Genomic DNA, 55,074 nt, shown 5'->3' on the forward strand with positions numbered 1-55,074 from the left:
GCCGCCAGCAGATCGCATTTGATGACAACACCGGGAGCGCTGGCTGCCTCATGGATAACCAGACCGTCGATCGCATCGCCATCATCGCCCAGTGTAGAAGGCAGAAAGCTCCAGTCGTAGGGGTAGGCTAGGCCCGCTGGAAGCGGCCGCGTATACTCGAACAGCTTCTTCTTGGGTTTGTACGTCAACTTTGCTTCGGTACCACGCGGCGTTTCCACGACCACCCTTGATCCGATCCTTCGATGTAGTCGTAGGCAGTGTCAGATAATTCGCCACGTTTGGTCCTCGCGAGCCCATGCCGATGGCTCCAGAGTTCTCCAAGCGGCGGATCGCGGATTTGTTCCGAACGTGCCTACCCTGGTCTTCAGGGAAACCGATGCAGATTGGGCGCGCAAATACACTGCTCATTCGAAGCCGCCAGTGAGCTTGAGATCGAGAATGCGATTATCGATCAGGACAACGCCGGTCTACCGCCCAAAGAGTTGAAGAAACGGCCGGCGAAGCAGTGGGCCAGAGGCGGTGAAGCTGCATATAAAGCACCTCCGCGGCGAACATGGCCATATCCGACATAGTTCTGTGCCGGTATCAGCGACGAATAGGAACCGAGGTAGTTGGGAGCATTTGGCGGGCCAAAAGGTGCGGCAGCTCTACATACGTTTCTTGGCCTCATAGACTTCACGTATTCGGCGGCTGCTGCCGTTGGCGCTCAGCTTCGGCTGCATGCCATTCTCGGTCGATGGAGCCTTCCTCAGCCTTGTGGAAGTACTGCGAGCAAACTAGCCAGCCTTTGAGGGGTCTTAGCAATGCAACACACGCGCCAACGGTGAGGGGTAAGGTTGTGAGCGCATGCATCCAATAGGACGGCTCATACGTGAGCTGAAACCATAGTGCGAAAGCCAGCGCCGGGAATGCCACAATTGACATGGAAAAGAAGGCCGGCCCGTCAGCCGGATCGGCGAACGAGAAATTCAATCCGCATACCTCGCAACGCCGCGCCAGCTTGAGATACGTGCTGAACAGATGCCCCTGTTGGCAGCGCGGGCAACGCCCCCTGATACCGGTTAGGACGGGGTTGGTCGTTTCGTTGTAGGTCATCCTACAAAACCACATCGCCGCGGCGTTGTTCCGAAGCAGGCCGCGTCCTCGTTGGATTTCGGCGACGAGGAGTAACTGGTTTTGCTGGCGCCAATGTCGCGTAGATAGCGCAAGCTTTAGGGGGCTACCAGAACCCTTAGGTCCGCTCGCCGAACTCTGTCCCATTTCCCGTCGCACGACGATCGTCGGGTGGAATCTGGATGACCTCCGACTCGGTGCGGCCGAACTCACGGCCAATTTGAAATGCCGCGTACAGCGCGCCAAGACTGATTAAGAATCGAAGCATTGAGATCTCCTTCGGCGGTAGAACTACACGGCCGGCAGTTAGTTCCACAGGGACGGAACCACAACGTTCAACATTCGTTGCCAACGACCTTGGGCCAAGGAGGACGCAACAGATGGCGGACAAGAGCACGAGCGACGCGAGCCGAGTTAAGAAGGGTGCAGAACTAGAAGTTGAGCACCTCGCGGAGGTGACAGGCGTGACGCCCAAACAAGCGCGGGCATTGCTTCGCAAGCACGGCGCTGACTGGCAGCGGCTGAAGGACGAAGCTGAAGATTTGAAGAAGGAGGACTAGTCGGGTCGATCTTCGGCGCGATTCGGACGTAGCCTCGCCCGACCTACTTGCGCACAAGCCAGTCCAGCGCATCCAAATCGACATGCTCGGTCAGCTCACTTACGAGTAGTCTGGCGTGTGACCGCAATCGGCACTGGGGATATTCAGGACATCGCACTTGGAGCCGATACTCCAAATTCTGATTGGTTTGTGCCATTTCAGTCTCCCGCTTAGATGGGGCGGCAGCACCTGAGTTGGCTATCAAGCGCCAGCTTGCCGTGTAAGTGCGCGCGACCTGTGAAGTGTACGCGTTTGGCAACAGTAGCGTGTCAAGCCTGCCGGCCGCCGCGCGTCAGGCGCGAACGATTGCAAGCTCGTCTTCAAGCCTGGCATTTTCCTTTTGGGTCTTATTGTCGGCACCGATCAGCCGGGGTAGCGAGCGCATGATCTCGCCGCGCGTCCAGCCGGCCCCACCCATGCAGTCGACAATCCGCGCCGATGTTGATTTCAGTGATCTCCCAAGGCTTGGAGTCTGGTGCCGGCGATGCAGCCTGTCGCGAGGAAGGCGCGCGCAAACGCTGGAGTCGTTTAGGCGGTGAGCCCGCGCTAACAATTGTTACGCCGTGGTTGCGACCTGGAGCCACGCATACCAAAGGCGGGGTAGGGTAGGGAACACATGGTCTGGCCCAAAGTTGGGGGTGCCAAAGGAGCGAGGGATGGCGACAACGGCTTCGCAGCATCGCCGATTTCCGACGTCCGCAGGTATTCTGCTCGGGCTTGGCCTGGGCGGATTCTTCGATGGAATCGTGCTGCACCAGTTGCTGCAGTGGCATCATATGGCAACCAGCGCCGGCTATCCCGCCAACAGTGTTGAGGACCTTCGGTTCAACACGCTTCTCGATGGCCTGTTCCACGCCTGCACTTACATCTTCGTCGTGCTTGGTTTGGTCGTGCTCTGGCGCACCGCTCACAAATCTCATCTCTGGTGGTCGGGAAAGATGTTGCTTGGGACGATGCTCATGGGCTTCGGGATGTTCAATTTGGTCGAAGGGGTGATCAATCACCAGCTTCTCGGCATTCACCATGTCAACGAAACCGTCCCGCAGGACCAGTGGATCTATTGGGACATCGGGTTCCTGATTTGGGGTGCGCTGATGCTGATTGGCGGCTTGGCGCTGGCAAGGCGGGGCAAACGGGAGTCGCCAGGTGAGCCTCGCTAGTTCCGGCACCGTACGCATACGAACTGGTCGATCGCGATTGCGCTCGCGGCGGGAACAAATCACGCGCAGCGCGGTTCGGGGCACTTCAGCCATGGAGGGAAAAATGCGCAGAGTGTTGAATGCAGGCATTCCGTGCGCTCTTATCGTTGCGGCCGCCAGCCTCAGCGCCCTATCGGATCCACTGCCGCCCGATACAACCTACCGACCACTGCCCGCCCGTCCATTCTCCGCCGTCAAGGCTGATGACGAAGCGCAGAAGCCGCGCGTGATGGCGCGCCAGATGGCTTTGCTGGAGGAGCGATACGATTTGTCGGATCGCCCCATACCAGGCGCAATGATGTCGGGCGGGACAAAACCTGTCCAGCACGGCGTCCGGGTCAAGCTGGCGAAGGGCCAGACCTGGCAGGGCCTGGCAGAGATGAGCCCTGGCGAGATCCGTGACCGCAACCTGCTGCCCAACGGTCTTCTGCCGCTGCCGCATGTCAAACAGGCGACCGGGGGACAGGTTTTTCCGGAAGAAGAAATTCGCGAGATCGGCCGGCAGGAGGGGCGTGATCTCCGACGCTTCGACGTCGATTTCGATCTTCCCGATCACCTTACGCCAGAGTTCCCGTCACCGATTTTCCTGACTACCCATCCGGAACTGGGCGACGTTTCCCGCGGCGAGTTGCTGACGATCCGCAACTACTATGAAATCATGAACGGCATCATCACGCCGGTTCAGATGGAAGGGCTGCGGCTTCTCCTGACGCCATTCCCGCAGGAGGAATTCAATCAGACCGAGGACCGCAAGGTGGCGGCGCAGAGCCTGGGCGTAACCTGCCTCGATTGCCATGCCAACTTCAACACCAACGCTGCCTTTCATCTGACGCCCGATGTCAGACCGCAGGCCGCGCGCTTCCGTCTTGACACGACCAGCCTGCGCGGTCTGTTCAACCAGCAGATCCATGGGTCGAAACGGTCGCTGCGCTCGGTCGAGGATTTTACCGAGTTCGAGCAGCGCACCGCATACTTCAACGGCGACCATGTCAGCGCCACCAGGAAGGGCGTCCACCTGCCCGATCGTACAAACCAGGTGGCGATGATGGCGCAGATGCAGAACATCATCGATTTTCCGCCGGCGCCGAAGCTCGATCCGTTCGGCCGGCTCGATCCCGCCTTGGCCAGCGAACAGGAGCTGGCAGGTGAGCGCGTGTTCATGGGCAAGGGCCGCTGCGCGCAATGCCATGTCCCGCAAACGTCGTTCATGGACAACAACATGCACGATCTGAAGCTGGAGCGTTTCTATAGACCGGGGCAGACCTTCAACGACATGGTGGAATTGCCGGACGGACCGATCAAGACGTTTACGCTGCGCGGCATAAAGGACACGCCGCCGTATCTGCATGACGGCCGTCTGATGACGCTCGCCGATACGGTGGAGTTTTTCAACCTGGTGCTCGGCACCAAGCTCACCGAGGACGAAAAGAACGACCTCGTTGCCTATATGCTCGCGCTTTGACTGTGGCAGGCCGACCGAGCTTCGAAGGAGGTTCTCATGCGTGTCTTTGCAACTGCTTTGGGATTGGCGGTGTTTTGCGCATCGCCTCTCTCGGTATCGCCCCTTTTGGCCCAGATCGGAAACCCGGCCGGCATGGCCCCGGATACCAGGATGGAGGCGCCGGGACAGCCGGCGCCTCATCAGACCAACTACCAGGACCGGCTGTTCGCGCAGCTCGCCGCCGCCGGCGGCGCAGCCGAGGTCGAATTCGGCAAGCTCGCGAAAAAGTCCGACAACTCCGCCGTCACGGCATTTGCCGGCCGCATGGTCGACGACCACTCGGCGGCGAACGCGAAACTGAAATCTCTCGCTGAGACCAACAAGATCCCGCTGCCGGAAGGGCTCGACGAGGAGCACGAGAGGCAACGGGCCGAGCTTGAAAAGCTCGACGGGGCGAGGTTTGATATTGCCTATATCAGCGGGCAGATCACCGATCATCAGAAGACGGTGCAGCTGCTTGAATGGGAGATAGGGTCGGGACAGGATGCCGACCTTCAGCATTTCGCCTCCGAGACTTTGCCGACGGTGCTCGAGCATCTGCAACTGGCGCGCGACATCAAGGCGGAACTGGCAAGCCAAGCGATCGCCGACTCCGCCGCGGCGCCGACTAAGCAGTAGCCCGCCGGCGGCAACATCACTTTTTCCTGCATTGTCCCTAGGCCAGTCTCGTCGCGTTTCCTTGCGGCGAGTGGCCGCCCACGATCTCGCGCGCAGCGGCAGTCCGGAACAATCGCGCCAGACTGCCGTTTGGCAGTATCATCGTGGGAGGAGGTGTTGCAGCGGATCGTATCAGGAGCTCTGGCGGGATTTGCGGCCACGCTGGCGATGACCATCGCCATGCGGCGCCTTCATCCGTTGCTCGACAACCGGGACCGTTATCCTTTGCCACCGCGCGAGATCGTCGAGCGCGTTGCCACCGCCGGTGACGAGCAGGGCGCGCGAACCAGCACGCTGCTTGCCCATTTCGGCTTTGGAGCCCTGACCGGCTCGATTTTCGCGCTTCTGCCCACGCACCGTGGCAACGGCATCCTTTATGGCCTGGGCGTGTGGGCGCTCAGCTATCTCGGATGGATTCCCGCTGCCCATATCCTCGCGCCAGCCTGGCGGCACCCCTTCTACCGAAATCTTCTGATGCTGGCCGTCCATGTCGTCTGGGGCGCGACCCTCTCCAGGTCTCTGAGCGAGCTCGAAGCCGCAAGCGCCGAAGTGTTTGGTCGGCCCGCCGGCCCAAGGGCGGCGATATCGGAAATTCGTAAGAAGCGAGGCTGATGGCTACAATGCCGATCCCATTCTGGCTTGACCGCGAGCAGGAAGTTTCAGTCAAGACCTTGCAGATCATCTCGGGTCTACTCGAGACCGTCGGGCAGGGATCGTCTGACTGCGCGCAGCCTAGCTTTGCGGGATTCGGTCCTGAAGGTAGCAGTTCTCACGAGTGAACGCATTCCAACGTCCCCGCGGGTCTACGCGTAGCGGTCGTGGCGGCGCACCCAGTCCATTCCCTCAGCTTCGTTGCGCCCCTTGGGCATGAGGTCGAGCATGGCGTAGGTGCCCATCATCACCTCTACACCGCGGCCGAAGGTGGAGTAGGTGTGAAAGACGGTGCCAGCCTCATCCTTGTAGAAGGCGCTCAGGCCAGGCCATTCCTCGCCGGTTTCCCGCCATTCGCCGTAGTTGTAGTCGATGTGCCCGGTGGCGACCTCTTCGGGCGTGAAACTGACCCGGAAATCGTAGTTGAACGGACTGCCGTTCGACGACACCCATCTGAACTGCCAGCCCATGCGCCTGCGATAGCGCTCGATCTCGGCAAGCGGCGCGCGCGAGACGGCGATCATGGTTACATCGTGATGCGCCAGATGCTTGTTCATGCCGTCGGTGTGATCAGCCATGAACGAGCAACTCGGGCAGCCTTCCTTCCATCCCGGCGCGAACATGAAATGTTGCACGAGAAGTTGCGAGCGGCCGTCGAAGAGATCGGCGAGCGCACGCGGACCATCTGGTGTGTCGAACAGATATTCCTTCTCGATACGCACCCAGGGCAGGGCGAGCCGCTCGCGTGCGACCTTGTCGCGAAGATGCGTAAGTTCCTTCTCCGCTCGCAGCAGGTCCCGGCGGGCGGTCAGCCAGTTATCGCGTGAAACAACAGCGTGTTGCATTGTCAGTCTCCTTGGGTTTGGGCGACGGAAGTGTTGCAGTGCTGCGAACGGGCGGAAAAGAGCTTCAGCCACGGCGATACGTGAAAGAGGCTCATCAGCAGGTACATCAGGGCCATGTCGTTGATCGGCATGAAAAGCGAGGCGGCAGAGCACATGGTCATGCTCGAGCCGACAGTAGAAATCCAGGCCATCAGGGCAAAGGTCGGTGCGGCGGCGAGCCCGAGCCAGCGGGCAAAACCGACCGCCTGCCCGAGCAACGAAGTGGCTTTCTCTTTTGCTGCAAACATCGTAATTTCCGGTCCTGCGGTCGAATTCGCCGTTTCCATGGTTTCGATAAAAAGACGCTATCTCGGGCAGCCGGAGAGGTGAGAGTTACAAGTGTGACGGGATTTCAATGTGGGGCTGCAAACAAACGGACCTGCAGCTATCGCCTACCGCAATAATCGGGAGCGCGCATTTAGCCCTCAATCCAACGCATTCTCACCGCGTCCTGGCCGACACGGAAACGAATGAGACCACGCCCAGTTGCGAGCATCGCTTGCTGGAGCTGCGTTGGTCGGTCGGAGGCCAATGGTGTTTCTAATGGAACGCTAATATACAATGGACGCTCGAACGAGCAGCGCCTGCCAAATACCTGGGGAACGCCATGCGAAGCCTCGTCTTCACGATGTGTATCGCCACCGCAACTGCCGCCAGCGCCCATGATTGGTACGAGGACAGGATTGACCCACTGACGAAATTCAAGTGTTGCGGTGGCTCGGATTGCCGCGCCATACCTCGGTCGTCGGTACGGTCCAGGATAGACGGTGGTTACACTTACTTGCCGCATAATTTCAACATCCCACGGGACCGTGTGCAGGAATCGCCGGACGGCCAATACCACATCTGCGAGAGTACCTATGTCGTCACTAATCAGCTGTATTGGCGTTGCTTTTTCGCACCTCGCGCAAATGTCTCTCTAATTCTCCCACATTAAGATACTGCCTGAATTCCTTGCCGCCCGGACAAGTGGAGCTGGACCAGTCCCAGCGCTTCGGCCGGAGAAGCAGCTGTTGTGATCGATCATCCGGGGAACATTTTCGTCAGCCTTCAATTAAGCAGAGAAGCTGGTTTGGAGCAGATCAATGGGCATTTTTTCCGAGCTTGATAAGAAATTGACGGAAAATCTCTACGCGCACGGCAACGACCTCGTCGATCCTGCTGCGGATCTCCCAGAGAGCGTCGAGGAACGGGTCGAACTGTTGATGCCGTTCGTTCAGCCCGAGGCTCGCGAGTTGGTCCGCTCGCAAATCCTTGGTCTCATTCATGAGTACAGGAATGAGGATTCCGCCCCATCGCGTTAGAGACCTTGGTCATGCGGCGCCGGGAGGAAAATCGTGTGGGAGCAACGCTGCAAGCGCGCACCATGGACAGCAGTAAACGTCGCCACCTTCGACTTGAACGCCTATGGTCATCATCAACCTTGAGCAGCTGGCCGAAAGACGTGTGCTTTCGCAGCGCCGGAAAAACATCGACTGCGTGGAGGAGATACGCGCCGAATAGAACGGCGACGATCTCGTGGCTGCCGGAGATCGGGGTCCGATGAGAATTCTCGTTGTTGGAGCCACCGGCTTGATCGGCGCTTCGACCTGCGCCCGCCTCGTCTCCGAAGGACATGAGGTGGTCGGCATCGCGCGTAGCCCGCGGGCAAATGCCGCCCGTGATTACCAGACATTGGTGCTGGATATGGCAGCCGCGCTACGCCCTGAAGATTGGCTGCCGCATCTGACTGGCGTCGATGCCGTGGTGAACTGTGCCGGCGTTCTGCAGGACAGCCCGCGCGAAAAGACCGGGCAAGTCCATCGCGATGCGGCGGCGGCTCTTTTTCTCGCCTGCGCGCGGGCAGGCGTTGCCAAGGTGATCCACTTCTCGGCAATGGGTGTGGATCGGGCACAGCCTTCGTCGTTCTCGGCGACGAAATATGCCGGCGATCAGGCGCTGATGGCGCTTGACCTGGACTGGATAATCCTTCGCCCTTCGGTCGTGCTCGGCCGGCCTGTGTTTGGGGCCAGTGCATTGTTTCGCGGTCTGGCCTCGCTGCCGGTCCTGCCGTCAATGCCAGATACCGGCCGGCTGCAGGTCGTGCAACTCGAGGATGTGGTCTCGACGGTGCTCTTCTTTCTCAATCCCGGCAGTCCGTCTCGTCTGGCGCTGGAACTCGCCGGTCCCGAACAGCTGACCATGGATGAGATTGTCGGTACTTTCCGCCGCTGGCTCGGCTGGGCTCCTGCAGCCAGGCTGGTCTTGCCGGGCTGGGGTGCGCGGCTTCTCTATCGCCTCGGCGATTTTGCCGCGATGCTCGGCTGGCGGCCCCCAATGCGCACCAACGCCGCCAGGGAGATCGCACGGGGGGCGCTCGGAGATCCCACTGACTGGATTTCCCTGACCGGCATGCGGCCACAAAGCCTGGCGCAGTTCCTCGCGCTCAATCCTGCGACGGTGCAGGAAAAATGGTTTGCCGGGCTTTATGTTACCAAGCCGGCAATCTACGTCGTGCTGCCGTTGTTCTGGATCATGACAGGGATTGTGTCGCTGACCACTGGCTACGGCAACGGCATCGGCCTCATGCAAAGCACGGGGGCTGGCATCTTGTCGGCGCCTGCCGTGATCGCCGGCGCTGTTGCCGACATCGTCGTCGGCGCACTCATAGCCTGGCGGCCCACGGCGCGAAAAGGCCTCTACGCTGGCATCGCGCTCTCGCTGTTCTATCTGGCCGTGGGCACTTTCCTGCGCCCGGACCTGTGGAACGAGCCACTTGGGCCATTCCTGAAGGTCTTGCCGATCATCGTCCTTCACTTCGTTGCCTTGGCGATCCTGGAGGAGCGCTGATGCTCTATTTCGTGCTGAAGTTCCTGCATGTCATCGGTGCCAGCGTGCTGCTTGGCACCGGCGCCGGCATCGCGTTCTTCATGCTTCTCGCCCACAGGACCGGCAATGCGGCAACAATTGCGGCAGTGGCGCGCATCGTAGTGGTCGCCGACTTTCTCTTCACGGCAACTGCCGTCGTGGCGCAGCCGATAACCGGCGTCGCGCTCGCCTGGCTGGCGGGCTACTCGCTCTCCGAAGGCTGGATCGTGCTGTCCATCGCGCTCTATATCGTCACCGGTGTGTTCTGGCTGCCGGTGGTATGGATGCAGAGGGAAATGCGCAATCTGGCGTCCGAAGCCGCCAAAACGGGGGCCCCGCTGCCGGCCCGGTATACCAGGCTTTTCCGGCTGTGGTTCGCCTTCGGCTTTCCCGCCTTTGCTGCCGTCCTCGGGATTTTCTGGCTGATGATCGCGCGGCCGACGATCGAGTGGTAACGCCTTGCCGCGACAGATGTCGTGGCTTCGATTTCGGCGCTGGAACATCTTTCCCATGAATGCGTTCGGCGCGGATGGATCAACCCGCGCGCAAACGCCGACATTCAGCCTCGTCCGCGACCGAAGCGGATGTTCTCATTGTTGGCGGTGGACCTGCGGGGCTGGCGGCGGCTATCTATCTCGGCAGGTTCCGTCATCGGGTCGTCGTGGTCGACGCGGGTGAACCGCGCGCGAGGCTGATTGCGGAAAGCCGCAACTGTCCGGGATTTCCGGAAGGGATCAGCGGCCCCGATCTTCTGCAGCGGCTTCGTTCCCAGGCCGCCAAGTTCGGAGCGACACTGATCCAGGATCAGGCATCATCGGTCGAGCCGACCGTAGGCGGGTTCGGCGCCGAAACCAACGGCGGGCGGATCGTCGCCCGAAAGGTATTCCTGGCGACAGGTATCGTCGATGTCGTGCCTGCAATTCCGCGTCTGCGCGAGGCCATCGCCAAAGGCAGCGTACGCCTTTGCCCGGTTTGTGACGGCTACGAAGTCATAGATCGTCAGGTCGCGGTCATCGGTCACGAGGCGCAGGTGCTGCGAGAGGCCTTGTTCCTCAAGCAGTATACGCAGCACGTCACAATGATCGCACGCTATCTTCCAGATTTTTCCGCCAGCACACGACGCGTGGCCACGGAAGAGAACATTGCTATTTGCGACGCATTCAAAAAGTTTGTTCCCACCGACAGCGGCTACCAGGCCATCCTCAAGGACGGCGAGGTGCGCCATTTCGACGTCATCTATCCGGCGATGGGATGCCAGGTGCGTTCCGACCTTGCGCTGGCAATGGGCGTCAAATGCTGCGACGAGGGCTATGTCATCGTCGACAAGCATCAGCGGACTTCGGTCGAGGGGGTGTATGCCATCGGCGACCTGGTCAAGGCTCTGAACCAGATCGCAGTCGCCTTCGGCCAGGCTGCGATCGCTGCGACAGATGTTCACAATGACCTGGCCCTCGGCTACGAATAAGGCCCTGAACATTAAAGGGCACAGATATACGGTAGGCGGGGCGAGCGGGATGGCACCAGCTATTGTTGTGGTGCTGGGTTTCCCAGCCCCTCCAACAGTGTGCTCAAGGCCGCATCCAAGGGGGCCGATCCCACCTTCTCGGGCACCAGGAGTCCATCGATCGCAAGCATGGTCATGCCGTGGATGAGCCCCCAGCCGGCTGCCGCCTGACCTTCGATAGGCCGCTTGCGAATGCTCCCCGCGGCCTGGCCCCGCCGGAGGATTTCGACGAGAACGTCGAATACCGCCAGCGCCCGCTCATTGAGATGCATTCCCACCGCTTTTCCCTCCTCCGCGCTAAACATCAGGCGGTAGAGAGCCGGATTGTCCGTTCCGAACGCGACGTAGGCTCGAGCTAGCGGAGTAATTTCGTCGCGCAGAGTTTTCGGCGCTTCAGACTTCGCTGCCGATAGGGACTCGCGCAGCCGATCGAACCCAATCATAGCGATCTCCGCAAGCAGCGCGGCCTTATCGGGGAAGTGCTTGTAGGGTGCCGCGTGGCTTACGCCAGCCCGGCGGGCGACTTCCCGCAGGGTGAACTGCCAGCCCTTCTCCTCCCGAAGCATATCCAACGCCGTCTCGATAACCGCACGGCGGAGATCACCGTGGTGATAGGGGCGGCTGGGTGCGTCCTGCATGGTACCTCAAAGTTTCTTGTGAATACATTGTTGACAGTGGCTACTTAAAGGCCTACATCAAGGGCGTAAGTTTCTCCTGTCTACATCGGAGTGGACCATGAGCGCAATCGCAAAAATCAAAGGGATCTATGAGCGGGGCCGTTGGAACCTCCAACCTTCTGCGCGCGCCCTTCAGACAGCCAATCGATACCATCTTCAACATGATGCTCCGGTGACCAGCATGCCGTCATCAAATCGAGCTCAGGAGCATCAGCACATGACGACCGACCCATTGTTGCCACTGCACGGCTCCTGCGAATGCGGCGCTTGCTCGTTCGAGGTGCGTACTGCCCCGAAGGGTAGATTCCGGTGCCACTGCCTGATTTGCCAGGCGTTCAACGGCAAACCGTTTGCGGACGTAGCTGCCGTTCGCGCCAAGGGTGTCGTGCTGAAAAACGCCGGCAATATTTCATTCAAGAAATACCGTCCGCCGCCGAACTTCAATCGCGGGGCCTGCCGGACCTGCGGCAAGCCGGTTGTGGAGGTTGCGGGCTTTGGGCCGTTCAAGACGATGTTCATCCCGGCCAGCAATTTCGAGCCCGGGGCCCGGCTGCCGCCGGTTCGGATGGATATATTCTATCACCGTCGTGTGCTGGACATGCCCGGCAGCCTGCCCAAGTACAGCGGCTATTACCCGAGCCTTTTGGCAGTCGGGAAAATGATCATGAGTGGCTTGTGAATTGGTGAGTCGAGTTACTTGGGTGCCATCGACGTGATGGTCTCGGCGCTGTCCGGCATCTACCTGTCGTCATGCGGCATCATCGGCTCGATCTTCGGCAGATCGGCCAGGTTCATCACGGCCTCACCGAACTGAACTATGCTTTTGGGCGTGACATGGCGGCGCGGCCAGATCCTTACGGAAGTTACGGGGGATGGCTCACGTATATCTGTGCCCGTTTCATGTCCGGGGGCCGATAAGCTCTCGAAACCTATCTCGCTAGCGCAGCATGGCTGCCAGCACGAAGGCCGCGGCCGCTACGAGAACGACTGCGGCAATCACCAGCACCGGCCAGTTCTTGCCAGGCTGAAGACCAGGCTCGCTTGCTGCCGGCCGCATCGCATCGCCGAAGCTTGCTTCATTCGTGAACTCAGGCTGTCGCCGTGGACGAGCCTCGGCGACAGGATTTGGCATACCGGCCGCTTCGGCGTCGGTCTTTTCAGGTGCCGCGGCAGGGTCGAACCCCGGGGTCTTGTCCTGTGTCGCCCCGGCCTGAATATCGCCTCTCGCTTTGGTCTGATCTCGTCGGACGGCCATCATGGTCTCTCCCCTGACACCAAACTTCGATCTGGCTCAGCGGTTCCAGTCTGCGCCGCATTTGCTGAACACACCCGATTTTCCGAACAGACCCGGTTTCTGAACAGACTTGGCGCTGATCCGGCTTCTGCGGAACAGAGGGCGGCTTTCGCAGTTGTGTTTGGATCATTGCCTGGTGAGTTGGCCATGCCGTCTGCACTTGAGCAACTGGCTCAATCCGTGAAAGAGCGACGAGCGATCTTGTTCGTTGGGGCGGGTGTGTCGATGAGCGTCGGCCTGCCATCCTGGGAGACGCTCATCGAGCATATGGTGGATGAACTCGGCCTCGATCGAGACGTGGTCGACAGGCCAGAGTCCAGTTACCAGGCTCTTGCCGAATATTACCGGCTAAAGCATGGCAGTCTCGGCCCCTTGCGCAGTTGGATGGATCGCGAATGGAGCGTCTCGCGGGAAAAAGTCAAGGGATCGGCGATCCACAAGCTGATCGTGTCACTCGATTTCCCGATCATCTACACAACCAACTATGATCGAAACCTTGAGGTTGCGTTCGAAGTCCACGACCGCGCGTTCGTGAAAGTGGCCAATGCCAAGGATATCCCCAAGGTGAACGGCGAGGTTACCCAGATCATCAAATACCACGGCGATTTCGACGACGACGCGTCTCTCGTCCTGGCGGAGTCCGACTATTTCGAGCGGCTGTCGTTCGAGTCGCCGTTGGATGTGAAGTTTCGCGCCGACGCACTCGGGCGCACTGTCCTGTTCATCGGCTACAGCATGTCCGACATGAACATCCGTCTGTTGCTGTATCGGCTTTGGGAAACCTGGCGTCGGTCCGGTTATGAAAGGAATCGTCCGAAATCGTTCGTCTTCATGCCGCAACCGAGCGTCGTCCAGGAAGCGGTCCTCGGACGCTGGGGTATCGACATGCTGACCGACGAGGCCGATCGGCCGGAGGATGCTCTGGTGGCATTCCTGAGCAAGCTCAAGGACGCGATAGACCAGGCTTAGTGCCGATGCGTTCGGCCGGCCGGGAACATTGTAGATCGTTGCGACGTTCATAGCTGCGAAGGGATGCTGTTTGCGGAGGCCTATGATGGGCCAGTTCCAAATGATCGATCTCGTTTCCGTCATCGACGCCTGCACCACCGACCGCGCCGCAGGGCGATTGGTGTCGATGGCCAAAGCCGTCGAAGAGTTGCGGGTGCTGACCGGTGATTTCATCTCGCCGGACGAAATCGTGGCCAACGCACTGTCGCCGGTGGCGTGGGCGCGCGGCTGCGCGGTTCTGTTCGACGAGCAGCCGGGCGCCGATATCCTGCACACGCCATGGCAGGATGCCTGACTGAGGACGCCTGAGCGTGCCGAATATCGGCAGCCGCGCCGGCCGGGCGCTGCACGCACTGAATATGCCGCCGTCGGGAGCGCTGGCGGCGGTACCGCAGCAGGAGCGTTTAGCCACAATCCGTGAAACCGGAGAAATGCTATGAACAAAAACGAGACCCGTTACGAACATGGCGCGACCAAGTACCCTCCCAAGAAAGATGCCGACGCGTCGGATCAATTCTCGCAGGAGGCAGCCGGCAACAAGAAGCCTGTCGGCGGCATGGGCCTGACCCGGTCAAGGGACGAGGTGGAGGACAAAACCCATCAATCCGAAGGGCAGGACCCGCCCAGGCGGTCCACGCCCAGCGCAGCGACCGAAAAGACATCCGGCGCCGGTCCGTCGATCGCCGAGCGCTCCAAGGACGCCAAGGCTCCGAAGAGCGGCCGCCAGCCAGGCGCCTACACCAAGGACTGACCGGCCAGGGAGCTCAGCCCATCATCGTCTTCAGCGGCTCCCTAGCGAGGTTTGCTTCGATCTCCTTGCGGCCCGGCGTTTCCCGCAGGGCTGTGAGCATGTTCTTGCGATATTCGTCCGGCATGCGCGGCGGCAGCATAGGTTCGTACGCGTCGACGACCGCCTCTATGATCACCGGGCCTTCCGCGGCAAACGCGGCATCAAGAACCCCATCGAAGTCTTCAGGCCGGGTGACGCTGTAGCCGATGCCCCCCATAGCCTCCGCGGCCAGGGCGAAATCGATCGGCTGGAGTTCGCAGGCAAATTGCGGGTTGCCAAGGAACATCATCTGCTCCCAGGCGATCTGGTTGAGCATGTTGTTCTTGATCACCAGAAGCTTGAGCGGAATCCTGTAACGCACGGCCGTCGAAAATGTGTCGACAAGGATCTCGGCGGTGTTGGGCATGGTTGCCTCCAGTGTGTTGTCCCGGGCCAATGACCGCCCCAGGCCAAGGACAACCGGGAGAAGCAGGGCGAGGGCGCTTATAAGAAGCGGCGCCGAGATTGACGCCTCCGGCGTGCACGAGGTGCGGGGCCGCTCCGCCTGTGGAAGAGCTGGGTGAGATAAAGCCGTGCGTGCCCCGCGCAGGGGGCGACCACCCACAGGTTGGTTAAGACGTTGTCGCCGACACCCCAGCGCCGTAGAAACCGGTCTCCCGCATGACGCCGTAGTGCAGGGCCACGGCGTTGAAGTTTGCGCTGCCACGTGTGTAGGTTGCGGCAAACATCCCGGCCGCTGGCGCGGCGTATGGGCCGAGCAATTCGCCTTACCGGCAGAAGCAGAAAACGCTAGAATGAACTCCTGCGACGGTTCCAACTGCGCCAAAGACGAGCGCGATGAGCGCGGCGCTCGCCCGAGCGGATTCTGGTGCAACTCCTACCACGTTGCGCTCATGCACCCGGAGACTTGACTGCGAGGGAACGTGGGGATTCCGCTCACCCGTCTGCTGACACTTTGACTTCGCTTGGTGCGCGTCAGGCCTGACTTCCGGCTGATCTTCAGATAGCGGCGATGTCCAGCTTCGAGCCGTCGACCAGACGCGACAGGCGGAACGGTGAAGGATCGACGCAAGGCGTGTCGTTTACGACAAGCTCTGCGGCCAGATAGCCAAGCCCCGGGCCCAAACCGAAGCCGTGGCCCGAGCAGCCCGCCGCGAGGACGAGGCCTTTCACCCCGTCCACCTGCGACACCACAGGCACTGCGTCCGGCGTGCAATCGACGAAGCCGCCCCAGGCACTATCGATCTCTATATCGCCGAGTTGGGGGAAGGTCTTCCGGACACTCTCCACCACTTGGCTTACCAGCCATTTTAAGGGTGGAGGATCCAGCACCCGATTCTGTTCGAAGATCCGATCGTCGCTGGTCAGCAGCGCCGGCATTGAATCCGGCCCCGAAAGGAACGATTGGCCGATGCCGAGCCTGACGTTCTTCAGGCGACGCAAGAATTGCGGCATGAATTCCCGGCTATACCGGATAGCCTGGGGCGTGATTTCGAGGTTCGCCTTGCCGCTGATCGCAAGCGTATAGCTGCCGTCCAGTCGGCGCGTGATCGTGCAGTAGGGTGTGGAGACCGCCTCGCCTATGTTGATTGTCGGGGTGGAACGCAGCGCGGTCTGCCGGATGCTCGCTTGGGGGAAACTGATCCCGAGCGGCCTAAGGAAGCGCGAGGACCAGGCGCCAGCGGCGCACAGCACCGCGCTGGTTCTGATGTAGCCCTTCTCCGTGTGCACGCCCGCAATCTTGCCATTGGCCAAGTCGAGCGCCCGCGCGGCGCATTCCTGGTGGATGGTGGCGCCCAGAGCTCTGGCCCCATCGGCGATAGCCGGCGCGGCGAGCGCAGGTTCGGCCTTACCATCCCGGTCCGAATAGGTCCCGCCGACCCATTTGTCGCGCGCTTCGGGGACGCGCTCGGCCACCTCCGCCCGGCTCAGCATGCGGGTGTCGACCTCGTACTCCCTGGCGACCTCGCGCCACCTTTCCCAGCCGGCGAGCACAGCCTCGTCGTGAGTGGCATAGACGAGACCGCAGCGTCGAAATCCAAGGTCCCGATTGATATCGCGCGTCAGCTCGTCCCACAGTCGCATGGAGATCACCGAGAGCGGCAGTTCGCGCCGATCGCGGTTCTGCTGGCGGCACCAACCCCAGTTTCGGCTCGATTGTTCACACGCGACGTGGCCCTTCTCGAGCAGAGCCACAGAGAGGCCACGCTTCGCCAGGAAATAGGCGGCCGCAGAGCCGAGGATGCCGCCGCCAACGATGACGACGTCGACCTCGGCCGGGAGACGCTCATCGCTGTGAATGCGTTCGACTCGGGGCGACATGTTCCAACCAACCTCGGCTGCCAAGAATGCGGAAGCAAAGTTCCGATCAGCCCTTCATCGCATCGTGCGCTCGAAAGAATGTGCCGAAATCATCCAGGACTTCGCCAGATGTGCGGGTTTTTGATCCCTTGATCGATACGAGCTGCTCAAGCCCGACCGAGTTCCAGTTCGGCGCAGGGCGGCGTAACCTGCTCGCGAGTCCGTTGGATCGCGCTTGACGGTCTTGAGCCTGCGAGCGAAGTTGTAGGCGGCAACGAAGTCGGCGAGGTGGTACCTGAGCTGATCGTGGCTCTCGTAGTAGAAGCGTTTGACCGTGGCGTCCTTGATCGTGCGGTCCATTCTCTTGCAGCTTTACGCGCTCGCTGCGGCGGGGCGTCAGACGTGGACATAGGTCGCCGAACGACGGAGATGCTCTGATGTTCCATCGGAACACCGCGGGGAGAAAGACTGACGGATCATGGCAAATGCGGATAGCAGCCCGGAGCAGATGAGCGAATAGACGGTTTATTCGGCCGCCATCTCGGAACGATCCCGCCGCCCTGCCATTATCGCCATAAGGACAGGCTCAGATCGTGGTGGCGCACGATTGGTCCGCTTCGGCAAGGACCGTGGCCAACTGCAATCACCGGAAGTGGACGGTTCCGCCAGCGATCTGGGCCTCAAAAAATCGAACGCAAGGCACCTTGGAGGAAACCAATGGCTGGACGCAGAACCCATGAGCAGCAATTGCGCATCATTGAAAAGCGGGAGAACACGAAGGGCGCCGGCAAGGATTTCGACGCAGAGGCTGACCTGAAGCGATCAGCAGCGGAACGTGAAGCGCGGCGCAAGGGGTCGGAAATCAGGTCCAAGACACCCGACCTCGTTGACCCTGACGATCGCAACATCCTTCGCGGAGAAAATCAGGAGAGCGTTCATCACAAGAACCGTCCCGACGACTAAGAATTGGAGCAAGCCGATGGCAAAAGGTAGCAAGAAGCACATCGGAGCGGGTGCGCGGGGAAAGGGTTCCGGTGCAGGCGCCATGACCACCACCCCAAAGGACAAGCTCGAGGAAAACAAAGTCCTGTCCAACCGCGACAAGGCCCAGCACACGAAGCAACGCGGTCTGGATTCCAGGCAGATCGCGACTGAGCAGCGCCAGGATCACGCTGCCAATCGTTTGCGCGATTGACGGCTCAACCGCCGCTGGCGCGCGGTGTCGCGGCCCTGACCGGGGCCGCGCTTCAGGTCGGCTGCTAGCGCAAGGCCGTTTGGCTCAGGCCAGGCCTATTCGCCACTGAAGAGCGGTTCTATCGGATGGCGCGATTTGGTCATTTTGAGTTCGCGCAGAAATATCGCCGCGCTCGACGATCGCCATCGGTTGTCGGTCCTTGCTAGCCATGGCGTGCTCCTTCGACAGATCGCGTCGACGACCTGCTCTCAAACTGCTCTGCCTCACGCAGCAGCCGGATCACTTCCGCGTCCGTGGTCTGTTCAAAATCCTCATAATACCGGCTCACCGCAACAAACGGCTCAGGCGTGGCGAGACAGACCACTTCGTCCGCATCGGCTTTGATCAGGTCCAGCGTGTCCCGAGGTGCGACCGGGACGGCCAACACGACATGCGCGGCGCGATCCTTCCTTAGCGCCTTGAGCGCCACTCTGACCGTGCCTCCAGTCGCAATGCCGTCATCGACGACGATGACGGTCCGGCCCAGGACCGAAGCCGCAGGCCGGCTTCCGAGATAGAGGTTTCTGCGACGTTCGATTTCGAGCAGTTGCCGCCGCTTCTCTGCTTCGACGTATTCGTCTGACGGCCGGACCAAAGCCATCGCCTCCTCGTTGAGGACGAGCTGCGGATTTTCCCCGTCGATGACCGCGCCGATGCCATATTCGGAATGGCCCGGCGCGCCGATCTTGCGCACAAGCAGCACGTCGAGCCGAGCACGGAGTGCCTTCGCCACTTCGAAGCCAACCGGCACGCCGCCGCGCGGCAGCGCCAGCACCAGTGGATCGGTTGCCGCGAACCTGACCAAAGCGGCGGCAAGCTGGCGCCCCGCATCCGTTCGATCTTTGAATCCCAAGGCGTCAAAGCGCATGGTCTTCACCCTTTTGACCCTGGCATCGCGCTGCTCAGGCCCGGATTGTCGAAAACACCCCGGCCGGTCGCGCTCCTCGACCAAAATTCCTTACTGGCGAAACGACGATAGGAGGCAATTGTTTCGTCTCACCTTGGTAACATTTGCCGAACCATGCGATTGGCCCCGGTTCTGCTGCTGGCCCGGAGGGCGTCTCAGGCAATGGGCTAATGCCGTGGCCTTGGCGCGCGAAAAAAACGCTGCTGGAACAATCGATCGCCCTGCTGCGTTCGACTGTTTTGCTCCTTCCTGTCAGGGATGCTCGATGGCGCCACGACCTTTCTGGAAAGGCTATCTGAAGCTTTCGCTGGTGACCTGCCCGGTGGCGATGGCGCCCGCTACCACCGAGAGCGAGAAGGTCCGGTTCCATACGCTCAATCGCAAGAGCGGGCATCGGGTGGTCAGCCAATATGTCGATGCCGTCAGCGGCAAGCCCGTTGCTGAAGACGACGAGGTCAAGGGCTACCAGCGCGGCGAGGACGAATACGTCCTGCTCGAGGACGACGAGATCGACGCAGTTGCGCTCGAGAGCACGCGTACCATCGACATCGACATGTTTGTCGATGCCGACAGCATCGGCTGGATCTGGTACGACAAACCGCACTATCTCACCCCTGACGACCCGGTTGGGGAGGAGGCATTCTCGGTCATTCGCGACGCGATGCAGTCGACAGGGACAGTCGGAATATCGCGGCTGGTCATGTACCGCCGCGAGCGCGCCGTCATGCTTGAACCACGAGGCAAGGGCATTGTGCTGTGGACACTGCGCTATGGCGAAGAGGTTCGCGATCCCGAGAATTATTTCGGCAAGATCGATGACGTCAAACCCGACCCGAAACTGATGGATATGGTCTCGACCCTTATCGATGAGCGAACCAGGCAGTGGGATCCCGCCATGACCGGAGATCCCGTCCAGGCGCGGCTGCTGGAGATCATTGCCTCGAAGAAGAAGGGCAAGAAGGGCCCGGCCAAGGCGAAGGCCAAGGCCGAGCAACCGGCCAGCAACGTGATCAACATCATGGATGCGCTGCGCAAGAGCATCGGCTCGGAGCCCGGAAAGCGGAAATAAACGCCTGGGAGCAGGCTGGGCTGGGGGACAAAGGCAGCACAATGAAGGTCATACCCCGCGATCCTGCTTTCGACAGCACCCGCCGATCCAGCGATTTCCTCCTGCCGCTCGATACGCCTCCGATGGAGGCAAAGGCGGCCGATGCGATTCCCGAAGGAGAGGGATGGCAGTATGAACGCAAATGGGATGGTTTTCGCTGCCTGGCATTTCGGCAGGATGATGCGGTCGAGTTGCGCGCAAAGTCAGGCAAGCCGCTCGGACGCTATTTTCCCGAACTCGTCGCGACATTGAAGGAACTGCCGTCGCGCCGTTTTGTCGTCGACGGGGAAATCGTCATATCGGTCGACGGCAAGTTTTCGTTCGACGCGCTCCAGATGCGGCTTCATCCGGCCGAGAGCAGGATCCGCAAGCTGTCCGCCGAAACCCCGGCTAGCATCGTCCTGTTCGACATGCTCTGCGATCAGCACGGAACCGTCTGGTTGGCGCGGACCCTGAAAAAACGGCGAGCGATCCTTGAGGCTTTCGTCGCTTCGGCAAACCGCAGGAACATCGTGCTTTCGCACTGCACGCGCGATGTGAAGGAAGCCCGCTCCTGGCTAGGGGATGCCGGACATGGGGCGACAGACGGCGTCGTCGCCAAGCGGCTGGACGGTCCGTACCAACCGGGGGTGCGCGCGATGGTGAAGGTGAAGCGGCTGCGGTCGGCCGATTGTGTGGTCGGCGGCTTTCGCTATCTCAGCAGCAGTCGTCAGGTCGGATCATTGCTGCTGGGTCTGTACAACGAGGCCGGCAAGCTCGACCACGTCGGTTTCACCTCGACGATTGCCAAGGAGGACAGGGCCGAGCTTACCCGCAAGCTCGAAGCCATGCGCGAGCCACCGGGCTTTACCGGAAAGGCGCCGGGCGGGCCGAGCCGCTGGAGCACCGAGCGCAGCGGCGAATGGGAGCCGGTGCGGCCCGAGCTGGTGGTCGAGGTACGCTTCGATCACGTCACCGGCGACCGTTTCCGGCACGGCACCAAGTTCCTGCGCTGGCGGCCGGACAAGGCTCCGGAGCAATGCACGTTCGAGCAGGTCGCCTGATTATTCCGATGCATGCACTTCGTAGTGCCGTCCTCAAGCCGCTTTCTTGCGCCGGTTTGCACGGTCTTCGATTGGCGCCGCGGCCGCGCGGAAATCCTGCCAGGGGTCCGACGACAGCGAGGCAAGCCGGGTCGGCGTGTTCTCGACGGTAAAATAGGCCGGTCCGATGCCGGGGCCGAGCTCGTCCCAGGCAAGCGGCATCGACACCGCCGCACCCGGCCGTGCTCTTGTCGAATAGGGTGCGACTGCGGTCGCGCCGCGCTGGTTGCGCAGATAGTCGACAAGGATTTTCCCGCGCCGTTTCGATTTTGTGATGGTCGAGACGTAGCGGTTGGGATTGTCGGCGGCCATGGAGTCGGCAATCGCCTTGGTGAAGGCTTTTACAGCTGGCCATTCGGCTTTCGGCTTCAATGGCGCCACGACGTGCAGACCCTTGCCGCCGGAGGTCTTGATGAAGGGGACAAGCCCCGCATCCTTCAGCCGGTCGCGGGTCTCGACGGCGGCTTCGATCACCGCCTCCCAGCTCACGCCTTCGCCGGGGTCGAGATCCATGATGATCGTGTCCGGACGCTCCCAATCGCTCACCGTCGAGCCCCAGGGGTGGATCTCCAGCGACGCCGACTGGACGAGACCGATCAGCCCGTCGAGATCATTGATGCTGATCAGCCGCTCGTCGGGCGGATCCTTGGGGTCGTGGACCAGTACGATGTTGGGGTTCAGCCCCTTCCAGGCATGCTTCTGGAAGAATTGCTCGCCCGAAATCCCGTTGGGACAGCGCACCAGCGCCAGCGCGCGGCCGACGATGTAGGGCGACACATAACGCCAGACCTCGGCATAATAGTCGGCGAGGCCTTCCTTGGTCACGCCCTCGTCCGGCCAGTAAAGACGGTCGGGATGGGTGAGCTTGACGGTCCGGCGCTGAGGTTTGGCCACCTCCTTGCTCGTCTTCGGCGTCTCGCGCGTGATTTCTTTCGCCGGCTTGTCTTCGCGCAACCCGCGGAACGAGGCGTGGCGCAGATGGCCGTCGGCGGTCCACGCCCGGAACTCGACTTCGGCGACGAGGTCCGGCCTGACATAGCGGACTTGCCGAGCCTCGTCGGCGCTCAGCCGTTTTTCGAACGGGCTTGACGGAATGCGTAACCGCTCGAGCTTCTTGAACAGGCTCTCGGCGACCGCTGCCGTGTAGCCGGTGCCGACGCGCCCGACATGATGCAGCTTGCCGTGGTCATAGACACCCAAGACAAGCGAACCGATCGCCTTGCGCGACGTTGTCGAGGGGACATAGCCGGCCACGACAAATTCCTGCCGCGCCGAGCATTTCGACTTCACCCAGTTCTTGCTGCGGCCGGCGCGGTAGGGCGCATCGCGAAGCTTGGAGACAATGCCTTCCAGGCTCAGCCGACAGGCATGTCGCAGCACCAGGGCGCCATCCTCCTCAAAATGGCCGCTGTAGCTGATGATGCCGCTGTTACTGCCGATGATTTTTTCCAGCAATTCCTTGCGCTTGATTAACGCAACGTCGCGCAGATCGTAGCCGTCGAGATGAAGCAGGTCGAAGACGTAGAAGTGAAAGCGATCACTGCGGCCCTCGCTGAGATCGGCTTGCAGCGCGGAAAAATCCGATGCGCCGGCTGACGTCTCGACCACGAGTTCACCGTCGATCAGCGCCGTCCCGACAGGGATATCGGCCAGCGCCGAAACGACCGCCTTGCCGAATTTCTTCGTCCAGTCGAGACCGCTCCGCGTCAACAGTTTGACGCGGCCGGCTTCGATCCTGGCCTGCAGCCGGTAGCCGTCGAATTTGATCTCGTGCAGCCAGCGCTCGCCCGACGGCGCTGACGAGACCAGGGTCGCCAGCGTCGGTTCGACGAAATCGGGAAGCGCCGCCTTCTTGGCGCCCTTGATCTTTGACGGTTCGGGAACGCTGATAGTGGCGGGGGCCTCTTCCGCTGGAGCTGGCCTGGTGCTGCCGCCGCGGCGCCTGCGAATGCGCCCTGTCTTAGACGACCAGCCGGGCTCTTCGCCGGCGACGTCCTCTATCTTGCGGCCGGTCGCGACGGATTCCGGCCGCTCGTCCAGAATGTCGGGATCACGTTCGGTGCGCGCGGCGTCATCGTCGCCTTTGATCAGCAGCCAGTTCTCGCGCTTCTCCCGGGGCTTTCCGGCCATCCGCACAAGATGCCAGCGGCCGCCAAGCTTCTCGCCGTGAAGTTCGAAGTCGAGATGGCCTTTCGCATAGCCGCGATGCGCGTCGCCGATCGGCGCCCAAGTGCCTCTGTCCCAAAGGAGGACGGTGCCGCCGCCATACTCGCCCTTCGGGATTGTGCCTTCGAAGTCGCCATATTCCAGAGGATGGTCCTCGACGTGGACGGCAAGACGCTTCTCGCCGGGGATCAGGCTCGGCCCTTTTGTGACGGCCCAGCTCTTCAGGACGCCGTCCATTTCGAGACGAAAATCATAATGGAGCCGGGTGGCATCGTGCTTCTGTATGACGAAGCTGTTGCCGGTCCTCGGCGCCCTGCGGCCCTGCGGCTCCGGGGTAACGGAAAAATTGCGCTTCTTGCGGTAGGTCTCGAGCGCCATCGGTCAGCCGGCCTTCCGACGCGGCGCTGTCTGCTTCGCCTTGGCATGGCGCGCTGGCTTTGACTTTGCCGCGGGCTTTCTTGTCGAGGGCTGCTTCCCGCCAACGCCGGCACTCTGGCGCAGCGCATCCATAAGGTCGACGACCCTCTCCCGCTTGGCCGGCTTCGGAACGGCGATCTTCTTGCCCTCGAGCTTTGCCTTCACAAGCTCGGCCAGCGCCGCCTCATAACGGTCGTCGAATTTGGTCGGATCGAATTTGCCTTTCTTGGTCTTGATGATGTGTTCGGCCAGTTCGAGCATCTCGCCCTCGATCTTCAAGTCGGGGATGTTGTCGAAAGCCTCCTCCGCCGAGCGCACCTCGTAATCGAAATTCAGCGTCGTTGCGACCAGGCCTTCGTCATAGGCGCGGACGAGCAGGGTCCGGACGCGCCGAAACAGGACGGTCTGGGCGATGGCGGCGACTTTCTTCCTGCGCATGCCTTCGCGGATCAGCCCAAACGCTTCCTCCGCGTGTTTGTCCGACGGGGCCAGGTAATAAGGCTTGTCGAAATACACGTCGTCGACATCGGAACAGCCGATGAAGGCCGAGACCGACAGCGTCTTGTCGCTCTCGGGAACAGCGGCTGCGACCTCATCGGGTTCGAGCACGACGTACTCACCCGAGCCGATCTCATAGCCTTTGACCTGGTCGTCCTTCTCGACCGGCTTGCCGCTATCGCTGTCGACGAAGGCGCGATGCACCCTATGACCGGTGGCGCGGTTTATCGTGTGGAAGGCGATCCGCTCGGAGGTTGAGGCAGCCGTATAGAGCGCCACCGGGCAGCTGAGTTCTCCGATTTTCAGAAAACCCTTCCAATTTGCTCTCGGCGCCAAGACGATAGCCTCACTGTCACAAGCGTTGCACAGGAAATGCAACGTGGCGGCGCCGAGATTTGTTCCTTTGGCGCCTGCTCTGCGATGATCAGAAGGGTCCTGGGCCAGCAGACAAGCCATTCCGCTGCAACCAAATTCACCACCCGTCGTTGTCGAGCAGCAAGGGAGCGGTTGGCCATGACGGGATTATCCATGAGGAGACTGTCGTTTTTGTCGGCGCTGGTGGCGACTCTGGCTCTGGCGGGTTGCAGCAACGAGGCCGAGCCGACACAGGGCAGCACCAGCAGCACTGAGCCGACCCAGAGCAACACCAACACCGTCGATCAAAATCCCGAAGTCGACAAGGACCCGACGCCGAAGACGACCACGGGCGGCGATCAACCCGGAACGCCGCCCGCGCAATGAGGGATCGGCCGACCGACCGGATTCTCCCGGATGCATTACGCGCGACAAGGGCAAAAGATCTCATCCCGACGGGCTCTGTTCGACCAGATGGTAGCTAATACCGGTCGCGAATGAAGGCGTTGAAAAACCGGCCTTTTGACCAGGCCTTGCGGAATGCCGCATAAGTTTGCGGCGGCACGTCGTTGAAATCGTAGCGATTTCCGCTTGGGACAAACCATACGGAGAGGGTCCTCGTCGCCGGGTCGTAATTGATGCTTTGGATAACAGTTGAAGGCATTTCCCAACACTCGACGCGCCTGGGCAATAACCGCCCCGGCAATCCGGGTTCCATCTCGCGCATGTGGAGGCAATGATCCGGCGGGCCCCAAGGCCTTGCCGCCACGGGCCGGCTTCACCAATTAGGGTTGATGCCATCGCTCAAAACCAGGCAGCCGCAATCCGCTGGCCAAGGCGACCTGTTTCGCGCGCCTGACTTTCTCGCGCCCGACTTTCACGCACGTGACGACCTGCCGGAAGGATTTTGCTACCGGCCGGAGCTGATCACGGCGGAGGAAGAGGCCGAACTGGTGCGGCAGCTCAAAAGTCTCGCCTTCCAGCCTTTCGACTTTCATGGCCATCTCGCAAACCGGCGCGTCGCCGGTTTTGGCCTGCGCTACGATTTTGACCAACGCAAGGTGGTCGAGGCGCCGCCGATCCCTGCTTTTCTGATGCCGCTCAGGGACAAGGTGGCGGCATTTGCGCGGCTGCCCGCCGATGCTTTCGTGCACGTCTTGATCAACGAGTATCGGCCCGGCGCGGGTATCGGCTGGCATCGCGACAAGCCGCAGTTCGATGCCGTGGCCGGCGTTTCTCTTCTTGCGCCATGCAGCTTTCGGCTCCGCCGGAAGAACGGCACGAGATGGGCTCGCGTGACCGTCACCCTCGAGCCAAGGTCGGCTTACCTGATGAGGGGCCTGGCGCGCACCGAATGGGAGCACAGCATCCCGCCGGTTGCCGCGCACCGTTATTCGATCACCCTGCGGACCCTGCGGCCGCAACGGTCGCCTCGATCAGAAGCGATAGTTCGATGACCAGAATCGAGACCGGCTCCTGTTTTTGCGGTTCGATAAGTGCTGAGATGCATGGTGACCCGTTCTGGATTTGCTCCGATCACGATGACGATTGTCGCAAGGCGATAGGCAGCCCGTTGACCGTCTGGGTCGGCTATCGACCGGCCCAATTCAGATTGCTCACCGGCGCGCCAAAAAAATTCTCAAGGACCCGAGGCGTGCTCCGCACCTTCTGCGCCGATTGCGGGACATCCATAGCCTACCTCGACCAGGGGCTTCCCGAGGAACTTTATCTGACGATCGGCTTCTTCGACCACCCCGAGCACTTTGCGCCGCAGGCTCATGCCTACTGGGACATGAAGCTGCCGTGGGTGGAATTTGGCGACGATCTGCCGCGTGTGGGAAGATATTCAAGGCGGCGCGATCCGGCGGTCGGAAATCCGGCCGACCGGTAACCGGCAACGCCGCCGATGGGACCCGAGTGGCCCAGCTGAATTGAATTGCGATCAGTTTGTAATCCAAACGGACCGGCATCATCGCTTCTTCACGCCGCTTTCTATACTATCTGTTGAGCGCAAGGCATAGGTCGGAACAGGCAGAAAAATTTGGCACAACGATCGGGAAGCGCAGACCTTCCACTTCATGGCGGACGCGTGCCGAAATGGCTCGGCGACCGTATGACGCGCCTTGGAGCCGTCATGTGCGAGGCGATCATTCACCATTACGGTCGCGAAGAGCTGCTGCGCCGGCTGGCGCATCCCTTCTGGTTTCAATCGTTTGGCGCCGTCATGGGAATGGACTGGCATTCCTCCGGCATCACGACCAGCGTCATCGGCGGCCTCAAACGTGGTTTGGCTCCGCTTTCCGGCGAACTCGGTATTCACGTGTGCGGCGGCCGCGGCGCGCATTCGCGCAAGACCCCGCATGAGCTTGCCGCCATCGGCGAGCGCGTCGGCTTCGACGGAACAGGCCTGGCGATGGCCAGCCGGCTTGTCGCCAAGGTTGACAGCGCCGCCGTCCAGGACGGCTTCGACCTTTATCTGCATGGCTTTATCGTCACCGATGACGGCGACTGGGTCGTGGTACAGCAGGGCATGAACGGCGACAGCAAGGTGGCGCGCCGCTATCACTGGCTGTCCGAAGGCCTGAAGAGTTTTGTCGACCAGCCGCATGCCGCCATCGAAGGCGCCAACCAGGGCGAGATCGTCAACCTGACGGACCGCCGGGCCGATGCCTCGCGCAAGGGACAGTTGGATCTCCTGCAGGACCTCGGACCGGATCGCATTCTGAGGGAGTTCGCCGCGCTCGAACGTGACGTGGCTGCCGCACCGGAGCCCGACCAGCCAATGCTGCCGCACCTGGTCATGCCGGCGCACCACGACGTTCGCGAAACCGATGTCATCATGCGTCGTCTTCATGGCAACATGGCGGCGGCTGCCGAGCGTGGCCCCGCCGATTTCTCCGAACTTCTCCTGGTACCCGGCGTCGGTGCGCGCACGGTGCGGGCGCTGGCGCTGGTCGCCGAGGTTTTGCATGGCGCGCCATGCCGGTTTTCCGATCCCGGCCGCTTCTCGCTGGCACATGGCGGCAAGGACAGGCATCCGTTCCCCGTGCCGCTGAAAGTCTATGACGAAACGATCGGCGTCCTGAAGTCGGCCGTCCACAAGGCCAGGCTCGGTCGCGACGAAGAACTCGGCGCCTTGAAGCGGCTGGACGAGCAGTCGCGGCAGGTCGAACGCTATGTCACCGGCCCGAGCCTGAAGGAAATCGTCGCCGGAGAGTTCGATCGGTCGCATCAGCTCGGCGGCCGCAGCGTGTTCGGCTGGGAGGCCGCACCCGAGCCGCCCGCGGATGCTAAACAAATCAAACAAAAGGGATGATCGGACCGGAACGCAGTTCAGCGGACCAAGTGGTGAAAATCTGACGCTTGATACCCAAAACGAAATACCGATTTCGACCCTTCTCTGCCCTTCTGTCGGAGAAATTGAAGGGAAGCCTTGACCCGTAACGACCTTCCTGACATCGCGCTTCAACGTCCGCACAGGGGGTGAATGCTGTCATTGTTGCGCAGTCGTGGAGCGACGAGCCACTGAATCACGATCTGCGAGCAGGTAACCGATCGGCCAGCGCCGTGATCACTCGGGGTCGGTTCGACTCGCCGCCGCGGGGACAATGAGACCTTGGCATGCGACATGGCAGATACTGTGGGCTGGACAAATCATGGGCCGGCCGCATTCCGACCCGACCCGGAACTCGGATTGGGACGCTTTGACAAAGCGCACGTGATTTCGTCGCGCGAGATACCAATGTCGTTAAGAATGTCATCCGGTGACCGGCTCAACCCGTCCGTTATCATCCACATAGCTTTTCGCTCGGCGCGAAGGCGGAACCATCCGCGAATGTAGCCAATGGTGCCATTATGAAAACTCGTCCACATCGAAGTCATCTTAATCATCGGCTCGAACACACGGCACGGAACGGCACTGGCGGTATTCACCGCGAGAAGGACCGGTTACGTAGCGTCTGACTCGTCTCAATTCCGAACTTATCGGTCTCGTCCGGCTGGGCGCACCGCGGCGGCAGCGACTGCAACCGCGCCGGCGAGGGTTGAAATGCTGATTGTTTTTCGTAACATAGTTCTGTTTCCTTTCAGCGATGATGGTTCATCAAGCGATCAAGATGACATGCATAGGTTGTGCCGGCCGACAATATAAGGCCAGAACCATCATCTTCTTCTACAAACAATTGCTATGCTAAGTTTACGGTGCGTGAGGTTGCGCTCGAACACAACGAATATATATTTCAAAGCTAATTTTATAGCTTTAGCAAGCTATATTTTAACGGCAAGCTTGACAAATCCACCGCTAACCTCTCGGTGCTCCACCCAGGGTGGTCAAGAGACGTTCGGCAAAAACGGGTTTGCGGGCCAGGGCCGCTTCGGAGCGGCGGCGGATGCTTCGTTCCTTCTCTCACCGCTTGCGCATGGGCATTTGTCGCTACGCTATCGGCCTGCGTCGTGCTATACTTTTTGTTTGGCTTCCTTCGACGGGATGGAGAGATGTTCGCCCTGTCAACCTTGACGCGGAGAAGCATTGGCGTTGCTCTTGTCGGTTGCGCTTTCCTCGCGTCGGCTGCCATGGGAGCGGGAGATACTGAAGATGTCGCGATGGGAATCCGACTTGCGGAATTGCTTCGCGCGGGGCGAAGCGTTGTCTCCAACTATCAGACACTAATCAACGATCCAGCACTTGGCGACAAGCACCTCGACAGCGAGCGGTTCGCGAGCGAGGCCATCGCCGTTTACTCAAAAAACACCGGCCAGGACCCGTTTTCCGGCGAATTGACCAATCGCGACCGGCGTCTGCTTGAGGCCCAGATTGGGGCTATGCGGGAGGTGGTGGACGAGCAGCAAGATGACATCAACCGCGCTGGGATCGGGTTCAAGGGCTTCGTGCCGGCCGTTTTCGCGCGTCTGTTGAATGAGAAATTCGCCGCCAAGGTTGGCAACGAAGCTCTGGTGCGCGTGACAGCGCCCGAGCAACTCGTGCGCAACCGCAAATCTCTTCCGGACGCTTGGGAAGCCAGCATCATCGTAAGCGTCTTCTCAGATCCGAAGAAAGCAAAGGGCGAAGCCTACACGGATGTGACCGAGGTGGAGGGACGCCCGGCATTTCGAATGCTCCTGCCCGAATACTATACGGAGTCGTGCCTTTCCTGCCACGGCGAGCCGAAGGGCGAGATCGACATAACTGGATATCCCAAGGAGGGCGGAAAAGCCGGCGATTTGGGGGGCGCAATCAGCATCGTCTTGTTCAAATGAGCGTCCTGGAACAGACACCCCACGAGGTGGAAGCCATACCGGCGCCGTCGAAATCCCTGGGACGTCGCCTTGCCAGTCTGCCGATCGCGGCCCGCGTAGCTGCACTGACAGCGGCCGGCCTCATTAGTCTCATCGTATCTTCCATCCTTCTCACGCAGGCGCTTTATCGCAGTGCCGACCGCACCGCAGACACTAAGGCATTGTTCGATCTCGCGGCGAATGCGGCTGCGGCGCACGTGACCTTCGGCGAATTGCGATACTGGCTCACCGATTTGTCGGTCAGCTTGCTAATGAACTCCCAGCGGAATGCCGAGCAGGCGCGTGAGCGACTGCTGGACCAACTGGACGGCCTTTCGAAATCATCCCCCGATGCAGTGAGGGAAATCCGTGTCGAGATCGATGACTATGTCAAAAGGGCACTAGAGGCGGCGGACAGCTATACTCAGGATAACCGCATCATTGGAAACGCTCTCCTGGCGGAGGCGCGAACCCACAGCACGAATGTCGATGCCGCCCTTAACGAACTTGTCGAGGAAGTGAGCGCCGAGGCAGAAGCTGCTCGCAACGAGGCTGTAAGGCTAGCCCAGAAAACCGCGACTACCGCTGCCATTCTGGTGATCATCGTGCTGTTGATTGGGTCGCTTCTTACAATCCTTGTTCTTCGCTCGATCATTGGCCCGTTACGGCGGCTGAACCGGGTCATCGGCGAACTGACGCAAGGACGCTACGATATTGAAATACCGATTGAGGGAGGCGACGAACTCGGCGCAATGTCGCGGACGCTTCGACTTTTTCGCGCGGGCGCGATTGAAAAGAAACGACTGGAAGACGAGGCGGAGCAGCAAAGACGGACGATCGCAGCGGCGCTTGAGGCAATTTCTGACGGATTTGTCCTATTCGATCCGCAGGACAGGGTCATCCTGGCCAACAGCAAATTTTGCGAATTCTTCCCTGACCATGCGCGAGCTTCTCTTCCTGGGCAAAGCTTTCAAGAAATCTTGGAGCAACGCCTGGCGGGCGGGCAAGTCGACCTTGCGGGCGCGTCGCCGGAGGAGTGGATTGCCCAGCGGTTACACATCCACAAGGACCCGGCGGGCTTCGTCTGTGAGGATCGGTTCGGCGACAGATGGGTTCGCGTAAGCAGGCGAAAAACGCCTGACGGCGGCGCGGTCGCCGTTTACACCGACATCACGGAATTGAAACAGAGACAAGACGAACTCGAGCGCGCCAAGAGCCGTGCTGAATCGACGAATGAAGCCAAGAGCCGCTTCGTCGCATCCGTCAGCCACGAACTGCGTACGCCGCTGAACGCGATTATTGGCTACAGCGAGATGCTGATCGAAGATGCGAGCGACCAGCACATGGTGGAACTCGTTCCGGAACTGGAGAAGATCGCCGCGGCTGGTCGCCATCTCCTGGCGCTCATCAACGACATCCTCGACTTGTCAAAGATCGAGGCGAACAAGATGGAAATTTTCTTGGAAACGTTCGTCGTCGCCGATTTGATGCGCGACGTCCAGGCCACAGTCGCGCCTCTGATGGCGAAAAACCGAAACGGTTTCGTACTGGACCTCGACGACGACCTCGGGAAAATGCATTCGGATCAGACGAAGTTGCGTCAGAACCTGTTTAACCTGCTCAGCAACGCCGCCAAGTTTACCGAAGGGGGTCGTGTAACACTCACGGTGCGTCGCGACAGACGACCAAAGGGCGATTGGCTGATATTCAAAGTGTCCGACACCGGGATCGGGATGACGCCGGAGCAGCAGGAACGGCTCTTCGACGCTTTCACGCAGGCGGACGCATCCACCACTCGCAACTATGGCGGAACGGGGCTTGGCCTCAGCATAACCCGGAGTTTTAGCCGAATGATCGGAGGCGTTGTAAAGGTCGAGAGCGAACTCGGAAAAGGCTCGACCTTCACAATGGAGATTCCAGCCGAGTTCAAAAAAGAATCTGGCGAGCAACACCCCTCCGAAGCTGTGCCGTTGCCGCCACGAGACAAGGCGGTTCTGATCATAGATGATGAACCAGCCGCCCGAACCGTCATCGCCAGGGCCTTGGCGGAGGCGGGACTGGCATCGTTCGAAGCAGCAAGCGGCGAGGAAGGAATAGCCGCTGCTCGAGCGCATCGCCCCGCGGCGATCATTCTCGACATCATCATGCCGCATCAGGACGGCTGGTCAGTGCTGCGATCTCTGAAGAACGATAGGGAGCTTTGCGAGATTCCTGTGATCCTTGCGACGATACTTGCAGATCGCGAACTCGGCCTCTCACTCGGGGCGGTTGAATACCTGACGAAGCCGATCGACACCGAGAAGCTGATTCAAACAATTGAGGCTTGCGGCGGTGGCAACCGCGATGTGCTTGTAATTGATGACGACCAAGCCTCCCGCGATTTCCTTCGGCGTATCCTGATCAAGAAGGATTGGCGGGTTCACGAGGCAAGCGACGGCGCGCGCGGACTTGGCCTGATGAAACGGTTGTTGCCGCGCCTGGTGGTGCTTGATCTGCTGATGCCCGAAATGGACGGGTTTCAGACATTGAGTGAGATGCAGCAGACGCCCGAACTGCAGAATATTCCGGTGGTCGTAGTTACCTCGAAAGATCTGTCGATGAACGAGCTCGAATGGCTCCGCGATAGGGCGGTTGCCGTTGTGACCAAGGGCGCGAACAGCAGGTCTCAATTGGTCAAGGCGCTCGAACGCCAGATTTCCGCGGCCGAGTAGGTTGGCCCGGCATCTCAGTTCGTTGACCCATCGTTAGAAGAGGCCGAAGATGACGAGAATCCTTCTGGTGGAAGACAACGAAATGAATCGCGACATGCTCTCGCGGCGGTTGTCGCGGCGTGGGTTCGAAGTGCTTATTGCGGAAAACGGACAATCCGGCGTGGAACTAACCATTTCGGAAAGACCGGATCTGATCCTTATGGATATGAGCCTGCCCGTGATGGACGGATGGGAGGCGACGCGGCGGATCAAGGCTGATCCGGCCACCTCGGGGATCCCTATAATCGCGCTTTCTGCGCATGCTATGACCAGCGATCGGGAATTGGCGCTTGAGGCCGGCTGCGATGACTACGACAGCAAGCCGGTGGACCTGCCGAGGCTTGTCCAGAAAATCGAACAATTGCTTGCCGCAAATCCGTGAGCCGCCGAGTCGGCGGATTGGAGACATGACTGCCAACGAGTTCCAACGCCACGCAATAGCCGCCCATCTGGCGCAGCGGCTTGCTGGACCGGCACGGGCAATCTCGGGATTTCAGGAACTGCTGCTAGAACAGGTGCAGAACCATAGTCTGGTGCACATCACTCCAGATCTTGAGAGGGTCGGCGCCGCTGCCCGGCAATTGAACAGCCTCATCGACAGCTTGATCCATGGCAAAGCCGACTGTCCGGACCATGCAGGGCGCGAGATCGAGGCGAAACTGCGCCACGATTTGCGAACACCACTCAACGCGATTATCGGCTATTCCGAAATGATCCTTGAAGCAGCCGAAGAATTGCACGAACACGCATTGGACGAAGATGTCAGGGTGATGCTCGCGGCTGCGGCCGAGCTGTTGGCGCATGTCGATGCAATTGCCGGCCTATCGCGCGCCAGCGACAACGAAGCGCTGTGGACGACGGATCAGGCAGAGATCGATGCAGCAGGGCTTGAAAGGGCGCTCGGCAAGACGGAGCACGATGCATTCTCAGGACGCAGCGGTAGAATACTTGTCGTCGACGACATCGGCAGTAACCGCGATCTTCTCTCGCGCCGCTTGCTGCACGACGGTCATCAGGTAGTCACTGCCGAGTCAGGCCTGTCCGCGCTGACCCGCCTTGCGGAATATGAATTCGACCTTGTTCTGTTGGACATACTGATGCCGGACATGAACGGCATCGAGGTGCTCTCGCGATTGAAAGCTGAGCGCCGGTGGCGGCACATCCCGGTCATTATGATCTCGGGGCTGAACGAAGTCGACGCCGTGGTCCGCTGCATCGAGGCGGGAGCCGACGACTACTTGCTTAAACCATTCAATCCGGTCCTGTTGCGCGCCCGGATCAACTCCAGTCTGGAGAAAAAGCGTTGGCGCGACCGCGAGCACCAGTATCTTCAGCGGATAGAGGCGGAAAAGCGGCGGGCCGACTCGCTTCTACATGCCGTCCTGCCCGGTCAAATCGTTGCGCGGCTGCAAGGGGGCGAGGAGATCATTGCGGACCGGTTCGAGGAAGTGACCATCCTTTTTGCCGATATTGTCGGATTCTCGCCTATCGCAGCGAAATTGCCGGCATCCGACCTTATCAAGCGCCTCGACCGGATGTTCAGCATGTTCGACGCGCTGGCGGAGAAGCATTCCGTGGAGAAGATCAAGACAATCGGAGACGCGTATATGGCCGCTTGTGGTCTTCCGGAGCCGGCGGCCGATCACGCCGACAGGACCGTGGCGCTGGGAAAGTCCATGCTGGACTCGTTGAGGCTCTTGGCGTCGGGCAGCGATAGTTTTCGCGTCCGAATCGGCGTACACACCGGACCGGTGATCGCCGGTCTGATCGGCCGACATCGGTTCGTCTATGATGTCTGGGGCGAAACCGTGAACATCGCAAGCCGGCTCGAATCCCAGGGCGTAGCCGACCGCATGCAAATCTCGGAGGCAACCAGACGCGCTTTGCACGACTCTTGGGAGCTAGAACCGCGCTGCACTGTGGAACTGAGAGGCGTCGGCACGATGGAAACCTATCTCGTTCGACACTGATGTCTGATTTCCTCAAAGCGACGCGTAAGCGAGTAGCTTACGGCACCGGCGTTGAGAGGCTATCACTACCATAGCATTCGCGAATCGAAGAGCAGATTAACCAGCGTCCGTGTCATCATCAGCATGACTGGGTTAGGCTCGGCGGACTTGGCTACCACCACCCGTCCCATCCATATCGAATTTAGGTCATGGGTTGCTGGCGAGACTGGAGGCCTATGTCGAGACGGGCTTTCTGTGCTTCCGCCGCATCTCCAAGCGGAAGTTCATCCATCTGTGATGGTCGAGAATAACGCAAGAGCTATCGCGACACGGGTGCTGATCTATGTGGCACGATACGTCCGGAACGTGTCCGAGACGCGACCTCCATAGCGATGGCCGCGCAAGTCCGATTATGGCGCTCTCTGCTCGTTCAGGAGGCTAAACGAACTAGGCTTCCCACCCAAAGCGGTTGTCTAACCTCGGGGACCAAGCGTCAGGTTTTCACCACTAGCCTGATCCGCGCTTGGCTTCAGGCATCCAGATCGATCAAGGCGATGCCGAGTTCCGGACGTTTTCTGCGGCGCAGATGACCAGGCGTTTCCACCAAAGTGACTTCGAGTGTAGGCCGAACAATGCCATCGAGCAGATGTCCGCCCTTCGTGCTGCCGTCGCGCAATCCGAGCACCGCATGGACGTGAAGGCTGGGCTTGCCGTCGTCGCCGATCGCAACGTCGCCGATCGCGCTGAGCACCTCGCACTGTTCCAGCACCGGGATTTTCCGATAAGTTTTTTCCTCGATGTCGAACCAGCCGACAGTCGCCTTTTCGAAGGCGCCGAGCGCGGTCAGCGAGGCGCCGCCAATATCGTTATCGACAGCGAAAGATGTGAGCGCCGCGAACGCTTCCTCGCCGGGATCAAGCACCACAACGAACGTCCTTTGTCCGGCGCTTTCGGCGACGAGCTGCGATTTCATGATTTCACTCCAGACGCTGTGTCGGCTTTGGGTTGTCATTCGATCGAGAGGTTGAACGGAAAGCTGGCTCGCGAGTTCCCAACAGGTTTGGCTTGGCTTTGAACATCGCAGCGCCGTTCGGCTGTGGCGAAGATGCAGCGGTGCGGAACAAGATTGTCCAGGAAACATTGTTCCCCGCAGGCTATCTCTGAGGAGCGGACGTGGCGCCAACCGAGATCATCGTCAGGCATGCGCTAACGCCGCGTGAGTTCTGGATTGGTCTTGGCCGTGCCTTTGCCGGAGCGTTGATCTTCGCCGCCCCGGTGCTGATGACCATGGAGGCCTGGGCGCTGGGCTTTCACCTTCACCCACTGCGGCTCGCCCTGTTCCTCGCTGTCACTTTGCCAATGCTGGTGCTGCTGCACAAGTACGGAGGCTTTCGTCACACGGTGGCGCTGCGCGACCGCATCGCCGATGCTTTTGTGGCGATACTTGTGGCCGCTGTGGCGGCTACGGCGGTGTTGTTTATTTTCGGCATCGTGACCGCCGAAATGCCGCTACGGGAGGTGATTGGCAAAATTGCGGTGCAAATTGTCCCGGGCAGTCTCGGGGCATCCTTGGCACGCGCTCAGCTCGGCCCGAGTTTGTTGGAGGAGGAGGACATTCCCGAGCCCGGCTACACCGGAGAGCTGTTCCTGATGGTGGTCGGAGCGCTGTTTCTATCGGTGAACATCGCACCAACGGAAGAGGTCGTCCTCATCGCCTACAAGATGGAGCCCTGGCAGGAAATCGCCCTGGTGGTGGTCACCCTCGCTCTCATGCACGCCTTCGTCTATGAGTTCGAATTCCGCGGCTCGCACAGTCCCGAGCCAGGCGCTGGATTCGTCAGCATCTTCTTTCGCTATGCGATCGTCGGCTATGTCCTGGTGATGCTTGTGAACCTCTACATCTTGTGGACCTTCGGCAGGACCGATGGCGCCGGCTTTTCGGAGACACTTAGTGCAGTCGTGGTTCTATCGTTTCCTGGCGCGCTCGGGGCGGCGGTTGCGAGGCTCATTCTGTGACAAGGAACCCGGCAAAAGGCGACAAGCAACAGAAGCAGCAGTCCGATAACAAAGCAAAGACACGCAAACCCGGGACTTCGGTCACGGAGTGGGTCGTGGCGGGCATAAGCTCCGTAGTCCTGCTTGCCGTGCTCGGTTATCTTGTCGTCGATGGCGTGAGCACGCGCGATGGGACCGCCCGGATCGTTGTGGTGCCGCTCGCGGTCGCGGTCACCGAGGGGGGCTACGTGGTCGAGTTCGCCGCTGCAAACAGGGCGGGGAAATCAGTTGCTGCTGTCGAGATCAAAGGTGAGCTCCGCAACGGCGATGAGGTCGTCGAGGATAGCAGCGCTACGCTCGACTATGTCCCACAGAATTCCCAACGGAAGGGCGCGTTGATCTTTCGTCGCGATCCCGAGGCCTATGACCTGCGCCTCTTTGCCATTGGATATAGTGAACCCTGACCAGTCAAAACGCCATGGATGAAAGGGAACTCGGCGTGGATGACGCGGTCAACCGGCCACTGCTTCGCCCTGCTGTAAAAGCGACATGGCTGCAGAGAACCAACACGGCCGGTGCCTCCGAGAATGATGTGCGTGGGCGATCCTTTCGCACCCTATTCCTCTCTATTCCTCCGGGGCGGTGGCAGGAGCCGTATAACGGCGACGCACCGCATCCAGAACGTGCTTGCGGCTTTCCTGCGCCGAGAGCATTTCGTCCTTTTCCGCCTCGGCGGTCTCGCGCGCCAGATCCTTGTCCCTGATCTGTCGGCGAAACCATTCGGAATAGTCGCCGGCGCGCAGGTGATGCTCCCAGGTTCTGTCGTCGATGCCCTCGGCAATCTGAGCGAAGATCATCAGGTTGTGGGCCCGGAGGTTCATCGCGTTGTCGGGACCTCTGAAATAGAAGCTGCCGGCCTCGTCGAGTTGACCTTCTGCATATTTGCGGCTGTGACGCTTGAGCGACTGGCGCGGCTCGATCGCTTTGACCATGGCAATTTTCTTGCGGGCTTGCGGCCGCCAGAACAGCACACGCTCGCCTTTTGGCGAGGGAATATCCTTTGGCGGCTTGGTGTCCGTCTCCTGACAAAAGGCCTTGATGACATTCTTGGCCTTGGGACCGAGCGCAATGACGGCAGTGACCAGACGCAGGGCGTCGGTCGAGATCGCTTCCGGATGAACGGTGATCAGGACAGTGCCCGGCAATTCCAACGACAGGATGGCGCGCGTGTCGTCGCGCCTCTTGGGCAGAAGATGATGCGCCTCGTCGATGACCAGCCAATGCGGCCTCGCCGTACGGTAGCGGAAATTGCCAAGACCGGGGAGCAGGTCGGCAAAGAAGCCTGGTCGCTCGTTGACCCGCAACGCCAGCCCGTTGACGACCACATTGGTGTCGGGCTTTTCGATCAGGTCGAGCACTTGTGCCTTTGTCGGTTCGCTTGAGGCATCGCCTACCCGGACGGCGCCTTCGAGGCCATCATAGTCGCCTTCCGGATCGAAAACGCAGAATTGAAATCCGTTCTCGACGAAGCGTTCCGTCAGCGCGGTGGCCAAGGTGGATTTGCCGATGCCGGAGCTTCCGGCGATCAGAACCGTGTCGGTCGGCGTCAGATAGACTTCGTCGCCGCCGACCGAACCGAGAAGGATGCCGTCACGGGCTTTTCGGACAAATTCCCGATCACGCTTTACCAGCTTTTCGATCAGTTCCTCGACGCCCTTTCCACGTGCGCCGCGCGTTACAAGATCCGCTGTATCCTTGACCGCCGCAAGGGCGTTCTCGACAGCGACGCTGCAGCCGCAGGCCCGCAGGAACGCATGATCGTTTTCAGCATCGCCAATACCGACCACATTGTGTGGCGACAGCTTGAGGTCCTCAAGTGCGGCTGCCAGCCCGGCTGCCTTGTTAATGCCGGTGGGCAGCACCATCACCGCGCCCTTGTTGAAGATGATTTCCAGCTCCAGCCCGAGTTCCTTGATGACCTCAAGAACTGTTGCCTGGTGTGGTTCCCAGGTCGCGACGATCGACCGTCCGACTGAAAGCGGCTTGACGCCGCGTTTCTTCAAACTGGCGACAAATTTCGGCGCCGGCGCCGGTGAGATCGCACGTTCTTCCTCGCTGGCAGGCGTGTAGATCAACGCCCCATTTTCGGCGACGACCTTGTCGAACACGCCGAGTTCGGGAAAAACCCGCTTGAGGTCGGGCAGTTCGCGGCCAGTGACGAGGATGAGCTTGCGGCCACTTTTCTTGAATCGTTCGAGGGCTGCAAGCGTCTTTTCGACTACGATCCCATCGTGCGCCAGCGTGCCGTCATAGTCCGTCGCCAAGGCAATGAAATACATCTGTCGACCATTTCATATCTGAGATCGCCGCTACCTCCGCCACAGGCGAGAGGTCCACGATGATCGAGGCAGTGCGGGCGACACGTTCTCAGTAGCCGCCGATGATCGGCAATATCTCGCCGGTGATGTAGCTTGAACAATGCGGCGAGGCGAGGAACACATAGGCCGGCGCGATTTCCTCCGGTTGCGCCGGCCGTTTCATCGGTGTGTCTGCGCCAAATTTCGAGACGTCGCCGGCTTGCTTGTCCGACGGGTTGAGCGGGGTCCACACCGGGCCTGGCGCCACGCAGTTCACCCGAATTCCCTTTTCGATGAGGTTGCCGGACAGCGCGCGCGTGAAGGCATGAATGCCGCCCTTGGTCATCGAATAGTCGACCAGCTGCTTCGAGCCCTCGATGCCGGTTATGGAGCCGCTGTTGATGATCGCCGAACCAGGCTTCATATGCGGAACGGCCTCCTGCGCCATGTGGAAATAGCCGTAGAGGTTGGTCTTCAGCGTCGTGTCGAAATGCTCCTCGGTCAGCTCACTGAAGTCGCTGGAATGGACCTGGAAAGCGGCGTTGTTGACCAGCACGTCGATCCGGCCAAATTCCTTCACCACCTTAGTCACAGCCTTGTGGCAGTGGTCGCGTTCGCTGACGTCGGCCTTGACCAGCGTGCAGCGCCGGCCCTCGGCTTCGACGGCCCTCTTCGTTTCTTCAGCATCCTTGTCCTCGCACAGATAGACGATCGCCACATCGGCGCCTTCGCGCGCATAGAGCACGGCCACGGCTCGGCCGATGCCGGAATCGCCGCCGGTGATGACGGCCACTTTGCCGTCCAGCTTTTTTGATCCGATATAGAATGGCGCGTCGTAAAGCGGCGCCGGCTCTATCGCCCACTCATGCCCTGGCTTCGGCTGGTGCTGCTCGGGAAAGGGCGGCTCGGGATATTTGCGTGCTCCGGCCTGCATGGCGCCTTGTTGCTTGCCGTTGCCCTTCGTTTTGTCCTTGGCGTCGATGCCGCGCTGGATGTGGCGTTGCTTGGCGGCCTCGCCGGCGATTTCCGATTTCCTCTGCATGGCTGTCTCCTTGGCTTGGAGAACGAACAACGCATGTCCGGCGAAAAAGTTTACGCGACGGCGTCATTCCTTCGGCAACGAATCCAAACGCCAGGAAATCGACGGCGTGTACTGCGCAACTGGCAACGAATGATGCGGCCGGACGTTTGGGCACAAGCGGTGTCCGAGAACCTGAAGGCGCGCTGGCCAAGCAGAAGGTATTCCGAGGCTGGTGACCTGACGATTTCCCGCTTGTCGGCCGTACAGGCGATCTTCTGGATCGCGCCAAGGGAGAGGAAAATGGCTGAAGATCATGCCAAACCAACCGGGCCGGATCTGGTCGAGGGTATCGCGTTATCCGACCTTGCCGACGGCGGAAAGCTCCTCGGCCATTGCGACGAAGAGCCGGTGCTGCTGGTGCGCCGCGGGGCCGAGATCTTCGCCATCGGCGCGACATGCACACATTATGGCGGGCCGCTCGTCGACGGTCTTGTGGCGGAAGACACCGTCCGGTGTCCCTGGCATCACGCGTGTTTTGATTTGCGTACAGGCGAGGCCTTGCGCGCGCCTGCTTTCAGTCCACTCGCGTGCTGGTCGGTGGAACAACGCGATGATCGGATCGTCGTGGGCGAGAAACGCAAGCGGACGGCGTCCAAGCCGCGCCCTGGCGGCTCCAGCCAGGCTCCCGAAAAAATCGTCATTGTCGGTGGCGGCGCCGCCGGTTTCGCGGCGGCAGAAACACTGCGGCGCGAACATTATCAAGGCAGCATTGTCATGCTCAGCAACGACGAAGCGCCGCCGGTTGATCGGCCCAATCTTTCCAAGGACTACCTCGCCGGCAAAGCACCGGAGGATTGGATTCCGCTGCGCCGAGAAAGCTTCTATTCGAAGAACGGCATCGACCTGCGCCTCAATGCGGATGTCGCCAGCATCGATACGCGTTCTGGCGAGGTTGTGCTCGCGGACGGGGCCCGGACTGCCTACGACAGGCTACTCCTGGCGACCGGAGCCGAACCGGTTCGCCTGACCATACAAGGCGCCGACCAGCCACATGTTCACACGCTGCGCTCGTTCGCAGACTGCAAGGCGATCATCGAGCGAGCCACGACTGCGCGCCGCGCCGTCGTGCTTGGCGCCAGTTTCATTGGCCTGGAGGTTGCCGCGGCGCTGCGGTCGCGCTCGATCGAAGTTCATGTCGTGGCGCCGGAAAAACGGCCCATGGAACGGATCATGGGTCCGCAAATGGCCGACTTCATCCGCGCCCTGCATGAGGAGAATGGTGTCGTATTCCATCTCGAGGACACTGCGAGCAGCATCGACGCCAGCGAGGTGAAACTCAGCGGTGGCGATACATGGGCGGCGGATCTCGTCGTCGCCGGCATCGGCGTGCGACCGCGGACAGGGCTTGCCGAAACGGCGGGGCTCACCCTTGACCGCGGTGTCGTCGTAAACGCCTTTTTGGAGACGAGCGCACCAGGCATCTTCGCGGCCGGCGACATTGCGCGGTGGCCGGATCCTCACAGTGGCGAGAACATTCGGGTCGAGCATTGGGTGGTTGCCGAGCGGCAGGGGCAAACCGCGGCCCTCAACATGCTCGGCCATCGCCAGAAGTTCCTCGCCGTGCCGTTCTTCTGGAGCCAGCACTACGATGTTCCCATCAACTATGTCGGCCATGCCGTGCAATGGGACGAGATCGCGATCGATGGCGACATCGTTGCCAGGGATTGCCTGCTCCGCTTCAAGCGCGAAGGGCGCACGCTGGCTGTCGCTTCGACCTTCCGCGACATCGAAAGTCTGGGGGCCGAGGTGGAAATGGAGCGCCAGACGACCTAGCCCGGATATCTCGAGCGAAGCGCACGCTGTGCGGCCGGTTCAGTCCCGGCGCGCAAGGATCCAGTCGGTCGCCGCCGCGAGATCGGCGACGGTTGCGGTCGGGCGCGGATCAAACCGTTTCTCGTCGCCGTGCCGGTATTTGCCGGTCCTCACCAGCAATGCGCCCGACAGTCCGGCGCTTAGCGCGCCAGCTATGTCGGCCTCGGCGTCGTCGCCGACCATGATCGCCTGGTCTGGCGGACAGTCCATGCTTGCCAGCGCCGACAGAAAGAATTCCGACGACGGCTTGCCGAGAACGTTTGCGCGTTTCAGCGAGGCAAATTCCAATGCCGCGACGAATGGCCCGGCATCGAGGCTGAGCTCGCCGTCGGCATCCCGAAACGTCCGGTTGGTGGCAAGGGCCAGCAATTCGGCCCCGGCGCTCAGCTCGCGGAACGCGTCATTCAACGCCGCATAGGTGAAGGCGTCTCCGGCATCGCCGACGATGACGGCGCGCTTGTCGCGATCCGGCAGTTCGCAAAAGTCCGGCGCAAGGCCGGGGTGAATCAGCAAATATGGCGCTCGGCCATTGCGAAGCAGCCAATCGCGTGCAGCGTGCGCCGGGGTGAAAACATCTGCCCTGGTAACGGTGAGTCCCATCGCCTGCAGACGTTCGAGAACGCTCTGTTTCGACGAGCGCGTGGTATTGCTTATGAAGCGTATGGCCAAGCCGGCCTGGCGCAAACGCGTGACGGCGTCGATCCCGCCTGGTATGGCGGTCTCGCCATCATAGATGACGCCTGCGAGGTCCAGCAGTACACCTCTTGTCATCGGTCCAGCATGACCACGAGTCTGTCAGGCGTCAAATCCGGAACAGGCCATGGTTGTTCCCCTTGGATCAGGGGGCAGGCACATGCGATAGCCGAGATCACTGCCACCATCCGGGGAGGGCCGTTCGTGCGGCTTGGGCCAGCGTCGCGATCGCCTCGTCGGGAACCGAGCTGTAGGGCCAGAGCAGTCGCGGGCCAAGCGGCGCCCAGCCGCCGGCCGCCGCCATCGCTTTGTCGAGCGCCGCATCGCTGACGTCATAGCGAGCGCGAAAGGGCAGTACGTGGGTGGCGAGAAAGGCCTGGATGCGCGTCTCGACCTCGGCAGCGGCCGCCACGTCGGTGCGGATCGTCTGCCACCACATTACCGCGCCCTTAGGGCTAAGACAGGCGACGTTGGAGTAGCTGCCATGCGCTCCCTGGGCAAATCCCGTCGCCAGCGTATGGCCGGGCACGAAGACCGAAAATCCCGGCAGTTCGCGGCGCATGTCGGCGTACCAACCGGCGTCGCCGCCCGGCAATTTGGCGCCGACCAGCGACGGCACCGCTGCACGCAGCCTGGCGATGGCTTCGAGCGTCAGGCGGCGCTTGGCATGCGGTGGATTGTAGAGCACCAGCGGCATGTCGGGCGCGGTCTCGCAAAGGCCGCCGACGAAGCGCATGACCTCGCCGTCGCTGGGCGGCCACCAGTCGGGCAAGGTGAATTGCACCGCGGCCGGACGAATCGCCGACACCCGCATCAGCCGCTCGCGCGCGACGCGCGGATTGGACTGGCTGATGCCGATCTGGAAGGGCAGGCGCGCGCGGCCGGCAATCGCGGCCACCAGGGCGCAAAGCCGGTCGAACTCGGGCTCGGTCTGGCAGTGGAATTCGCAGGCCGTGCCGTTGGAATAGATGCCGTCGACGCCTGATGCGCAGAGCCGGGCGATCGTTTCCTCCGTCGCTTCCCAGTCGATTGCCCCGCGATCGTCGATGGCCAGCATCACCGCGCCCCAGACGCCGCGCGGCGCGTCTGCGGGCAAGTGGCTCGGGTGATCGTCGAGCTCAGGGCGCATCGGCGATCTCGTGCTCGCGGCGCGTTTCGTTCGACGCAAAGGCGGCCTCGATAATGGCGATGATCTTGCGGCCATAGGCGCCGTCGACCGGCACCGGCTTGTCGTCGGCAATGGCATCGCGCATCGCGCTCCATTCGCGCACCAGCGCGGCATGCATCCAGTTCGGCTCGAACGAGCCGGGCAGGTCGGTCCAGGCCGTGTCGCGGCCAAGCATCGTGCCGCGGTCCATGTCGATGCGCAGCGTTGCCTGCTCGCAGACCAGGTCCATGACGTAGCCGGCCGCGCCATTGCGATAGCCGACGCTCTGCACCTGGCCGAGCCCGCCGCCGGCGAAGCGCAGTCCGAGCAGGGCGGTGTCGTCGGCTTCCTGATCATGGGACATGGCGCCAAGCATGGCGCTCACCGACACGACGTCGTCATCCATGAGCCAGACGAGGCGGTCGAGCGCATGGATGCCGGCCGTCAACAGCATGCCGCCGCCGGTGGCCTTGCGCAGATGCCAGTCGCGGCGATTGTGCTCCATCCACAGCTTGATGATCCAGCTCGATCCGACGAGCGGCCGGCCGAGCGTTCCTTGCTCAAGCATTTGCCTGGCCGCCATGCAAGGCAGCGCGAAATGCATGAGATGGGCGACCATCAGCTTGACGCCAGCAGCGGCCACGGCGGCGTTGATCGCATCGCAGGCCGCCGCCGTCGGCGCCATCGGTTTTTCCAGCATGACGTGCTTGCCGGCGTTCGCCGCGCCGATGGCCATTTCGGCATGGAGATGGTGAGGACTGGCGATGAGGACTGCCTCGACATCCTTGTCGTCGAGCAGCTTGCGCCAGTCGGTGTAGCCGCGACCACCATGTTCGCTGGTGAAGGCGGCCAGGGCATCGTTATTCCCGCGGCACGATGCGACGAGATGCAGGCCCTGCACCTGCTTGATTGCCCTTGCATGGGCGGCGCCGAAATCGCCCGCTCCGATAATGCCTATTCCAATCATCGTCCTGCCTTTTCATACGCGGCGTCGATCAGCGACATCGCCGCAACATAGTCATCGACCGAAGTCGCCGGCGGCGCTTTTCGAGCCAGCCGGTCGAGCGTGTCGCTCATGCACAGGCGGTAGCGCGTCGCCGGCAATTCGATCGGCAATTCGATGATAGCGCCATCGTCGAGCGTCGCACAGAAGGCGCGCTCGCCATAGTCGATGAGGGTCGCATTCTCACTGACGATACGCCATTCGAAATCGCCGCCGGGGCGCATCGAAGCAAAAGTGTATCCGGCCTCGACGACGAACAACGCTCCGGCAGCGTCTTCCAGCACAAGCAGCGCATGGTCCTCGACCGGGGCGCGGTGAATGCGGTTCTCGATCGAAACGGTTTTTAGCCTGAGCGCGCCGGTTGCCAGGCCGAGCGCGGCATTGACGCCGTGTATGCCGAGGTTCCTCAGCGCGCCGCCGCCAATGATCGCCGGATCCACCACCCAGGCGACGCCGTCGGCCGCATAGCGCTGCGGCGGGCCATTAACCAGCCGGAACTGGCAATGCGCAACCGCACCGGCACGGCCTTGGCTGCGCAGCCGTTCAAAGGCAGTGGCGGCCGGCCCAAAGCGGTTGGGCAGGGGAACGCTGACAAAGGCCTGGTGCTGCCTCGCCAGCTCGCTGAGCGCGGCCAACCCTGCGGTGCTGCTGGCCGCCGGCTTTTCCAGGATCAGCGGTATGCCGGCTTCGATCACGGCACGGGCCCGCGCCGGCACCGTCGAAGGGTGTCCCATCAGCAGGATCGCGTCCGGCGGGCCGGAGAGGATTTTCGCAAAATCGGCGATGAACGGCAAATGATGGCGCGTCGCGAAGGCGCGCGCATGCTGCGCGTCCTCATCCCAAATGCCGGCAATCTCGGCGCCGCAAAAACGTGCAGCGTCGAGATGCATTTCGGCGTGCCAATGGCTTGAGCCGGCCAGGACGACTTTCATTCAGCGTGTAATCCTCTCGCTTGCAGGATATCCTACAAGTCGCTATGCTACAAGCATCGACCGCTTTGCGACGCGCCAGCGGCCGCAATTGCAGCGGCGCTGGGAGAAAAATGCCGGAACCCAAGTTGAGCTCGGAACCCAAGTTGAACCCGGACCAAAAATCGATCGAACCGCTGGCCCGACCGCCGCTGCTTCACGTCAGCGTGCAGGAAAGCCTGAGGAAATATATCCAGAGCAACCAGCTCAAGGCGGGCGACCCCTTGCCTCCGGAGACCTTCCTGGCGCAGCGGCTCGGCGTCGGCCGCAACTCGGTGCGCGAAGCGATCAAGGCGCTGGAGTCGATCGGCATTCTGGAGACGCGTCGCGGCATTGGCGTGTTCGTCAAGGAATTCTCGTTCAAGCCGTTGCTGGATAATCTGGCATACGGCCTGCAGGATTCGCTGCGCGACGTCGAGGAACTGCGCGAGATCCGCCGTGTCCTTGAAACCGGCCTGATCGCAAAAACCATCGAGATGATCAGCGCCGAAGACATCGCCGCGCTGCGCCAGCTGACCGAAAGCATGCGGCGGCGCGCCGAGCGCCAGGAGAGCTTTGCCGAAGAGGACCAACAATTCCATCAGTTGCTGTTCCGCTGCCAGAACAATCACATGTTGAGCGCGCTGATCGACATCTTCTGGGTGGCGTTCAACAAGGCCTCGAATTTCACCAGCCTCGACAATCCGACGCCGCTGGCGACCTGGCGCGACCATCACGAGATCGTCGAGGCGGTCGCCGCCAAGGACGTCGACCGGGCGCGCGAGCGCCTCGACGACCACTACACGGGTATTCAGCAAGTGATCGCCAAAAACCGGATTACCTGACCCAACGCCGAACTACCTGACAATGCCAAGGGAGGAAACCATGCGCATCAGAACTATAGCTCGTCATCTGGCCATCACCGGGCTGCTGCTCGGCGGCATTAGCCTTGCCACCAGCGTCCAGGCACAGGGCGCCAAGACCATCACCGGAGGCTTCGATGTCGGCCCCGGCGGCTTTCCCAAGAACTTCAATCCGTTGGCTGCGACCGGCGGCTTTACCTGGCTCAGCACCTATTTTGAACCGCTGGTCATCTACAACGCCGAACTGACCGAACTCGAAGGCGATCTGGCCAAGGACTACAAGGTCAGCGACGACAAGCTGACCTACACGTTCAACCTTGCCCAGGAGAGCTGGCACGACGGCAAGCCGTTCACATCCAAGGACGTCAAGTTCACGCTTGAGCTCGCCAGGAACAAGGCCTCCGGCAGCCTGTTTGCCGCGCGCCTCGGCGACATCGCGTCGGTCGACGCGCCGGACGATCGCACCGTGGTCGTCAAATTGTCGAAGCCCAACGGCTCCTTCCTGTCGATTCTCTCGCAGGTGATGATCCTGCCGGAGCATGCCCTGGCCGCGATGCCGCCGGAAACGCTGGCCACGAGCACCTGGTGGTCCACGACGCCGGTCGGCACCGGCCCCTTCAAGTTCAAGCGCTATGTCAGCGATCAATATGTCGAACTGGCCGCGGATGACGACTATCGCGGCGGCAAGCCGAAGGTCGACGTGCTCATCAACAGGTATTTCGAGAACCCGGCGGCGGCCGTTGCGGCGCTGCGCGCCGGCGAAATCCAGTTCACCTATGTCGAGCCCGACGACGCGGTAACCTTCAAGAGCGACAGCAATTTCAAGGTGATCGAGGGCGCCTCCTATGTGGTCAACTACATCGGCCTCAACCAGAAGGTCGAGCTCTTTAAGGATGTTCGCGTGCGCCAGGCGATCATGTACGCGATCGATCGCAATGCCATCATCGAGAGCCTCTATGGCGGCGCGGCCAAACCGGCCAATTGCGGCTACGTCGCGCCGCACCTGCTTCCCGAAGGTCTCGAACCCTATGCCTATGATCCGGCCAAGGCCAAGGCTCTGCTTGCCGAGGCGGGCTGGGACAAGATCAACGGCGACAAGCCGATCACCTTGCTGACCTATTACGGCTCGCCGCAAGCCGCCAACGTGATGGCTGCCATCCAGTCGATGCTGGCCGAGGTCGGGATCAATGTGGTGCCGCGCGTCGTCGATACGCCGACTTATAACGGCATCGTCTACAAGGAAGGCACGCCGGACTGGAACGCGTTTGCGATGGTCTATGCCGGCCTGCAGAACGGTCCCAATCCGGCCGGCATCAGCCCGGGTCTCAACAAGTCCCAGATTCCGCCGGCAGGCTTCAACACCATGCGCATCGAGTTCGATGATCTCAGCGCCGCGTTGGACGCTGCGCTCGCCCAGACCGATCCGGCCAAGATCGACCAATCCTGGCAGCAAGTCTGCAAGGCGATGAACAAGGATCTGCCCTGGGCGACATTATGGGTGGCCAACCGCTATGGCGTAGCCTCCAACAAGCTACGTGACTTTGTCTGGACGCCGGCGCCGGGCGGCGGTCCTTATGCGGCTCACCCGGAACGCTGGGACATCCAGTAAAACGGCTGGCGGGCCATTCCGGCCCGCCAATGATACGGGCCGGCACGATGCCGGCTCCGCTCACCATCGCCACGGACAGCCAATGCTGAGTTTCATTGCCCGCCGCAGCGCTACAGGACTGTTGATGCTGGTCGCCCTGAGCGTCCTCATCTTCATCCTTCTGCGGCTGGCGCCCGGCGATCCGATCGATGCCTATATCAATCCGTCCAGCCCGATGTCGGCTTCCGACCTCGAAGTCCTGCGCGACCGGCTTGGGCTCGACCAGCCGCTTCCCGTGCAATACCTCGCCTGGCTTCGCGCTGCGCTCGGCGGCGACTTCGGCTATTCGATCCAGCGCAGCGGCGTTGGCGTGCTGCCGCTGGTCATGGAGCGCATCGGCCCGACCGCGCTGTTGATGGGCACCGGCCTGGCCATCGCCATCGTGCTCGGCATTTCCGCCGGCATCTTCAGCGCCGTCCGCCGTAACACGCTGCCCGACATCGCGCTGTCGGTGGTTTCCTTCGTCGGCATCTCCAGCCCGGCGTTTCTGACGGCACTTCTGGGACTGTACTTTTTCTCGGTGCTGCTGCGCTGGGCGCCATCAGGCGGCATGCAGACCGCCGGCGCGCCTTTTTCTGTAGCGGACGTGCTCGCGCACCTGGTCCTGCCCGCCTGCCTGCTGTCCATCGGACACGCCGCGCTGATCATGCGCTACATGCGCGCGTCGCTGCTGGAAGTGCTCAACCAGGACTATGTGCGGACCGCACGTGCCAAGGGCGTGCGCGAATTCTGGGTGATCATCAAGCATGCAACCCGCAATGCGCTTTTACCGGTCATCACCCTGATCGGGTCGACGGTCGGCGTAGCGATCGGCGGCGCCATCTTCCTCGAAAGCGTGTTCAACTGGCCGGGCATGGGCCTGCTGCTGGTCAACGCCGTCGGCACAAGGGACTACCCGGTGATCATGGGCGCCACTCTGGTAATCGGCATCTGCGTCATTCTGGTCAATCTCCTGACCGATATCGTCTATGCCGTCGTCGACCCGCGCATCCAGGTGTCGTGATGACGATCACCGCACCAGCTCCGACAAACGACCCGACAGCCGGGCCGCAAACCAAGGGACCGCTTCGCCGCGCGCTCGGCCGGTTCTTTGAAAATCGTGCGGCGCGCGCCGGTCTGCTTATCGTCGTCCCCATTCTGCTGGCGGTCTCGACCTATTCCCTGTGGTGGCCGTTCAGCCCCAACGCCATCGATCTCAGGGCGATCAACAAGGGGCCGTCCGCCATTCATTGGCTCGGCAGCGACGGCGTCGGCCGCGACGTCATGGCCCGGCTGCTGCAGGGCGGACGGATCTCGCTGCTGGTCGCCGTCTGCTCGGTCGCCATCTCGATCGTCATCGGCTTCCTGGTCGGCGCTGTCGCCAGCTTCGGCGGGCGCCTTGTCGACGGCACGGTGATGCGCTTCGTCGACCTCGCCATGACGCTGCCGCCGGTGATCTTCCTGCTCGTGCTCGCTTCGATCGCCGGCACCGGCATCGCGCCGACCATCCTGGTGATCTCGCTGCTCTCCTGGCCGGTGCTGTCGCGCATGGTGCGCGCCCGGCTGCTCGAGCTGCGCGAGCGTGACTTCGTCGTCGCCGCCCGTGGCATGGGGGCGGGGCTGCCGCATCTCCTGTTCCGCCACGGCCTGCCGAACTGCATCGACATTCTAGTCGTCTACGCCACGCTGCAGATCGCCAATGCCATTCTGCTCGAAGCCGGCCTTTCCTTCCTCGGCCTCGGCATCGCACCGCCCGAAGCCAGTTGGGGCAACATGCTCAATCTCGCCCGCTCCACCGTGGTGCTCGAGCAATACCCCTGGCAATGGATGTTTCCCGGCGCCTTACTCGTGCTCACCGTGCTGGCCATCAACTTCATCGGCGATGGCCTGCGCGATGCATTCGACCCTCGTTCCGATCTCAACTGACCTGAAGGTTTTTGAAAAAATGCCCCTGTTTACCGGTGTCGTGCCACCCGTCGTCACCCCACTCCATTCCGATCTCAGTGTCGATTTTGCGTCGTTCACGCGGACCATCGAAAACCTGCTCGACGGCGGCGTTCACGGCCTGTTCGTGCTCGGCTCGACCAGCGAGGTGGTCTTCCATGACGAGGCCGGTCGCCGGGCCATCATCGAGCACGCGGTCAAGGTCAACAATGGCCGCGTTCCGATCTTCGCCGGGGTCATCGACCCGACAACCGATCGCGTCATCAACCACGCCCTGATCGCCAGATCGGCCGGCGCTGACGCAGTCGTGGTCACCGCGCCGTTCTATGCCCGCACCAGCCAGCCCGAGATCGGCGATCACTTCCGCTACATCAAGGACGCAGTCGACATCCCGATCATCGCCTACGACATCCCGGTCTGCGTCCATGTCAAGCTGGAGCGCCAGACCACCGTCGGCCTTGCCAGCGAGGGCGTTATCGCCGGCATCAAGGATTCCAGCGGTGACGACGGCAATCTGCGTTATGTGCTCAAGGACATGGCCAACGACCCGAATTTTTTCGGCATGACCGGGTCCGAGATCCTGGTCGACAGCGTGCTTGCCATGGGCGCGCATGGGGTCGTGCCGGGCCTCGCCAATGTCGACCCGCACGGCTACGTCAGCCTGTGGAACCTGATGCAGGCGGGTCAGCACGCCGAGGCCCGCCTAGAGCAGGAGCGGCTGTTGAAGCTGTTCGAGATCGTCTGGATCTCGCTCGGCAGGACGAGCGCCGGCTCGGCCGGGGTCGGTGCCTTCAAGACCGCGATGAGGAGCCTCGGCATCATCGCCTCCAACACCATGGCGCGGCCGCAACGCAGCCTGAACGACGAGGAAGGCGCAAAGGTCGACATCATCCTTCGCGACGTCGGCTTGCTGCGCTGACCGTGGACGCTCCGATCCTCTCGATTTCCGGTCTGCGAGCGGTGTTCCGTATCGCCGGACGCGACATTGCCGCCGTGCAGGACGTCGACCTGATGATAGGTTCGGGCGAGACGGTTGCGCTGGTCGGCGAGTCGGGATCGGGCAAGTCGGTCACCAGCCTGTCGATCATCGGCCTGCTGCCGAAGAAGGTCGGACGCATTGCCGAGGGCTCGATCGCGCTGCGGCGCAGGGACGGCACGGTCACCGAACTGACCGGCCTCGATCCCGAGTCGCTGCGCAAGGTGCGCGGCAACGATATCGGCATGGTGTTCCAGGAGCCGATGACCAGCCTCAATCCGGTCTACAGCATCGGCGAACAGATCGCCGAGCCGATCCGCATCCATCTCGGCAGATCGCACCGTGATGCGGCCACTGATGCCGTGCGGCTGCTGGCTCAGGTCGGAATTCCCGACCCTGATCGGCGGGCGCGGCAATACCCGCATGAGCTGTCGGGAGGGATGCGCCAGCGCGCCACCATCGCCATGGCCTTGTCGTGCGATCCGACCTTGTTGATCGCCGACGAGCCGACCACCGCCCTCGACGTCACTATCCAGGCCCAGATTCTCGACCTGCTGGCCGCGCTGCAGGCGCAACGCGGCATGGGCATTCTATTCGTCACGCACAATCTCGGCGTCGTTGCCGAGATCGCCGACCGGGTCGCGGTGATGTATGCCGGGCGCATCGTGGAATCGGGTCCGGTGAGCGAGGTGTTCAACCGTCCGCGTCATCCCTATACCGCCGGGCTGATGCGTTCGGTGCCGCGGCTTGGCCAAGCCACCACGCTCAAGGCAGCAGGAACGCCGCTGCCGACCATCGCCGGCAATGTTCCATCGCTTGCCTTGCTGCCCAAGGGCTGCTCTTTCGCGCCGCGTTGCGCCCTGGCTGTCGATGCCTGCCGCACTGCTGTACCGCCATTGCTCGCGGCGACGTCGACCCAGCAAAGCCGCTGTTTGCGCTGGGAGGATCTCTGACAGTGGACGATCCCTTCCTTTCAGTCAGGAACCTGACCAAACATTTTGCGCCGACGGCGTTCTCGCGCGGTCCTGTCGTCAGGGCGCTGGACGATATTTCCTTCGACATCGCGCGCGGCCAGGTGGTCGGCCTCGTCGGCGAATCCGGGTCTGGCAAGACCACGATTGGCCGCTCGGTGCTGCGTCTCATCGAGCCGACGTCCGGCGAAATAAGGTTTGACGGCGTCGATATCACCAAGCTGAGCGCCGGGCCTCTGGCTCGCCAGCGCCGCAAGATGCAGTATATTTTCCAGGATCCGTTCGCCAGCCTGTCGCCGCGCATGACCATCGGTCAGATCCTGACCGAAGGCCTCGATATTCAGGGCATCGGCAGCAGGCGCGAGCGGCGGGCGAAGGCTGAGAAGGCGCTTGCTGCTGTTGAGTTGCCAGTCGATGCCTACGATCGCTACGCCCACGAATTTTCGGGCGGGCAGCGCCAGCGCATCGGTATCGCCCGGGCGCTTACGCTCGAACCCGAATTCATCGTCGCCGACGAGCCGGTCTCTGCCCTCGATGTCTCCATTCAGGCGCAGATCATCAATCTTTTGCGCGACCTGCAGGTCCGGCTCGGCCTGACCATGCTGTTCATTTCGCATGACCTGGCCGTCGTCGAATATATCTGCGACACGGTGATCGTTCTCTACCTCGGCCGCATCATGGAAGTCGCGCCTGCTGCCGCGCTCTATGCCCGGCCGCAGCATCCCTATACGCGCGCGCTGCTCTCGGCCATTCCGTCGCTCGACCCGCTGGCCAGGCAAGGCCGGCAGGTGCTGAAGGGCGACATTCCAAGCCCGGCAAATCCGCCGACCGGGTGTGTTTTCCGAACCCGCTGCCCGGTTGCCCTCGACGCTTGCGCCGGCATCGTCCCGCCATTACGGGCAACAACGTCCGATGGCCATTTGAAGGCCTGCATTCGCGACGACATCGCTTGAGACAAGACCCGACAAGGCGATTTACTTCGCGTGCTGTCTGAGAGACTCTCCGAAGGAAGGCGAAGAACCGGCCGCCAGCTTGCTGCCCAGAAAAGCCCCCGCCAAGCTCAACCGCCTCAATCCCGAGAGATCGATTTCCGAAGCTTCTCGAAAACCAACAGCTTGCTTTTGCGCACGCCGTCTTCAAGCAGGCTTCCGTTTGCCAGGTGCGCGGCGATGGCGCTGGCCAGCGCGCAACCCGTCCCGCGCATCGATCCGCCAAGACGCGGCGCATCGAAGCGGATGGGCTCTTGATCGGCGCGCAGCAGGATGTCCGTCGATCGACACCCCGCGGCGTGGCCGCCCTTGATCAGCAGGGCCTGCAATCCGGCGGTGAGCAATTTCTGACCTTGTTGCAATGCGCCGTCCTCGTCGATGGCCAGGTCTGAGCCGGCAAGGACAGCCAGTTCGATGAGGTTGGGTGTGACGAGACGGCAAAGCGGGATGAGTTCATGCTTCAGGACGCCGATAGCGCCTGTGTCCAGAAGCGGCCAACCCGAAGAAGAGACCAGCACCGGGTCGATGACTGCCGGTATCTGTGGGTTTTGGCGCAGCACATCCGCGACGGCGACGATGGTTTGCTCCGTCGCGAGCATGCCGATTTTGATCGCCCCGACCGCATTGGCTTGCAGCGCGGCACGCATCTGATCGGCCACCAGACCGGGTTGCAAATTGTGGATTTGCGTGACGGCTTCATGCGTCTGCACCGTCACGGTGGTAATGGCAAGGCAGGTGCGCAAGTCGAGGGCGGAGATCGTCTCAATGTCGCGGACTATGCCGGCGCCGCCGCTGGAGTCCGAGCCGCCGACGACAAGCACATGCGGTTCGCGCCTCAACGCCATCGGCTCGTCTTTTCGATCCACTGGCGCGTTCGCGCTTCCGGATCGGCATCCAATGTGATGTCGGTCATTACCGCGGCGCTGTCCGCACCGGCACCGAAGACGCCCTCGATCCGGTCGGGATTGAGGCCGCCAATCGCGACCAGAGGTGTCGGCGCGATCCGGCGCTTCCATTCGTCAAGCCGTTCGAGCCCCTGCGGCGCCCATTTCATCTGTTTCAGGATGGTCGGATAGACTGGGCCGAGCGCGATATAGTTCGGTCTGGCGGCAAGGGCTGTTTCGAGTTCGAGATGGTCGTGCGTGCTGAGGCCGAGACGGAGACCCGCAGCCCTTATCCGGGTAAGGTCCGCCGCTTGCAGATCTTCCTGTCCGAGATGAATGAAATCGCAGTCCTCCTCGATCGCCAGCCGCCAGAAGTCATTGATGATGAGCTGGCATTTGTAACGGGCGCACAAGGCCTTCGCCTTACGGATCTCGGCGCGCAACGCAGCCTCGTCGAGGTTCTTGACGCGAAGCTGCACCAGCCTGACGCCGAGCGGCGCCAGCCTTTCAATCCAGGCGGCGCTGTCGACGATCAGATAAAAAGGATCGAGTTTCATTGAAAGACTGCCCGGCCAATTGTCGGCGTCGATGGGACGGCGAGGTCGCGCGGCTCGAGCAGGCCCGAGCGATACGCCTCACGGCCGGCATCGACCGCCTTGCCGAACGCGCGCGCCATGCCGATCGGATCGGCGGCCTTGGCCACTGCCGTGTTGAGGAGCACCGCGTCGAAGCCGAGTTCCATCACGAGAGCCGCGTGAGATGGGCGGCCGAGGCCCGCATCCACGATCAGCGGGACATCCGGGAAATGGCCGCGCATCGAGCGGAGCGCGGTGATATTTACCGGTCCAAGCGCAGAACCGATCGGCGCGCACCAGGGCATGAGCACCCTGCATCCGGCTTCCAGCAATCGCTCGGCGACGACGAGATCGTCCGTCGTGTAAGGAAATACAGCAAAGCCGTCGTCGCACAAGATTCGCGCGGCCTCGACCAAGCCGAAGACGTCAGGCTGCAGCGTGTCATG

56 protein-coding genes and 3 pseudogenes (2 of these 59 running past the window's edge) are annotated in these 55,074 nt (G+C 61.4%); 35 read left to right on the plus strand and 24 right to left on the minus strand.

Features of this window, described 5'->3' with window-relative positions:
* The 3 genes and pseudogenes from AC0L2M_RS14145 to AC0L2M_RS14155 all read right to left on the minus strand — a co-directional run.
* Positions 1-224 (minus strand): annotated as a pseudogene (locus AC0L2M_RS14145) (inorganic diphosphatase) (its annotated part extends 232 nt beyond the left edge of the window); the annotation flags it as partial.
* Positions 225-675: 451 nt separating this feature from the next.
* Complete coding sequence (locus AC0L2M_RS14150) at positions 676-1,095, minus strand: DUF983 domain-containing protein (protein ID WP_287281617.1); 420 nt, start codon at positions 1,093-1,095, stop codon at positions 676-678.
* A gap of 136 nt (positions 1,096-1,231) precedes the next feature.
* Entirely contained in the window at positions 1,232-1,381 is a 150-nt protein-coding gene (locus tag AC0L2M_RS14155) for a hypothetical protein (protein ID WP_287176796.1), read from the minus strand.
* 112 nt (positions 1,382-1,493) lie between these two features.
* Here AC0L2M_RS14155 and AC0L2M_RS14160 point away from each other — a divergent pair, with 112 nt between their 5' ends.
* The 5 genes from AC0L2M_RS14160 (at position 1,494) to AC0L2M_RS14180 (ending at position 5,681) form a co-directional block, all read left to right on the plus strand.
* Entirely contained in the window at positions 1,494-1,673 is a 180-nt protein-coding gene (locus tag AC0L2M_RS14160) for a DUF3606 domain-containing protein (RefSeq protein WP_027154098.1), read from the plus strand.
* Between the two features lie 695 nt (positions 1,674-2,368).
* On the plus strand, positions 2,369-2,872 hold the full coding sequence (locus AC0L2M_RS14165) for a DUF2243 domain-containing protein (protein WP_473535168.1): 504 nt from the start codon (positions 2,369-2,371) through the stop codon (positions 2,870-2,872).
* 103 nt (positions 2,873-2,975) lie between these two features.
* Positions 2,976-4,373: a cytochrome B6 gene (locus AC0L2M_RS14170; RefSeq protein ID WP_473535169.1), complete on the plus strand. Its 1,398-nt coding sequence runs from the start codon at positions 2,976-2,978 to the stop codon at positions 4,371-4,373.
* Positions 4,374-4,409: 36 nt separating this feature from the next.
* A complete protein-coding gene (locus AC0L2M_RS14175) occupies positions 4,410-5,030 on the plus strand; it encodes a DUF4142 domain-containing protein (RefSeq protein ID WP_473535170.1) in 621 nt (206 codons plus the stop codon).
* A gap of 207 nt (positions 5,031-5,237) precedes the next feature.
* On the plus strand, positions 5,238-5,681 hold the full coding sequence (locus tag AC0L2M_RS14180) for a hypothetical protein (protein WP_473535171.1): 444 nt from the start codon (positions 5,238-5,240) through the stop codon (positions 5,679-5,681).
* 191 nt (positions 5,682-5,872) lie between these two features.
* On the opposite strand, the gene AC0L2M_RS14185 is transcribed toward AC0L2M_RS14180, so the two are convergent.
* The gene (locus tag AC0L2M_RS14185; protein WP_473535172.1) at positions 5,873-6,565 is read right to left on the minus strand and encodes a DUF899 domain-containing protein; all 693 of its coding nucleotides are present in this window, start codon (positions 6,563-6,565) and stop codon (positions 5,873-5,875) included.
* Between the two features lie 2 nt (positions 6,566-6,567).
* On the minus strand, positions 6,568-6,852 hold the full coding sequence (locus AC0L2M_RS14190; protein ID WP_473535173.1) for a hypothetical protein: 285 nt from the start codon (positions 6,850-6,852) through the stop codon (positions 6,568-6,570).
* Positions 6,853-7,689: 837 nt separating this feature from the next.
* Here AC0L2M_RS14190 and AC0L2M_RS14195 point away from each other — a divergent pair.
* The 4 genes from AC0L2M_RS14195 (at position 7,690) to AC0L2M_RS14210 (ending at position 10,916) form a co-directional block, all read left to right on the plus strand.
* On the plus strand, positions 7,690-7,908 hold the full coding sequence (locus tag AC0L2M_RS14195; RefSeq protein WP_473535174.1) for a hypothetical protein: 219 nt from the start codon (positions 7,690-7,692) through the stop codon (positions 7,906-7,908).
* Between the two features lie 238 nt (positions 7,909-8,146).
* The gene (locus tag AC0L2M_RS14200) at positions 8,147-9,433 is read left to right on the plus strand and encodes an SDR family oxidoreductase (protein WP_473535175.1); all 1,287 of its coding nucleotides are present in this window, start codon (positions 8,147-8,149) and stop codon (positions 9,431-9,433) included.
* Positions 9,433-9,906 carry a DUF2269 family protein gene (locus tag AC0L2M_RS14205; RefSeq protein ID WP_473535176.1) on the plus strand — a complete coding sequence of 158 codons (474 nt, stop codon included), beginning with the start codon at positions 9,433-9,435 and terminating at the stop codon, positions 9,904-9,906. Before AC0L2M_RS14200 ends, AC0L2M_RS14205 begins: the two co-directional genes overlap by 1 nt.
* A 59-nt stretch (positions 9,907-9,965) precedes the next feature.
* Entirely contained in the window at positions 9,966-10,916 is a 951-nt protein-coding gene (locus AC0L2M_RS14210; RefSeq protein ID WP_473535177.1) for an NAD(P)/FAD-dependent oxidoreductase, read from the plus strand.
* Positions 10,917-10,975: 59 nt separating this feature from the next.
* Here AC0L2M_RS14210 and AC0L2M_RS14215 read toward each other — a convergent pair whose 3' ends face one another.
* A complete protein-coding gene (locus AC0L2M_RS14215) occupies positions 10,976-11,593 on the minus strand; it encodes a TetR/AcrR family transcriptional regulator (protein ID WP_128247520.1) in 618 nt (205 codons plus the stop codon).
* A 97-nt stretch (positions 11,594-11,690) separates the two neighbouring features.
* On the opposite strand from AC0L2M_RS14215, the gene AC0L2M_RS14220 reads away from it, so the two are divergent.
* Complete coding sequence (locus tag AC0L2M_RS14220) at positions 11,691-12,311, plus strand: GFA family protein (protein WP_473535178.1); 621 nt, start codon at positions 11,691-11,693, stop codon at positions 12,309-12,311.
* Positions 12,312-12,569: 258 nt separating this feature from the next.
* On the opposite strand, the gene AC0L2M_RS14225 is transcribed toward AC0L2M_RS14220, so the two are convergent.
* On the minus strand, positions 12,570-12,887 hold the full coding sequence (locus tag AC0L2M_RS14225; RefSeq protein ID WP_031255729.1) for a hypothetical protein: 318 nt from the start codon (positions 12,885-12,887) through the stop codon (positions 12,570-12,572).
* Between the two features lie 186 nt (positions 12,888-13,073).
* Here AC0L2M_RS14225 and AC0L2M_RS14230 point away from each other — a divergent pair, with 186 nt between their 5' ends.
* The 3 genes from AC0L2M_RS14230 to AC0L2M_RS14240 all read left to right on the plus strand — a co-directional run bounded on the left by AC0L2M_RS14230 (position 13,074) and on the right by AC0L2M_RS14240 (position 14,685).
* On the plus strand, positions 13,074-13,895 hold the full coding sequence (locus AC0L2M_RS14230) for an SIR2 family NAD-dependent protein deacylase (protein WP_128247517.1): 822 nt from the start codon (positions 13,074-13,076) through the stop codon (positions 13,893-13,895).
* A gap of 85 nt (positions 13,896-13,980) precedes the next feature.
* Positions 13,981-14,229, plus strand: a complete 249-nt coding sequence (locus AC0L2M_RS14235) for a hypothetical protein (RefSeq protein ID WP_287228727.1) — start codon at positions 13,981-13,983, stop codon at positions 14,227-14,229.
* Positions 14,230-14,370: 141 nt separating this feature from the next.
* A complete protein-coding gene (locus tag AC0L2M_RS14240; protein ID WP_287239413.1) occupies positions 14,371-14,685 on the plus strand; it encodes a hypothetical protein in 315 nt (104 codons plus the stop codon).
* Between the two features lie 13 nt (positions 14,686-14,698).
* Here AC0L2M_RS14240 and AC0L2M_RS14245 read toward each other — a convergent pair.
* The 3 genes and pseudogenes from AC0L2M_RS14245 to AC0L2M_RS14255 all read right to left on the minus strand — a co-directional run.
* Positions 14,699-15,097 (minus strand): annotated as a pseudogene (locus tag AC0L2M_RS14245) (thiamine pyrophosphate-dependent enzyme); the annotation flags it as partial.
* 626 nt (positions 15,098-15,723) lie between these two features.
* Positions 15,724-17,046 carry an NAD(P)/FAD-dependent oxidoreductase gene (locus tag AC0L2M_RS14250; RefSeq protein WP_473535179.1) on the minus strand — a complete coding sequence of 441 codons (1,323 nt, stop codon included), beginning with the start codon at positions 17,044-17,046 and terminating at the stop codon, positions 15,724-15,726.
* 213 nt (positions 17,047-17,259) lie between these two features.
* Positions 17,260-17,391 (minus strand): annotated as a pseudogene (locus AC0L2M_RS14255) (IS481 family transposase); the annotation flags it as partial.
* 351 nt (positions 17,392-17,742) lie between these two features.
* Between AC0L2M_RS14255 and AC0L2M_RS14260 the strand changes: the two are divergent.
* Positions 17,743-17,988: a hypothetical protein gene (locus AC0L2M_RS14260; protein ID WP_128247512.1), complete on the plus strand. Its 246-nt coding sequence runs from the start codon at positions 17,743-17,745 to the stop codon at positions 17,986-17,988.
* Positions 17,989-18,004: 16 nt separating this feature from the next.
* Positions 18,005-18,220 (plus strand): hypothetical protein, encoded by a 216-nt coding sequence (locus AC0L2M_RS14265; protein WP_027154083.1) that lies wholly within the window; start codon positions 18,005-18,007, stop codon positions 18,218-18,220.
* Positions 18,221-18,422: 202 nt separating this feature from the next.
* On the opposite strand, the gene AC0L2M_RS14270 is transcribed toward AC0L2M_RS14265, so the two are convergent.
* The gene (locus AC0L2M_RS14270; protein WP_473535180.1) at positions 18,423-19,127 is read right to left on the minus strand and encodes a phosphoribosyltransferase; all 705 of its coding nucleotides are present in this window, start codon (positions 19,125-19,127) and stop codon (positions 18,423-18,425) included.
* A gap of 304 nt (positions 19,128-19,431) precedes the next feature.
* Between AC0L2M_RS14270 and ku (AC0L2M_RS14275) the strand changes: the two genes are divergently transcribed.
* The gene (gene ku / locus AC0L2M_RS14275) at positions 19,432-20,235 is read left to right on the plus strand and encodes a non-homologous end joining protein Ku (RefSeq protein WP_473535181.1); all 804 of its coding nucleotides are present in this window, start codon (positions 19,432-19,434) and stop codon (positions 20,233-20,235) included.
* A 41-nt stretch (positions 20,236-20,276) separates the two neighbouring features.
* Positions 20,277-21,317 (plus strand): ATP-dependent DNA ligase, encoded by a 1,041-nt coding sequence (locus tag AC0L2M_RS14280; protein ID WP_023801340.1) that lies wholly within the window; start codon positions 20,277-20,279, stop codon positions 21,315-21,317.
* Positions 21,318-21,350: 33 nt separating this feature from the next.
* On the opposite strand, the gene ligD is transcribed toward AC0L2M_RS14280, so the two are convergent.
* Positions 21,351-23,900: a DNA ligase D gene (ligD, locus tag AC0L2M_RS14285; protein ID WP_023801341.1), complete on the minus strand. Its 2,550-nt coding sequence runs from the start codon at positions 23,898-23,900 to the stop codon at positions 21,351-21,353.
* Positions 23,901-23,903: 3 nt separating this feature from the next.
* Complete coding sequence (gene ku, locus AC0L2M_RS14290) at positions 23,904-24,773, minus strand: non-homologous end joining protein Ku (protein ID WP_031255739.1); 870 nt, start codon at positions 24,771-24,773, stop codon at positions 23,904-23,906.
* 177 nt (positions 24,774-24,950) lie between these two features.
* Between ku (AC0L2M_RS14290) and AC0L2M_RS14295 the strand changes: the two genes are divergently transcribed.
* Positions 24,951-25,178: a lipoprotein gene (locus tag AC0L2M_RS14295; RefSeq protein WP_245268702.1), complete on the plus strand. Its 228-nt coding sequence runs from the start codon at positions 24,951-24,953 to the stop codon at positions 25,176-25,178.
* A gap of 94 nt (positions 25,179-25,272) precedes the next feature.
* On the opposite strand, the gene AC0L2M_RS14300 is transcribed toward AC0L2M_RS14295, so the two are convergent.
* The gene (locus AC0L2M_RS14300) at positions 25,273-25,518 is read right to left on the minus strand and encodes a KTSC domain-containing protein (RefSeq protein ID WP_473535182.1); all 246 of its coding nucleotides are present in this window, start codon (positions 25,516-25,518) and stop codon (positions 25,273-25,275) included.
* 67 nt (positions 25,519-25,585) lie between these two features.
* Here AC0L2M_RS14300 and AC0L2M_RS14305 point away from each other — a divergent pair, with 67 nt between their 5' ends.
* The 7 genes from AC0L2M_RS14305 (at position 25,586) to AC0L2M_RS14335 (ending at position 34,785) form a co-directional block, all read left to right on the plus strand.
* Positions 25,586-26,248, plus strand: coding sequence for an alpha-ketoglutarate-dependent dioxygenase AlkB (locus AC0L2M_RS14305; protein WP_023801345.1), 663 nt, complete (start codon positions 25,586-25,588; stop codon positions 26,246-26,248).
* Positions 26,245-26,682: a GFA family protein gene (locus AC0L2M_RS14310; protein ID WP_473535183.1), complete on the plus strand. Its 438-nt coding sequence runs from the start codon at positions 26,245-26,247 to the stop codon at positions 26,680-26,682. The genes AC0L2M_RS14305 and AC0L2M_RS14310 overlap by 4 nt, the downstream gene beginning before the upstream one ends.
* A gap of 150 nt (positions 26,683-26,832) precedes the next feature.
* Positions 26,833-28,107 (plus strand): DUF763 domain-containing protein, encoded by a 1,275-nt coding sequence (locus AC0L2M_RS14315; protein ID WP_473535184.1) that lies wholly within the window; start codon positions 26,833-26,835, stop codon positions 28,105-28,107.
* Positions 28,108-29,285: 1,178 nt separating this feature from the next.
* Positions 29,286-30,047, plus strand: coding sequence for a Tll0287-like domain-containing protein (locus AC0L2M_RS14320; RefSeq protein ID WP_031255742.1), 762 nt, complete (start codon positions 29,286-29,288; stop codon positions 30,045-30,047).
* Positions 30,044-32,776: a hybrid sensor histidine kinase/response regulator gene (locus AC0L2M_RS14325; RefSeq protein WP_473535185.1), complete on the plus strand. Its 2,733-nt coding sequence runs from the start codon at positions 30,044-30,046 to the stop codon at positions 32,774-32,776. Before AC0L2M_RS14320 ends, AC0L2M_RS14325 begins: the two co-directional genes overlap by 4 nt.
* Positions 32,777-32,825: 49 nt before the next feature.
* Positions 32,826-33,197 (plus strand): response regulator, encoded by a 372-nt coding sequence (locus AC0L2M_RS14330; protein ID WP_031255744.1) that lies wholly within the window; start codon positions 32,826-32,828, stop codon positions 33,195-33,197.
* A gap of 25 nt (positions 33,198-33,222) precedes the next feature.
* A complete protein-coding gene (locus AC0L2M_RS14335; protein WP_473535186.1) occupies positions 33,223-34,785 on the plus strand; it encodes an adenylate/guanylate cyclase domain-containing protein in 1,563 nt (520 codons plus the stop codon).
* Positions 34,786-35,293: 508 nt separating this feature from the next.
* On the opposite strand, the gene AC0L2M_RS14340 is transcribed toward AC0L2M_RS14335, so the two are convergent.
* Positions 35,294-35,737, minus strand: a complete 444-nt coding sequence (locus tag AC0L2M_RS14340) for a PPC domain-containing DNA-binding protein (RefSeq protein WP_023801352.1) — start codon at positions 35,735-35,737, stop codon at positions 35,294-35,296.
* 284 nt (positions 35,738-36,021) lie between these two features.
* Between AC0L2M_RS14340 and AC0L2M_RS14345 the strand changes: the two genes are divergently transcribed.
* Positions 36,022-36,780 (plus strand): TIGR02587 family membrane protein, encoded by a 759-nt coding sequence (locus AC0L2M_RS14345; RefSeq protein WP_245277751.1) that lies wholly within the window; start codon positions 36,022-36,024, stop codon positions 36,778-36,780.
* Entirely contained in the window at positions 36,777-37,223 is a 447-nt protein-coding gene (locus tag AC0L2M_RS14350) for a TIGR02588 family protein (protein ID WP_023801355.1), read from the plus strand. The genes AC0L2M_RS14345 and AC0L2M_RS14350 overlap by 4 nt, the downstream gene beginning before the upstream one ends.
* A gap of 162 nt (positions 37,224-37,385) precedes the next feature.
* Here AC0L2M_RS14350 and AC0L2M_RS14355 read toward each other — a convergent pair whose 3' ends face one another.
* Together AC0L2M_RS14355 and AC0L2M_RS14360 are read right to left on the minus strand one after the other, a co-directional pair.
* Entirely contained in the window at positions 37,386-39,098 is a 1,713-nt protein-coding gene (locus AC0L2M_RS14355) for an HAD family hydrolase (protein WP_128167988.1), read from the minus strand.
* Positions 39,099-39,186: 88 nt separating this feature from the next.
* Complete coding sequence (locus AC0L2M_RS14360; RefSeq protein WP_023801357.1) at positions 39,187-40,158, minus strand: SDR family oxidoreductase; 972 nt, start codon at positions 40,156-40,158, stop codon at positions 39,187-39,189.
* A gap of 279 nt (positions 40,159-40,437) precedes the next feature.
* Between AC0L2M_RS14360 and AC0L2M_RS14365 the strand changes: the two genes are divergently transcribed.
* A complete protein-coding gene (locus AC0L2M_RS14365) occupies positions 40,438-41,970 on the plus strand; it encodes an FAD-dependent oxidoreductase (protein WP_473535187.1) in 1,533 nt (510 codons plus the stop codon).
* A 39-nt stretch (positions 41,971-42,009) separates the two neighbouring features.
* Here AC0L2M_RS14365 and AC0L2M_RS14370 read toward each other — a convergent pair whose 3' ends face one another.
* The 4 genes from AC0L2M_RS14370 to AC0L2M_RS14385 all read right to left on the minus strand — a co-directional run bounded on the left by AC0L2M_RS14370 (position 42,010) and on the right by AC0L2M_RS14385 (position 45,784).
* The gene (locus tag AC0L2M_RS14370) at positions 42,010-42,780 is read right to left on the minus strand and encodes a TIGR01458 family HAD-type hydrolase (RefSeq protein ID WP_473535188.1); all 771 of its coding nucleotides are present in this window, start codon (positions 42,778-42,780) and stop codon (positions 42,010-42,012) included.
* Between the two features lie 97 nt (positions 42,781-42,877).
* The gene (locus AC0L2M_RS14375; RefSeq protein ID WP_473535189.1) at positions 42,878-43,831 is read right to left on the minus strand and encodes a dihydrodipicolinate synthase family protein; all 954 of its coding nucleotides are present in this window, start codon (positions 43,829-43,831) and stop codon (positions 42,878-42,880) included.
* Complete coding sequence (locus tag AC0L2M_RS14380; RefSeq protein WP_128167993.1) at positions 43,821-44,816, minus strand: Gfo/Idh/MocA family protein; 996 nt, start codon at positions 44,814-44,816, stop codon at positions 43,821-43,823. Before AC0L2M_RS14380 ends, AC0L2M_RS14375 begins: the two co-directional genes overlap by 11 nt.
* Positions 44,813-45,784 (minus strand): Gfo/Idh/MocA family protein, encoded by a 972-nt coding sequence (locus tag AC0L2M_RS14385; RefSeq protein WP_473535190.1) that lies wholly within the window; start codon positions 45,782-45,784, stop codon positions 44,813-44,815. The genes AC0L2M_RS14380 and AC0L2M_RS14385 overlap by 4 nt, the downstream gene beginning before the upstream one ends.
* 110 nt (positions 45,785-45,894) lie before the next feature.
* On the opposite strand from AC0L2M_RS14385, the gene AC0L2M_RS14390 reads away from it, so the two are divergent.
* The 7 genes from AC0L2M_RS14390 (at position 45,895) to AC0L2M_RS14420 (ending at position 53,133) form a co-directional block, all read left to right on the plus strand.
* Positions 45,895-46,644, plus strand: a complete 750-nt coding sequence (locus tag AC0L2M_RS14390) for a FadR/GntR family transcriptional regulator (protein WP_473535191.1) — start codon at positions 45,895-45,897, stop codon at positions 46,642-46,644.
* Between the two features lie 40 nt (positions 46,645-46,684).
* Entirely contained in the window at positions 46,685-48,271 is a 1,587-nt protein-coding gene (locus AC0L2M_RS14395; protein WP_473535192.1) for an ABC transporter substrate-binding protein, read from the plus strand.
* An 82-nt stretch (positions 48,272-48,353) separates the two neighbouring features.
* The gene (locus tag AC0L2M_RS14400; RefSeq protein ID WP_473535193.1) at positions 48,354-49,313 is read left to right on the plus strand and encodes an ABC transporter permease; all 960 of its coding nucleotides are present in this window, start codon (positions 48,354-48,356) and stop codon (positions 49,311-49,313) included.
* Positions 49,313-50,215 carry an ABC transporter permease gene (locus AC0L2M_RS14405; protein WP_473535194.1) on the plus strand — a complete coding sequence of 301 codons (903 nt, stop codon included), beginning with the start codon at positions 49,313-49,315 and terminating at the stop codon, positions 50,213-50,215. The genes AC0L2M_RS14400 and AC0L2M_RS14405 overlap by 1 nt, the downstream gene beginning before the upstream one ends.
* A gap of 19 nt (positions 50,216-50,234) precedes the next feature.
* The gene (locus tag AC0L2M_RS14410) at positions 50,235-51,152 is read left to right on the plus strand and encodes a dihydrodipicolinate synthase family protein (protein WP_473535195.1); all 918 of its coding nucleotides are present in this window, start codon (positions 50,235-50,237) and stop codon (positions 51,150-51,152) included.
* Positions 51,153-51,154: 2 nt separating this feature from the next.
* Positions 51,155-52,162 (plus strand): ABC transporter ATP-binding protein, encoded by a 1,008-nt coding sequence (locus tag AC0L2M_RS14415; protein ID WP_473535196.1) that lies wholly within the window; start codon positions 51,155-51,157, stop codon positions 52,160-52,162.
* Between the two features lie 2 nt (positions 52,163-52,164).
* The gene (locus tag AC0L2M_RS14420; RefSeq protein WP_473535197.1) at positions 52,165-53,133 is read left to right on the plus strand and encodes an ABC transporter ATP-binding protein; all 969 of its coding nucleotides are present in this window, start codon (positions 52,165-52,167) and stop codon (positions 53,131-53,133) included.
* Between the two features lie 116 nt (positions 53,134-53,249).
* Here the strand turns inward: AC0L2M_RS14420 and AC0L2M_RS14425 are convergent, their stop codons facing one another.
* The 3 genes in view from AC0L2M_RS14425 to AC0L2M_RS14435 are tightly spaced (each overlapping or abutting the next) and all read right to left on the minus strand, a layout consistent with a single transcriptional unit that may run on beyond the window.
* The gene (locus AC0L2M_RS14425; protein ID WP_128172630.1) at positions 53,250-54,014 is read right to left on the minus strand and encodes a hydroxymethylpyrimidine/phosphomethylpyrimidine kinase; all 765 of its coding nucleotides are present in this window, start codon (positions 54,012-54,014) and stop codon (positions 53,250-53,252) included.
* Positions 54,005-54,610 carry a thiamine phosphate synthase gene (locus AC0L2M_RS14430; protein WP_473535198.1) on the minus strand — a complete coding sequence of 202 codons (606 nt, stop codon included), beginning with the start codon at positions 54,608-54,610 and terminating at the stop codon, positions 54,005-54,007. The genes AC0L2M_RS14425 and AC0L2M_RS14430 overlap by 10 nt, the downstream gene beginning before the upstream one ends.
* A protein-coding gene (locus AC0L2M_RS14435; RefSeq protein ID WP_128172631.1) for a thiazole synthase crosses the window boundary here: on the minus strand, positions 54,607-55,074 show its 3' portion. 306 nt of this gene lie beyond the right edge of the window; only the last 468 of its 774 coding nucleotides appear in the window; its start codon lies off the right edge, out of view; its stop codon occupies positions 54,607-54,609. Before AC0L2M_RS14435 ends, AC0L2M_RS14430 begins: the two co-directional genes overlap by 4 nt.

This window comes from Mesorhizobium sp. WSM4806 (assembly GCF_055811635.1).

Coding starts and splice junctions, on each gene's coding strand:
- AC0L2M_RS14205 (WP_473535176.1), top strand. CDS start 9,433: ATGCTCTATTTCGTGCTGAAGTTCCTGCATGTCATCGGTGCCAGCGTG.
- AC0L2M_RS14270 (WP_473535180.1), bottom strand. CDS start 19,127: ATGCGCTTTGACGCCTTGGGATTCAAAGATCGAACGGATGCGGGGCGC.
- AC0L2M_RS14185 (WP_473535172.1), bottom strand. CDS start 6,565: ATGCAACACGCTGTTGTTTCACGCGATAACTGGCTGACCGCCCGCCGG.
- AC0L2M_RS14430 (WP_473535198.1), bottom strand. CDS start 54,610: ATGAAACTCGATCCTTTTTATCTGATCGTCGACAGCGCCGCCTGGATT.
- AC0L2M_RS14280 (WP_023801340.1), top strand. CDS start 20,277: ATGAAGGTCATACCCCGCGATCCTGCTTTCGACAGCACCCGCCGATCC.
- AC0L2M_RS14335 (WP_473535186.1), top strand. CDS start 33,223: ATGACTGCCAACGAGTTCCAACGCCACGCAATAGCCGCCCATCTGGCG.
- AC0L2M_RS14250 (WP_473535179.1), bottom strand. CDS start 17,046: ATGTCGCCCCGAGTCGAACGCATTCACAGCGATGAGCGTCTCCCGGCC.
- AC0L2M_RS14190 (WP_473535173.1), bottom strand. CDS start 6,852: ATGTTTGCAGCAAAAGAGAAAGCCACTTCGTTGCTCGGGCAGGCGGTC.
- AC0L2M_RS14410 (WP_473535195.1), top strand. CDS start 50,235: ATGCCCCTGTTTACCGGTGTCGTGCCACCCGTCGTCACCCCACTCCAT.
- AC0L2M_RS14220 (WP_473535178.1), top strand. CDS start 11,691: ATGAGCGCAATCGCAAAAATCAAAGGGATCTATGAGCGGGGCCGTTGG.
- AC0L2M_RS14150 (WP_287281617.1), bottom strand. CDS start 1,095: ATGACCTACAACGAAACGACCAACCCCGTCCTAACCGGTATCAGGGGG.
- AC0L2M_RS14360 (WP_023801357.1), bottom strand. CDS start 40,158: ATGCAGAGGAAATCGGAAATCGCCGGCGAGGCCGCCAAGCAACGCCAC.
- AC0L2M_RS14390 (WP_473535191.1), top strand. CDS start 45,895: ATGCCGGAACCCAAGTTGAGCTCGGAACCCAAGTTGAACCCGGACCAA.
- AC0L2M_RS14215 (WP_128247520.1), bottom strand. CDS start 11,593: ATGCAGGACGCACCCAGCCGCCCCTATCACCACGGTGATCTCCGCCGT.
- AC0L2M_RS14405 (WP_473535194.1), top strand. CDS start 49,313: ATGACGATCACCGCACCAGCTCCGACAAACGACCCGACAGCCGGGCCG.
- ku (WP_473535181.1), top strand. CDS start 19,432: ATGGCGCCACGACCTTTCTGGAAAGGCTATCTGAAGCTTTCGCTGGTG.
- AC0L2M_RS14300 (WP_473535182.1), bottom strand. CDS start 25,518: ATGCGCGAGATGGAACCCGGATTGCCGGGGCGGTTATTGCCCAGGCGC.
- AC0L2M_RS14160 (WP_027154098.1), top strand. CDS start 1,494: ATGGCGGACAAGAGCACGAGCGACGCGAGCCGAGTTAAGAAGGGTGCA.
- AC0L2M_RS14260 (WP_128247512.1), top strand. CDS start 17,743: ATGGCTGGACGCAGAACCCATGAGCAGCAATTGCGCATCATTGAAAAG.
- AC0L2M_RS14400 (WP_473535193.1), top strand. CDS start 48,354: ATGCTGAGTTTCATTGCCCGCCGCAGCGCTACAGGACTGTTGATGCTG.
- AC0L2M_RS14370 (WP_473535188.1), bottom strand. CDS start 42,780: ATGACAAGAGGTGTACTGCTGGACCTCGCAGGCGTCATCTATGATGGC.
- AC0L2M_RS14295 (WP_245268702.1), top strand. CDS start 24,951: ATGACGGGATTATCCATGAGGAGACTGTCGTTTTTGTCGGCGCTGGTG.
- AC0L2M_RS14225 (WP_031255729.1), bottom strand. CDS start 12,887: ATGGCCGTCCGACGAGATCAGACCAAAGCGAGAGGCGATATTCAGGCC.
- AC0L2M_RS14325 (WP_473535185.1), top strand. CDS start 30,044: ATGAGCGTCCTGGAACAGACACCCCACGAGGTGGAAGCCATACCGGCG.
- AC0L2M_RS14340 (WP_023801352.1), bottom strand. CDS start 35,737: ATGAAATCGCAGCTCGTCGCCGAAAGCGCCGGACAAAGGACGTTCGTT.
- AC0L2M_RS14235 (WP_287228727.1), top strand. CDS start 13,981: ATGGGCCAGTTCCAAATGATCGATCTCGTTTCCGTCATCGACGCCTGC.
- AC0L2M_RS14195 (WP_473535174.1), top strand. CDS start 7,690: ATGGGCATTTTTTCCGAGCTTGATAAGAAATTGACGGAAAATCTCTAC.
- AC0L2M_RS14180 (WP_473535171.1), top strand. CDS start 5,238: ATGACCATCGCCATGCGGCGCCTTCATCCGTTGCTCGACAACCGGGAC.
- AC0L2M_RS14165 (WP_473535168.1), top strand. CDS start 2,369: ATGGCGACAACGGCTTCGCAGCATCGCCGATTTCCGACGTCCGCAGGT.
- AC0L2M_RS14230 (WP_128247517.1), top strand. CDS start 13,074: ATGCCGTCTGCACTTGAGCAACTGGCTCAATCCGTGAAAGAGCGACGA.
- ligD (WP_023801341.1), bottom strand. CDS start 23,900: ATGGCGCTCGAGACCTACCGCAAGAAGCGCAATTTTTCCGTTACCCCG.
- AC0L2M_RS14155 (WP_287176796.1), bottom strand. CDS start 1,381: ATGCTTCGATTCTTAATCAGTCTTGGCGCGCTGTACGCGGCATTTCAA.
- AC0L2M_RS14425 (WP_128172630.1), bottom strand. CDS start 54,014: ATGGCGTTGAGGCGCGAACCGCATGTGCTTGTCGTCGGCGGCTCGGAC.
- AC0L2M_RS14240 (WP_287239413.1), top strand. CDS start 14,371: ATGAACAAAAACGAGACCCGTTACGAACATGGCGCGACCAAGTACCCT.
- AC0L2M_RS14365 (WP_473535187.1), top strand. CDS start 40,438: ATGGCTGAAGATCATGCCAAACCAACCGGGCCGGATCTGGTCGAGGGT.
- AC0L2M_RS14330 (WP_031255744.1), top strand. CDS start 32,826: ATGACGAGAATCCTTCTGGTGGAAGACAACGAAATGAATCGCGACATG.
- AC0L2M_RS14265 (WP_027154083.1), top strand. CDS start 18,005: ATGGCAAAAGGTAGCAAGAAGCACATCGGAGCGGGTGCGCGGGGAAAG.
- AC0L2M_RS14310 (WP_473535183.1), top strand. CDS start 26,245: ATGACCAGAATCGAGACCGGCTCCTGTTTTTGCGGTTCGATAAGTGCT.
- AC0L2M_RS14355 (WP_128167988.1), bottom strand. CDS start 39,098: ATGTATTTCATTGCCTTGGCGACGGACTATGACGGCACGCTGGCGCAC.
- AC0L2M_RS14210 (WP_473535177.1), top strand. CDS start 9,966: ATGCGTTCGGCGCGGATGGATCAACCCGCGCGCAAACGCCGACATTCA.
- AC0L2M_RS14395 (WP_473535192.1), top strand. CDS start 46,685: ATGCGCATCAGAACTATAGCTCGTCATCTGGCCATCACCGGGCTGCTG.
- AC0L2M_RS14385 (WP_473535190.1), bottom strand. CDS start 45,784: ATGAAAGTCGTCCTGGCCGGCTCAAGCCATTGGCACGCCGAAATGCAT.
- AC0L2M_RS14175 (WP_473535170.1), top strand. CDS start 4,410: ATGCGTGTCTTTGCAACTGCTTTGGGATTGGCGGTGTTTTGCGCATCG.
- AC0L2M_RS14305 (WP_023801345.1), top strand. CDS start 25,586: ATGCCATCGCTCAAAACCAGGCAGCCGCAATCCGCTGGCCAAGGCGAC.
- AC0L2M_RS14200 (WP_473535175.1), top strand. CDS start 8,147: ATGAGAATTCTCGTTGTTGGAGCCACCGGCTTGATCGGCGCTTCGACC.
- AC0L2M_RS14380 (WP_128167993.1), bottom strand. CDS start 44,816: ATGATTGGAATAGGCATTATCGGAGCGGGCGATTTCGGCGCCGCCCAT.
- AC0L2M_RS14170 (WP_473535169.1), top strand. CDS start 2,976: ATGCGCAGAGTGTTGAATGCAGGCATTCCGTGCGCTCTTATCGTTGCG.
- AC0L2M_RS14375 (WP_473535189.1), bottom strand. CDS start 43,831: ATGCGCCCTGAGCTCGACGATCACCCGAGCCACTTGCCCGCAGACGCG.
- AC0L2M_RS14320 (WP_031255742.1), top strand. CDS start 29,286: ATGTTCGCCCTGTCAACCTTGACGCGGAGAAGCATTGGCGTTGCTCTT.